Source organism: Flavobacterium sp., from assembly GCF_031381455.1.
Classification (GTDB): Bacteria; Bacteroidota; Bacteroidia; order Flavobacteriales; family Flavobacteriaceae; genus Flavobacterium.
In genome coordinates this window covers 57,672-115,342 of sequence record NZ_JANMXZ010000012.1, presented here as the reverse complement: position 1 = coordinate 115,342, position 57,671 = coordinate 57,672, and the positions used below count along the sequence as shown (strand labels likewise).

Annotated in this window: 51 protein-coding genes (2 of these 51 cut by a window edge); 28 read left to right on the top strand and 23 right to left on the bottom strand. The window is 34.9% G+C overall.

What is annotated here, in order from left to right:
• Positions 1-2,795, top strand: the final stretch of a protein-coding gene (locus tag RMN97_RS03890) for a CUB domain-containing protein (protein ID WP_309613210.1). It extends 4,453 nt beyond the left edge of the window; 2,795 of the gene's 7,248 nt are visible here — the last part of the coding sequence; its start codon lies off the left edge, out of view; it ends in the stop codon at positions 2,793-2,795.
• A gap of 40 nt (positions 2,796-2,835) precedes the next feature.
• On the opposite strand, the gene RMN97_RS03885 is transcribed toward RMN97_RS03890, so the two are convergent.
• Together RMN97_RS03885 and RMN97_RS03880 are read right to left on the bottom strand one after the other, a co-directional pair.
• Positions 2,836-3,186 carry a DUF1801 domain-containing protein gene (locus RMN97_RS03885; protein WP_309613209.1) on the bottom strand — a complete coding sequence of 117 codons (351 nt, stop codon included), beginning with the start codon at positions 3,184-3,186 and terminating at the stop codon, positions 2,836-2,838.
• Positions 3,187-3,188: 2 nt separating this feature from the next.
• Positions 3,189-4,559 (bottom strand): M28 family peptidase, encoded by a 1,371-nt coding sequence (locus RMN97_RS03880; RefSeq protein ID WP_309613208.1) that lies wholly within the window; start codon positions 4,557-4,559, stop codon positions 3,189-3,191.
• Between the two features lie 85 nt (positions 4,560-4,644).
• On the opposite strand from RMN97_RS03880, the gene RMN97_RS03875 reads away from it, so the two are divergent.
• The 6 genes from RMN97_RS03875 (at position 4,645) to RMN97_RS03850 (ending at position 8,877) form a co-directional block, all read left to right on the top strand.
• A complete protein-coding gene (locus tag RMN97_RS03875; protein ID WP_309613207.1) occupies positions 4,645-5,253 on the top strand; it encodes a hypothetical protein in 609 nt (202 codons plus the stop codon).
• Between the two features lie 2 nt (positions 5,254-5,255).
• Positions 5,256-5,552, top strand: coding sequence for a transcriptional regulator (locus RMN97_RS03870; RefSeq protein ID WP_309613206.1), 297 nt, complete (start codon positions 5,256-5,258; stop codon positions 5,550-5,552).
• A 56-nt stretch (positions 5,553-5,608) separates the two neighbouring features.
• Positions 5,609-6,256: a DUF1361 domain-containing protein gene (locus RMN97_RS03865; protein ID WP_309613205.1), complete on the top strand. Its 648-nt coding sequence runs from the start codon at positions 5,609-5,611 to the stop codon at positions 6,254-6,256.
• A 4-nt stretch (positions 6,257-6,260) separates the two neighbouring features.
• The gene (locus RMN97_RS03860) at positions 6,261-6,569 is read left to right on the top strand and encodes a hypothetical protein (protein WP_309613204.1); all 309 of its coding nucleotides are present in this window, start codon (positions 6,261-6,263) and stop codon (positions 6,567-6,569) included.
• 17 nt (positions 6,570-6,586) lie between these two features.
• Positions 6,587-7,945, top strand: a complete 1,359-nt coding sequence (gene creD, locus RMN97_RS03855; RefSeq protein WP_309613203.1) for a cell envelope integrity protein CreD — start codon at positions 6,587-6,589, stop codon at positions 7,943-7,945.
• A 167-nt stretch (positions 7,946-8,112) separates the two neighbouring features.
• The gene (locus RMN97_RS03850; RefSeq protein ID WP_309613202.1) at positions 8,113-8,877 is read left to right on the top strand and encodes an oxygenase MpaB family protein; all 765 of its coding nucleotides are present in this window, start codon (positions 8,113-8,115) and stop codon (positions 8,875-8,877) included.
• Positions 8,878-8,984: 107 nt separating this feature from the next.
• On the opposite strand, the gene RMN97_RS03845 is transcribed toward RMN97_RS03850, so the two are convergent.
• From RMN97_RS03845 to RMN97_RS03830, 4 genes are all read right to left on the bottom strand, one after another.
• Positions 8,985-10,037, bottom strand: a complete 1,053-nt coding sequence (locus RMN97_RS03845) for an o-succinylbenzoate synthase (protein WP_309613201.1) — start codon at positions 10,035-10,037, stop codon at positions 8,985-8,987.
• Positions 10,038-10,039: 2 nt separating this feature from the next.
• Positions 10,040-10,717: a metal-dependent hydrolase gene (locus tag RMN97_RS03840; RefSeq protein ID WP_309613200.1), complete on the bottom strand. Its 678-nt coding sequence runs from the start codon at positions 10,715-10,717 to the stop codon at positions 10,040-10,042.
• A gap of 2 nt (positions 10,718-10,719) precedes the next feature.
• Positions 10,720-11,643, bottom strand: a complete 924-nt coding sequence (menA, locus tag RMN97_RS03835; RefSeq protein WP_309613199.1) for a 1,4-dihydroxy-2-naphthoate octaprenyltransferase — start codon at positions 11,641-11,643, stop codon at positions 10,720-10,722.
• Positions 11,644-11,733: 90 nt separating this feature from the next.
• Positions 11,734-12,573: a 1,4-dihydroxy-2-naphthoyl-CoA synthase gene (locus tag RMN97_RS03830; RefSeq protein ID WP_309613198.1), complete on the bottom strand. Its 840-nt coding sequence runs from the start codon at positions 12,571-12,573 to the stop codon at positions 11,734-11,736.
• Positions 12,574-12,683: 110 nt separating this feature from the next.
• Between RMN97_RS03830 and RMN97_RS03825 the strand changes: the two genes are divergently transcribed.
• Entirely contained in the window at positions 12,684-13,832 is a 1,149-nt protein-coding gene (locus RMN97_RS03825; protein WP_309613197.1) for a C1 family peptidase, read from the top strand.
• A 142-nt stretch (positions 13,833-13,974) separates the two neighbouring features.
• The gene (locus RMN97_RS03820) at positions 13,975-15,219 is read left to right on the top strand and encodes an MFS transporter (RefSeq protein WP_309613196.1); all 1,245 of its coding nucleotides are present in this window, start codon (positions 13,975-13,977) and stop codon (positions 15,217-15,219) included.
• 195 nt (positions 15,220-15,414) lie between these two features.
• Here the strand turns inward: RMN97_RS03820 and RMN97_RS03815 are convergent, their stop codons facing one another.
• Positions 15,415-15,777: a hypothetical protein gene (locus RMN97_RS03815; RefSeq protein WP_309613195.1), complete on the bottom strand. Its 363-nt coding sequence runs from the start codon at positions 15,775-15,777 to the stop codon at positions 15,415-15,417.
• A gap of 142 nt (positions 15,778-15,919) precedes the next feature.
• On the opposite strand from RMN97_RS03815, the gene RMN97_RS03810 reads away from it, so the two are divergent.
• The 4 genes from RMN97_RS03810 (at position 15,920) to RMN97_RS03795 (ending at position 20,998) form a co-directional block, all read left to right on the top strand.
• Entirely contained in the window at positions 15,920-16,759 is an 840-nt protein-coding gene (locus RMN97_RS03810; protein WP_309613194.1) for a L,D-transpeptidase, read from the top strand.
• Between the two features lie 69 nt (positions 16,760-16,828).
• Positions 16,829-17,698: a lipoyl synthase gene (lipA, locus tag RMN97_RS03805; RefSeq protein ID WP_309613193.1), complete on the top strand. Its 870-nt coding sequence runs from the start codon at positions 16,829-16,831 to the stop codon at positions 17,696-17,698.
• A 101-nt stretch (positions 17,699-17,799) separates the two neighbouring features.
• Positions 17,800-18,789, top strand: a complete 990-nt coding sequence (gene gap, locus RMN97_RS03800) for a type I glyceraldehyde-3-phosphate dehydrogenase (protein WP_309613192.1) — start codon at positions 17,800-17,802, stop codon at positions 18,787-18,789.
• A gap of 40 nt (positions 18,790-18,829) precedes the next feature.
• The gene (locus RMN97_RS03795) at positions 18,830-20,998 is read left to right on the top strand and encodes an ATP-binding protein (RefSeq protein ID WP_309613191.1); all 2,169 of its coding nucleotides are present in this window, start codon (positions 18,830-18,832) and stop codon (positions 20,996-20,998) included.
• Here the strand turns inward: RMN97_RS03795 and RMN97_RS03790 are convergent.
• Complete coding sequence (locus RMN97_RS03790) at positions 20,995-21,810, bottom strand: purine-nucleoside phosphorylase (protein WP_309613190.1); 816 nt, start codon at positions 21,808-21,810, stop codon at positions 20,995-20,997. The two genes, RMN97_RS03795 and RMN97_RS03790, sit on opposite strands and share 4 nt — an antisense overlap.
• Complete coding sequence (gene lpxK, locus RMN97_RS03785) at positions 21,782-22,813, bottom strand: tetraacyldisaccharide 4'-kinase (protein WP_309613189.1); 1,032 nt, start codon at positions 22,811-22,813, stop codon at positions 21,782-21,784. The genes RMN97_RS03790 and lpxK overlap by 29 nt, the downstream gene beginning before the upstream one ends.
• Before the next feature lie 58 nt (positions 22,814-22,871).
• Between lpxK and RMN97_RS03780 the strand changes: the two genes are divergently transcribed.
• From RMN97_RS03780 to RMN97_RS03745, 8 genes are all read left to right on the top strand, one after another.
• The gene (locus RMN97_RS03780; protein ID WP_309613188.1) at positions 22,872-23,441 is read left to right on the top strand and encodes a hypothetical protein; all 570 of its coding nucleotides are present in this window, start codon (positions 22,872-22,874) and stop codon (positions 23,439-23,441) included.
• 70 nt (positions 23,442-23,511) lie between these two features.
• Positions 23,512-24,609, top strand: coding sequence for a Nif3-like dinuclear metal center hexameric protein (locus RMN97_RS03775; protein ID WP_309613187.1), 1,098 nt, complete (start codon positions 23,512-23,514; stop codon positions 24,607-24,609).
• A 3-nt stretch (positions 24,610-24,612) separates the two neighbouring features.
• Entirely contained in the window at positions 24,613-25,392 is a 780-nt protein-coding gene (locus RMN97_RS03770) for a C4-type zinc ribbon domain-containing protein (protein WP_309613186.1), read from the top strand.
• 31 nt (positions 25,393-25,423) lie between these two features.
• Positions 25,424-26,317: an alpha/beta fold hydrolase gene (locus RMN97_RS03765; protein WP_309613185.1), complete on the top strand. Its 894-nt coding sequence runs from the start codon at positions 25,424-25,426 to the stop codon at positions 26,315-26,317.
• A 296-nt stretch (positions 26,318-26,613) separates the two neighbouring features.
• Positions 26,614-29,238, top strand: a complete 2,625-nt coding sequence (gene cphA, locus RMN97_RS03760) for a cyanophycin synthetase (protein ID WP_309613184.1) — start codon at positions 26,614-26,616, stop codon at positions 29,236-29,238.
• Between the two features lie 147 nt (positions 29,239-29,385).
• Complete coding sequence (locus tag RMN97_RS03755) at positions 29,386-30,843, top strand: hypothetical protein (RefSeq protein WP_309613183.1); 1,458 nt, start codon at positions 29,386-29,388, stop codon at positions 30,841-30,843.
• 33 nt (positions 30,844-30,876) lie between these two features.
• Positions 30,877-31,335 carry a DUF1569 domain-containing protein gene (locus tag RMN97_RS03750; RefSeq protein WP_309613182.1) on the top strand — a complete coding sequence of 153 codons (459 nt, stop codon included), beginning with the start codon at positions 30,877-30,879 and terminating at the stop codon, positions 31,333-31,335.
• Positions 31,336-31,338: 3 nt separating this feature from the next.
• Positions 31,339-31,878 carry a M23 family metallopeptidase gene (locus RMN97_RS03745; protein WP_309613181.1) on the top strand — a complete coding sequence of 180 codons (540 nt, stop codon included), beginning with the start codon at positions 31,339-31,341 and terminating at the stop codon, positions 31,876-31,878.
• Positions 31,879-31,884: 6 nt separating this feature from the next.
• Here the strand turns inward: RMN97_RS03745 and RMN97_RS03740 are convergent, their stop codons facing one another.
• The 7 genes from RMN97_RS03740 to RMN97_RS03710 form a co-directional block, all read right to left on the bottom strand.
• Positions 31,885-33,144, bottom strand: coding sequence for an asparagine synthetase B (locus RMN97_RS03740; protein ID WP_309613180.1), 1,260 nt, complete (start codon positions 33,142-33,144; stop codon positions 31,885-31,887).
• A gap of 86 nt (positions 33,145-33,230) precedes the next feature.
• Positions 33,231-34,778, bottom strand: coding sequence for a replicative DNA helicase (dnaB, locus tag RMN97_RS03735; RefSeq protein WP_309613179.1), 1,548 nt, complete (start codon positions 34,776-34,778; stop codon positions 33,231-33,233).
• 140 nt (positions 34,779-34,918) lie between these two features.
• Positions 34,919-35,872: an acetyl-CoA carboxylase carboxyltransferase subunit alpha gene (locus RMN97_RS03730; protein ID WP_309613178.1), complete on the bottom strand. Its 954-nt coding sequence runs from the start codon at positions 35,870-35,872 to the stop codon at positions 34,919-34,921.
• Between the two features lie 112 nt (positions 35,873-35,984).
• Entirely contained in the window at positions 35,985-36,866 is an 882-nt protein-coding gene (locus tag RMN97_RS03725) for a DMT family transporter (protein WP_309613177.1), read from the bottom strand.
• A complete protein-coding gene (locus RMN97_RS03720) occupies positions 36,853-37,938 on the bottom strand; it encodes an LptF/LptG family permease (protein ID WP_309613176.1) in 1,086 nt (361 codons plus the stop codon). Before RMN97_RS03720 ends, RMN97_RS03725 begins: the two co-directional genes overlap by 14 nt.
• A gap of 71 nt (positions 37,939-38,009) precedes the next feature.
• Positions 38,010-39,140 (bottom strand): tRNA guanosine(34) transglycosylase Tgt, encoded by a 1,131-nt coding sequence (gene tgt / locus RMN97_RS03715; protein ID WP_309613175.1) that lies wholly within the window; start codon positions 39,138-39,140, stop codon positions 38,010-38,012.
• Between the two features lie 321 nt (positions 39,141-39,461).
• The gene (locus RMN97_RS03710; RefSeq protein WP_309613174.1) at positions 39,462-39,857 is read right to left on the bottom strand and encodes a response regulator; all 396 of its coding nucleotides are present in this window, start codon (positions 39,855-39,857) and stop codon (positions 39,462-39,464) included.
• A gap of 191 nt (positions 39,858-40,048) precedes the next feature.
• Between RMN97_RS03710 and RMN97_RS03705 the strand changes: the two genes are divergently transcribed.
• Entirely contained in the window at positions 40,049-40,894 is an 846-nt protein-coding gene (locus tag RMN97_RS03705; protein ID WP_309613173.1) for a transketolase, read from the top strand.
• Between the two features lie 4 nt (positions 40,895-40,898).
• Positions 40,899-41,852, top strand: coding sequence for a transketolase C-terminal domain-containing protein (locus RMN97_RS03700; RefSeq protein WP_309613172.1), 954 nt, complete (start codon positions 40,899-40,901; stop codon positions 41,850-41,852).
• A 52-nt stretch (positions 41,853-41,904) separates the two neighbouring features.
• On the opposite strand, the gene RMN97_RS03695 is transcribed toward RMN97_RS03700, so the two are convergent.
• From RMN97_RS03695 to RMN97_RS03675, 5 genes are all read right to left on the bottom strand, one after another.
• On the bottom strand, positions 41,905-42,612 hold the full coding sequence (locus RMN97_RS03695; RefSeq protein WP_309613171.1) for a sterol desaturase family protein: 708 nt from the start codon (positions 42,610-42,612) through the stop codon (positions 41,905-41,907).
• Positions 42,613-43,863, bottom strand: coding sequence for a radical SAM protein (locus RMN97_RS03690; protein ID WP_309613170.1), 1,251 nt, complete (start codon positions 43,861-43,863; stop codon positions 42,613-42,615).
• Positions 43,856-45,553 (bottom strand): hypothetical protein, encoded by a 1,698-nt coding sequence (locus RMN97_RS03685; RefSeq protein WP_309613169.1) that lies wholly within the window; start codon positions 45,551-45,553, stop codon positions 43,856-43,858. Before RMN97_RS03685 ends, RMN97_RS03690 begins: the two co-directional genes overlap by 8 nt.
• A 142-nt stretch (positions 45,554-45,695) precedes the next feature.
• On the bottom strand, positions 45,696-47,735 hold the full coding sequence (locus tag RMN97_RS03680) for a M13 family metallopeptidase (protein ID WP_309613168.1): 2,040 nt from the start codon (positions 47,733-47,735) through the stop codon (positions 45,696-45,698).
• 138 nt (positions 47,736-47,873) lie between these two features.
• Positions 47,874-48,056 (bottom strand): hypothetical protein, encoded by a 183-nt coding sequence (locus RMN97_RS03675; protein WP_309613167.1) that lies wholly within the window; start codon positions 48,054-48,056, stop codon positions 47,874-47,876.
• 182 nt (positions 48,057-48,238) lie between these two features.
• Here RMN97_RS03675 and RMN97_RS03670 point away from each other — a divergent pair, with 182 nt between their 5' ends.
• The 4 genes from RMN97_RS03670 (at position 48,239) to RMN97_RS03655 (ending at position 52,179) form a co-directional block, all read left to right on the top strand.
• Positions 48,239-49,792: a bifunctional response regulator/alkaline phosphatase family protein gene (locus RMN97_RS03670; RefSeq protein WP_309613166.1), complete on the top strand. Its 1,554-nt coding sequence runs from the start codon at positions 48,239-48,241 to the stop codon at positions 49,790-49,792.
• Positions 49,793-49,860: 68 nt separating this feature from the next.
• Positions 49,861-50,268 carry a tRNA (adenosine(37)-N6)-threonylcarbamoyltransferase complex ATPase subunit type 1 TsaE gene (gene tsaE, locus RMN97_RS03665; RefSeq protein ID WP_309613165.1) on the top strand — a complete coding sequence of 136 codons (408 nt, stop codon included), beginning with the start codon at positions 49,861-49,863 and terminating at the stop codon, positions 50,266-50,268.
• Between the two features lie 122 nt (positions 50,269-50,390).
• A complete protein-coding gene (locus RMN97_RS03660) occupies positions 50,391-51,584 on the top strand; it encodes an alanine dehydrogenase (RefSeq protein WP_309613164.1) in 1,194 nt (397 codons plus the stop codon).
• A gap of 208 nt (positions 51,585-51,792) precedes the next feature.
• Positions 51,793-52,179, top strand: coding sequence for a DUF4258 domain-containing protein (locus tag RMN97_RS03655; RefSeq protein WP_309613163.1), 387 nt, complete (start codon positions 51,793-51,795; stop codon positions 52,177-52,179).
• A gap of 80 nt (positions 52,180-52,259) precedes the next feature.
• Here RMN97_RS03655 and RMN97_RS03650 read toward each other — a convergent pair whose 3' ends face one another.
• The gene (locus tag RMN97_RS03650; protein WP_309613162.1) at positions 52,260-53,447 is read right to left on the bottom strand and encodes an MFS transporter; all 1,188 of its coding nucleotides are present in this window, start codon (positions 53,445-53,447) and stop codon (positions 52,260-52,262) included.
• 149 nt (positions 53,448-53,596) lie between these two features.
• Positions 53,597-56,560: a protein translocase subunit SecDF gene (gene secDF / locus RMN97_RS03645; protein WP_309613161.1), complete on the bottom strand. Its 2,964-nt coding sequence runs from the start codon at positions 56,558-56,560 to the stop codon at positions 53,597-53,599.
• Between the two features lie 307 nt (positions 56,561-56,867).
• Between secDF and RMN97_RS03640 the strand changes: the two genes are divergently transcribed.
• On the top strand, positions 56,868-57,671 hold the 5' portion of the coding sequence (locus RMN97_RS03640; RefSeq protein WP_309613160.1) for a hypothetical protein. Its footprint extends 369 nt past the window's final position; 804 of the gene's 1,173 nt are visible here — the first part of the coding sequence; its start codon is at positions 56,868-56,870; its stop codon lies off the right edge, out of view.

Genomic DNA, 57,671 nt, shown 5'->3' with positions numbered 1-57,671 from the left:
CTGTTGGTTCAGGAACTTCAATAATTGGCCCAGCTCAAAATATTTTCCCTGATACTGATTTTGGAACCTACATTTCTAACTCGAACACTTTCAAATTAAGAGGTGCCGAAGTAAAAACATTTAAATCTGTTACAGCCAACGTTTGTAGTGCTCGATTGAATTATAGAATTTACCCACAAGCGGGAACTCCGGGTGCGTTTACGGTGTTAAACTTGCCATTCTTTGACAACTGTTCCGGAAGTACTTTCCCTAGTGGTGGTCCTTGTAATCCTGGCGATCAAAAATGGCAAGAAGTGTTGAGCGATACTGAATTTCCGGTAGATTTAACAGCTTTCCCTGCTGGTGATTATGTATTGGAAGTATTTTATGATATTACAGGAGATGTGGATTCTACAACACAATGTGATGATACTATTTATATAAATAATAACGGAGATAACTTTATAGCGACGTATAGATTACAAAATACGCCAGGCTATTTTGGAACAAATCCAACCACATGTAATGGAACAGATGGCTCAATTCTAATAACAAATTTAGCTTCTAACACACAATATAACTTATCCTATGATGATGACGGAATCCCTGTAAGTACAATTATTACTTCAACTAGCAATGGAGATTACACTATTAGCGGATTAAATGCTGGTGATTATAATACTATTTTAGTGTATGCTAATAATTGTCTAATTTCAAGTGGTTCAATTTCATTATTTAATCCAATAATAACTCCAATATTTGACCCAATTTCACCTATATGTAGAGGTCAAGCTTTGAGCCCATTACCAACTACTTCTAATGAAGGAATTACTGGTACATGGTTACCTGCATTGGATAACACAACCACCACTACCTATACTTTTACACCAAATTCGTCCGGGTCTTCTTCAACCAATTTAATTGTTAATGGTGATTTTTCATCAGGTAATACTGGATTTACTACCGATTATCAATACTTAAATAATGCAGGACTAAGTGGTGTTCAAAAAGCTTATGGTATTGTAACCGCTGCAAATTTATGGTTCCAATTTTTCCCAGCGTGTACCGGGCATACCCCAACATCTGGTAATATGATGGTTGTTGATGGCTCAACCGTTAATGCAGGAAATGATAAAGTATGGGGACAAACAGTTGCAGTAGTACCTAATCAAACCTATACTTTTAGTTATTGGCTACAAACAGTAGCAACTCCAAATCTTGCCACTATTGAGGTAACTATAAACGGAACATCAATTGGAGCTGTAACTGCACCGACAACAAATTGTCAATGGGCGCAAATTAGCTACACATGGAATTCTGGAACAAATACTTCCGCACAAATAGCCATTTATGATAGAATAATTTTGTCAAACGGTAATGACTTCTCACTAGATGATATTTCATTTGGTGAAAATATCACTAACCAATGTGCTACTTCTACTAGTCTAACTATAACTGTAAATCAACCTATAGCTGCTACATTTAATACTATTCCTGCTATCTGTAGTGGAGGAATTGCTCCAACCTTGCCAGTAACTTCAATTGAAGGATTTACCGGAACATGGTCACCTAGTATCGTTGATAATGCACAAACTTTGACTTACACATTCATACCAACTGCTGGTCAATGTGCTTCTCAAGGTAGTGTAGTTGTAACTGTAAATCAAAATACAATACCAACATTTGCTATTGGTACCTCAATTACGAGTTGTGCTGGATTTTCTCTACAGGTTTTATTACCAACAACTTCTCAGAATGGAATAACTGGAACTTGGAATCCTTCAACATTAGACTATTCAATTGTTGGAACTACGGTTTATACTTTTACACCAACTCTTGGGCTTTGTGCTACTACAACAACTTTGACGGCAGTTATCAATCCGAATGTTACACCAACATTTACTCAAGTTCTCCCTATTTGTTCTGGCGGACAATTAAATACTTTACCAACATCGTCGATTGAAGGAATTAGTGGGACTTGGCTACCAGCATTAAATAATTTAGCAACAACTGTATACACATTCACCCCAACTATAGGTTTATGTGCTGTAACAAATACAATGACAATTGTTGTTAATCCAATTATTACTCCAACATTTAATGCCATTGCTCCGTTATGTACTGGCGAGATCCCACCTTCTCTTCCAACATCATCTCTTGAAGCAATATCAGGAACTTGGACACCAGCGGTAATTGATAATACAACATCGGGAACTTACACCTTTGTTCCTACTGCAGGACAATGTGCTAATAACGGAAGTCTTGCTTTAACTGTTCAAAGTGCTTTTGATTTTGAATTAAGCGGAAAATGTATAGAAAACGATTTTATTATAGAAGTTACGGCTTTAAATAATACAATTGATCTCACCATAGCTAGTTTTGTTTGGAGTAACAGCAATGGTCAGGCAGTTGGTAATAACTCAAGTACGTTTAATGTTACTGAATATTTAAATTCAACAACAGTAATTGAGGAAATGCCTATCACTTTCTCTGTGACTGTTACCAATTCAGAAGGATGTTATAAAACAGAGTCTATCACTCAAGAAAGAATATTCTGCGGTATCCAAAAAGGAATTTCTGTAAATAATGATGGTGATAATGAATTCTTTGACTTAAGCCTGTTAAATGTAAAACATCTGAGCATTTTCAATAGATACGGAATGAAAGTCTATAGCAAAGGTGGTTATACTAATGAATGGAAAGGACAATCTGATAAAGGTGATGAATTACCGGATGGCACTTATTACTATGTTATTGATTTTAAAGATAATCTACCCGCAAAAACGGGTTGGATTTATATCAATAGAGCTCATTAATTTAAATAAAAAAAACGTCTCGATGTTAGGGACGTTTTTTTTAATATAAAGATTTAGTTTCTTCGAGAACTGAAATTAAAATGGCATTGTCTATTTGTTCCAATGAAAAATAGCGAAGTGATTTAATTGTATTCCTTCCATTATCTGCAATCAAATAATCGAGATTGTTTTTTAATTCAAAACCTTTGGCAAAACCAACATCAACAAATCCATGTTTATGATTGGCATTCAAATAGCATAAAGGCTTCTTTTTATAATAGAAATAAGGAACTGTCCATTTGTATTCTAAAGTAACATCTAGAATTGTATTTTGAACTACGTCAATAATGTGAAATAAAATATTCCGATAGTTTTCGGGTTGATTTAGTATGTATACTTCGGCTGGTTTCAAAACTAATCAATTCCATATTGATCAAACAAATACATTAACGAGGCCATTGTTGCTGCGCCGAGTTCTAGTTCTCGTTTATTAACAGCATCAAATTTATCATTAGCTGCATGATGATAATCAAAATAACGCTGCGAATCCGGAATCAATCCTGCTTTTACAATTTTTGCAGAAGTTAGATGTCCGATATCTGAACCTGTCTCTCCAATGAAAAAATGATGAATCAAATAAGGTTCGAATAAATATTTCCAATTTGTTACTTTTTGAAAATTAGTGGCATCACATCCGAAAGAAAATCCTCTTGGCGAAAATCCACCGGCGTCACTTTCAAGTGCAAAAATGTGATTTTCATGATTTGTTTTCGATAAGCCTTCATATTTTCTTCCACCTTTTCCACCAAACTCTTCATTCATGAAAAGAACCACTCTCATAGTATTTTTTGGTTTGTAATTTAATTTTTTAAACATTTCCAAAACGGCCATACTTTGTACAACTCCGGCGCCATCATCATGTGAACCATCAGCCAAATCCCAAGAATCAAGATGTCCACCAACAATCATGATTTTTTCAGGATATTCCGAACCTGCAATTTCACCAATAACATTATACGAAAGTACTTCGTCAAGGTTTTCACAGGAAAGTTTCATAAAGAATTTTAAACTGCGATTCTCCTTAAGTTTTTTGCTTAACAATTCTGCTGCATTCGTACTAATAGCTGCGGTTGGAATATATTGGTCTTTTGGTAAATCGCCATAACTCTGAGCTCCGGTATGCGGAAAATCATCTAATCTAAAACCCATTGAACGGACGATAGTGGCTACGGCTCCCATTTTGGCTGCATCTCTTGCGCCATTATATCTTTGGTCAACACAACCTCCATACGATTTAAAAGCATCAATATTTGAAGCTTCAAAAGGTCGGTTATAAAAAACAATTTTGCCTTTTACTTTTTCTGCACCAAGAGTTTCCAATTCTTTCAAACTATGCACTTCAATAACTTCAGCCGTTAAACCATTTTTTGATGTCGATACAGAACCGCCAAGTGCACAAATTGGAATACTTACTTTGGTTTTATTATCAAAAAAATAAGCAGTTTCTTTTTCGCCTCGCACCCATTTTGGCACCATCACTTCCTGAAGATACACTTTGTCTAAACCCAAAGTTTCGAGTTGTGCTTTAACATAAGCTACGCCTTTTTCAGCTCCAATCGAACCCGACATTCGGGAACCAATTTTATTAGACAAATCATCTAACCAAGAATAACATTTGGAATTGGTCAATGAAAAAGCATAAATATTTTTCAACATTTGTTGGTCGTTGTTTTGCGAATAAAGAATTGATGTAAATAGCAAGGCGGAGAAGGCAATTTTGTTCATAGTGTATTTTTTATCAAAAATAAATCAAAAAACATTTGCTCACAGAAAAAATATTCATTTACTTTGTTTTTCAAAGTACTTTAAAATGGAAAACGAAAAATATCTTAAGGACATCCAAGACATCAAACACATGATGTCAAAGTCAACACAATTTATTTCATTAAGTGGCTTATCCGGAATTTTGGCTGGAATATATGCATTGATTGGTGCTTATATAGTCAATATTCTTTTAGAGAAAAACAAATATGATGTAGTCATTATCGAAGGATTGACGTTTAAACTAATTATCCTGATTGCTTTCGTTGTTTTAGCACTATCATTAGTTACGGCATTTATAATGACCAAGCAAAAAGCAAAAAAATTAGGTGAAAATGTATGGAATGCTTCATCCAAAAGACTGCTGATAAACTTTTGTATTCCTTTGTTCACAGGTGGAATTTTTGCTTTACTCCTTTTGCGTCACGGCGTTTATGGCCTGATTGCTCCAATAACTTTAATTTTTTATGGATTGGCTTGTTTGAATGCCAGTAAATACACTTTGAAAGACGTTCGTTATTTAGGCATAACGGAAATTATTTTAGGTTTAATTGCCGTTGAATTTTCGGGATATGGTTTGTACTTTTGGGTTTTAGGATTTGGTATATGCCACATAGTTTATGGTGCGGTTATGTATTTTAAATACGATAGAAACTAATTTTGAAAACCATCATCCAAAATATCAACAAAGCTTTTGATCACCGAATTCGTCTCGGGATTATGTCGGTATTGATGGTCAATGAAAGTGCCGATTTTAATATGCTCAAAGAAATGCTTGGTGTTACCGATGGTAATCTTGCCAGTCATACCAAAGCATTGGAAACCGAAAACTATATCATGATTGAAAAACAATTCATCGGAAAGAAACCCAATACGAGGTACATTGCCACGGCCGAAGGAAAAAAAGCGTTTAAGGAACACATAGAAGCGCTGGAAAAATTAATATCAAAGAGTTAATCTATTTTTTTATCAATTAACTTTGAATTTCAAAGTACTTTTAAACTACAATTAATATGAACAGAATCCTAACCATTTACTTTTTAAACAAAAAACAAAATCCAGTTTTAATACTGTTAGCCATAGTATCATTGACTTTGATTCTATTACGCGTGAAAATTACTCAGGAAGTGTATTTGCTATTCCTGATTTGGAATCTCTTTTTGGCTTACATTCCTTACTTTCTCTCATCTGAAATAAAGAATATCGTTCCGGGTACTTTTACTTTTTACTCAGTTTTACTGATTTGGTTGCTCTTTCTTCCAAATTCTTTCTATCTGATAACCGATTTTGTACATCTACATCACGTTACTAAATTCCAGTTCGTATTTGATGCCATTTTATTGAGCTGTTTTACTGTTGCAGGATTTTATTCAGGCATACTGTCATTATTTACTATACAGTTTTTATTGCAAATGAAATATACTGTTAAGAAATCTTGGCTGCTAATCGGAACTATAGTCTACTTATCAGCATTTGGAATTTATCTGGGAAGAATACTACGCTTCAATAGTTGGGACATTTTACGTCATCCTTTTAGTCTTTTTTCAAATAGCTGCAAAAGCATTCAAAACGCCGAAACCCTTTTATTTACAATAGTTTTAGGAACATTTATTCTGCTCTCTTACCGTTTAGCACATTCACTTCTAAATAAAAAACAATAAAATCATGACGCAAACACAATCAGCTCCTGGTCCATTTTCAACCTATTTAGCCATTACTTCTTTTGGCATTGGTACGCTTTTGCTAATCCTCTATTTAGTATTCCCGCAAATGATATTACTAATATATGCCGGATATTTATACGTTCTATTGGCAATACTAATCAACGGAATTACATTTCTATACTTATTTTATTTATTCCTAATTCATCGCCTAAAAAGAGAAATCATCGCCATTCGCATGCTCATGCTTTTGGCAAACATTCCAATTGCTTTACTCTATTTAAACATCGTATTACACAATAATTTATTCTAACAAAAACAATTAAAATCATGGAAATTTCAGAAAACGACACACAAGAAGAAAGAACCGGTTTCTTTCAATCAACAACCGCAAAAATGCTAATGGTAGGATTCCTAACTTTAGTCTTATTAATTCCGCTATTCTTTGTACAAGATTTAATTCGAGAACGTTCGCAGCGAAAAACAGCAATGGTTGATGAAGTCACCAATTTATGGGGAAGAGATATTTTGTTCTACGGTCCAATTTTAAGGATTCCATACACTAGCTATGAAGCTTACAATGTCACCAATCCCAAAACCGGAGTAACAACTATCGAGAGAAAAGCAGTAAACAATTATGCGTATTTCTTTCCGAATGAATTGAAAAACACCTCAAATATTAAGAAAAATGAATCGCTAAAACGTGGTATTTTTAATCATGTTGTCTTTACTGCAGATATGAATTTTAAGGGTGATTTCACAAAACCCAACTTTTCAAAATTGGGTATTGCCGAGGAAAATATTCAATGGAACAAAGCATCCATAATCGTAAAAACGACCAATCTAAAAAGCATCAAAAGCGAACTGAAAATTCAATTGAACAGTGATAAATTTTCTTTTGAGCCACAAAATAATGACAAAAGCGATTACAGCGTTCTGGCGACCAACAGCTTCGATTACAAAGCATTAACCAAAAACGATAAAATCAATTTTAATTTTGGAATCACTTATAACGGAAGCAATAGTGTGAAATTTATTCCTGTTGGAAAAATAACTACTGTAAGTGTAAATTCTGATTGGGAATCACCAAGTTTTGAAGGCTCATTTGCGGCAAGCGATACTACAAAAACTATTAACAATAAAGGATTTCACGCCGATTGGAAAATTCTCGATATCAACCGAACATTTACACAACAATATGTAAACGCATTGCCTGATTTAGATGATTATCTGTTTGGTGTAAAACTTATCCAAACTGTAGATGAATACCAACAAAACGAGCGTGCTTCTAAATATGGTTTCCTTGTTATTGGCTTAACATTTCTGATCTTCTTCCTTATTCAATCTGTTAGCAAAATCAATATTCATATTTTTCAGTATTCGATGATTGGTTTGGCTTTAATCATGTTTTACACTTTGCTGATATCCATTACAGAACACAGTACATTTAGTTTTGCTTATACCGTTGCCGGAACCTCTGTCGTCGCGATGATAACTTTGTATTCTATTTCGATTTTGAAGAACAGGAAGTTTCCCATGTTCATCGGAGTATCGCTTTCGGTTTTATATACCTTTATTTATGTGATTATTCAAATGGAAGATTACGCCTTACTTGTTGGCAGTATTGGATTGTTCTTAATACTTGGTGCCGTGATGTATTTCTCAAGAAAAATAGATTGGAGTAAGTAAATATATAAATCTTAAAAACTCTGTGTATCTCCATTTTACCTCGTGAATCTCTGTGTAATTTTTAAAGTTTCACAGAGATGCGCAGAAATTTTTCTGAAATTCACAGAGTTTAATTTAGCCAAAATCAATTTGTGTAAATAAATTAATAACTGATACTAAACAAAAAAATGGAACTATTTGTTAAAAACGATTCAATAGTAAGAGAAATCTGGGGAAAGAGTGATACGGTGCTTTTTATTTTTGCCGGAGCTTCTGCTGAGTTTGCCCTAAATAAGGCTGTAGATTGGCTCTATTTTACAGGAAAACTACCTTCTGATCCTTTGGGAAGATTGTTCTCCACTGTGAAATACGCAAAGTCAATCGTCTTTTCGCCTATGGATGATGCAAACGCTTCGATTGATACATTGAGAAAAATTCACGGAGCTGTAGAACAAAACCGCGGCGCTGCTATTCCCGATTGGGCGTATCGCGATGTGTTATTTATGCTGATACATTATTCGATTGCATCCTACGAACTTCTAGAAAGAAAATTGACTTATGAAGAGAAGGAAGAAGTTTATGATGTTTTTTTTCGTGTTGGAACGAGAATGGGATTAGTAGAACTGCCTCCAAAATACACCGAATGGCTACCCGTAAGAGCATCACATTTGAAAGAAAACCTGAAACAAAGCAAATACACTTTTGATCTCTTTAAGCAATACAAAAAGCATCTTGGTTGGTTTAGATATGAAGTGCTGGTAGAAAGTCAAAAACTGGTGGTTCCAAAGCACGTAAAAAAGTTATTGTATTTAAATGATTTCTCTTTACTTACGATTGTTATACCAATTTACAAATTCAGTAGAAATAGGAATATGGGTAAATTTTTTAAAAATTTATTGCTTCCATCTGAATATAAAACTCAGATAAATGAGTTGGATGTACAAGCCGGATAAAATTTTAAAAAAATCTATTTTAACTCTGTGAATCTCTAAAAAATCTCTGTGCATCTCTGTGAAACTTAAAAAAATTACACAGAGATTCACAGAGTAAAAAATGAGCCTCACGGAGTTTTTATTTGGTTAAAATCAAACTCCCAATTCTTGCTTTTATCATACCAAAGTTGTCCTTCAGAAACTGTCAACGGACAATCAAAATTATTGGTAAATAAACTTCCTGTTCCTAATCCTTGAGGCAACAAATTATTTTGCAAAAAAGTAAATTGAGCGATCGCATTCAAACCGACATTACTTTCCAATGCGGAAGTTATCCACCACCCAATATTTAATTTTTCGGCGATAGAAATCCATTCCAAAGTGCCTCGAAATCCACCAATAAAACTTGGCTTCAAAACGATATATTGTGGTCTGATTTTTTGAAGTAAATTTTGCTTTTCTTCTGTTGAAAAGACGCCAATAAGCTCTTCATCTAAAGCTATAGGAATTTGGCTATTTTTACACAGCACTGACATCGTGTCAGTATGATTTTTTTTAATCGGTTGCTCTATGCTATGAAGTTTAAAACCAGTTATTTGATTTATTTTATGTAAAGCATCATTTTCAGAAAAAGCTCCGTTAGCATCAACCCGAATTTCAATTGCATTTTCATCAAAATTAGCTCGGATAAAGCGCAATAAATTGATTTCTTTGTTAAAATCTATGGCTCCGATTTTCAATTTTACACAACTAAAACCTTGTGCAATTTTGTCTTCAATTTGGGTTTTCATAAAGGCTTCATCACCCATCCAAACTAAACCATTTATTGGAATACTTTTTGTGTTTTTTGTAAAATCGGAAGGGAATAAAACGAACGGATTTTCGCTTTTCAAAGACAAAAAAGCCATCTCAATTCCGAATTGAATCGATGGAAATTCGATTAATGCTGACCAAAGTTTTTGCTCTCCAAGATGAATATTTTCACAAGTCCATTTTAGTTTTTCTTCATAATCCGGTCGGTCATCTGCAGATAATCCACGTAGAATTCCGCACTCGCCTATTCCTTTTTTACCATCGTTTTCCAAGACAATAAACCAAGTTTCTTTATCGGTTAAAATACCTCGTGAAGTTCCTGAAGGGTTTTTAAAATGAAGTATGTATTTGAAGTAAGATGCTTTCATCATTAAAGTGAAATGCTTTCTCCAATATCTAAAAGCATTAAATCTTTTCCGGCATCAAAGAATTTCTTTTTGGCTTCATCGTGATTGATAACTATAAAACCAAACGTATCATAATGACAGCCTAATATCTTATCACAATCGACAAAATCTGCAGCCATAATAGCATCTTCGACATCCATAGTGAAACAATTACCTATGGGCAAAATCGCTAAATCCAATTTAGTTCGCATCGGAATGAGTTTCATATCCATTGTAAGTGCCGTATCACCAGAAATATAAATATTTTTGTGCTCGCCTTCAATTACAAACCCACCCGGATTTCCTCCATAAGTAGCGTCAGGAAAAGAACTTGAATGTACTGCGGCAACATATTTAACTCTGCCAAAATCAAATTGCCAACTTCCGCCATGATTCATCGGATGATATTGGAATCCTTTATTACCAAAATAAGTAGCAATTTCCCAATTGGAAACAATAATAGAATTGTTGTTTTTAGCAATAACCTCAACATCCGCAATGTGATCAAAATGAGCATGTGTGATTAGAATAAAATCAGCTTTTAAATCATTGATATTAATATGACTAGCTTTTTCATTACCCGAAATAAACGGGTCTACTAAAATATGTTTTCCACTAATCTCAATACCAATACAAGAATGTCCATAGAATATAATTTTCATAATTAGATATAATTAACCATTAAATCAGAAATAAAATAAATTAAACTCAAAGCCAGTAGAATCGAAAGAAAGAACGTGCTCAAAGCCAATTTCTTTAACTCCGGATCTAAAAGTTTTGGGTTTCTATTTTTACGCACTCGTATCAAATGCCCAGCCAATGGAAAATAAGCCGCAACAAATATGTATTGGTCAAAATTGAAATCATTTAAAAAAGCAAAAGCTACAACCAAAACCATGGCTGAAATGACTAAAAAATAATGATATTGCTTTGCCCATTCTCCGCCCTTTTGAACAACTACCGTATTTTTTCCAACTTTTCTATCGCTTTCTTCATCACGCATATTGTTTAAGTTTAAAACGCCAACGCTCAAAAAACCAATAGCTGTAGCAGGCAATAATAACAACCAATCTATTTCTTTAGAAAACATAAAATACACGCCAAACGTGCTTACCAATCCAAAGAAAATAAAGACAAAGACATCGCCATAGCCACGATAACCGTAGGCGCTATTCCCAACAGTGTAACGAATAGCTGATGCAATCGCTAAAATTCCCAAAAACAAAAAGATAAAGGAATAAAGTAGGTAGCTTTCCTTAAAAGCAAAATAGATTAGTAAAATCGCAAAAAATAACGTGATTATCGAAGTTAAAATCATAGCGTTTTTCATCGCAAATGGTGTGATAACTCCTTTTTGAATAGCTCGCTTTGGACCAACTCTATCTTCGTTATCCGTTCCTTTGATGCCATCACCGTAATCATTGGCAAAATTGGAAAGTATCTGAAGCCCTAAAGTTGTCAGCAAAGCAAAAATTACAATGTTCCAATTGAACATCGCTTGCGACATGGCGTAAAAACTTCCCACAATAATTCCTGATACCGAAAGCGGTAATGTCCTTAATCTTGCGGCTTCAACCCAGTGTTTCATTTAAATATTAGATTTTAAATATTAGATTTTAAATTTAACGTCCCTAATTTTAGATACAAATATTTGAAATTTAATATCTAATATTCATTCTTACGGTAACCACTTTTTTTCAAAATTTGGTTTTCTTTTTTCTAAGAAAGCATCTCTTCCTTCTTTAGCTTCGTCGGTCATATAGGCAAGTCTTGTGGCTTCTCCGGCAAAAACCTGTTGTCCCACCATTCCGTCATCGGTTAAATTCATGGCGAATTTTAACATTTTTATGGATGTTGGTGATTTTTCCAAAATTTCCTGCGCCCACTGATAGGCAGTATCTTCAAGCTCCGCATGCGGAATAACAGCATTGACCATTCCCATTTCAAAAGCATCTTGAGCCGAATAACTTCTTCCCAAAAAGAATATCTCCCGTGCTTTCTTTTGACCAACCATTTTTGCCAAATAAGCTGAACCATAACCGCCATCAAAACTCGTAACATCTGCATCGGTTTGCTTAAAAATAGCATGTTCTTTGCTGGCTAAAGTCAAATCGCAGACAACGTGTAAACTATGTCCACCACCAACTGCCCATCCGGGAACAACACAAATGACTGCTTTTGGCATAAAACGAATTAGACGCTGCACATCCAAAATATTCAAACGATGATAGCCATCTTCGCCCACATAACCTTGATGACCACGAGCTTTTTGGTCGCCTCCAGAGCAAAATGACCAAATACCATCTTTGGAACTTGGCCCTTCGGCCGAAAGCAAAATCACGCCAATAGAAGTATCTTCCTGAGCATCTTGAAAAGCTTGTAATAATTCACTGGTAGTTTTCGGACGAAATGCATTGCGAACATCGGGACGATTGAAAGCTATTCTAGCAACGCCATTGCATTTTTTATAAGTGATGTCTTCAAAATCTTTAACTGTTTTCCAATTAATTGAATTCATGTAAATGCTAAAATTTGTTAAAATAAAATGTAAAAAAATAAATTCCTCTATTTTAGCGTAAAAATAAACCATTTTTTACTGCTAAACACAAAAACAAATAGTAATTCCTTATGAACAAATCGATATTTTACGTTGCTTTCTTATTATTCAGTTATGCTGGGTTTTCTCAAACTTATGAATTTCAAACCATTAAAGATATAGAAGCAACTCCAGTTACCTCTCAAGATCAAACAGGAACATGCTGGAGTTTTTCCACTACGTCGTTTTTAGAAGCAGAGATTATTCGTTTAACGGGAAAGAAAATCGACCTTTCTGAAATGTACAATGTTCGCAATACGTATCTTGACAAAGCCGAAAATTATGTGATGCGTCAAGGAAAAACACAGTTTGGAGAAGGAGGATTGAGTCACGATGTTATCAACAGTGCCCGAAAATATGGTGTTGTTCCCGAAAGCAATTTCATCGGAAAAACAAATCCTAATTCAAAATTCAATCATGAGAAAATGGTTGCCGAATTAGAAGCAATTGTAAAAAAAGCGGTTGCTGAAACACCTAAAAATTATCCTAACTGGAAAGCCGATTATGCGAGAGTTCTAGATACTTATATGGGTAAATTTAACGAAAATGATAAAATAGTTTCTACACAACAGGCTATCGATAACAACAAAATTAATTACGAAGGGAAATCGCTTACGCCAAAACAGTTTTTGGCAACAACCAATTTGAATTTAGACGATTATGTAACCATCTCTTCGTTTACAAACGAACCTTTTTATACTAACTTTATTTTAAACATACCTGATAATTTTGCCAATGGAAATTATTACAATTTACCTTTGGATGAATTTATACAAAATATAGATAATGCTTTAGATAAGGGGTTTACTTTAGCTTTGGACACTGATATTAGCGAAAGAACTTTTTCAGGTGAAGAAGGTATGGCAGTTATTCCGGAAAACGAAAATGATTCGGAAACAATTCTAACTCAAATCAAACCGGAAAAAAGCATTAGTCAGGAATATCGTCAGGCAGAGTTTGAAAATTTTGATACTGTAGATGACCATTTGATGCACATTGTTGGGAAAGTTGCAGACCAAAAAGGAAATCAATATTACAAGGTAAAAAACTCTTGGGGAAGTAAATCCGGAAAAAATGGATTTGTTTACATAAGTGTTCCTTATGTTCGATTAAAAGCTATCTCGGTTATGTTGCATAAAGATGGTTTAATTAAAAAAACGAAATCTTCTTTGGGAGTATAAACTCAAATTTTCATTCCGAGGAACGAGGAATCTCATAATCAGATTCCTCGTTCCTCGGAATGATAAAAGTAATAGTAATGAACCTGAAGGAATTAAATTCTTTCAGGTTTTTTGTTATATTTATCCTTCTAAAACCAACCAAATGAAAACCTTTTCCACAAAAGAAAAATTCCGAATTCTATTTAGTTTTCCCGTAATCATTGCAGCTCTTGGCTATTTTGTTGACATTTATGATTTATTGCTTTTTGGAATTGTACGCATTCCAAGTTTAAAAAGCATGGGATTAGATGCGGATAAAGTTGGAACGATGATTATCAATTACCAAATGATTGGATTAGTTCTAGGCGGAATAATTTGGGGTGTTTTTGGCGATAAGAAAGGACGACTTTCGGTTTTATTTGGTTCGATTATAGTCTATTCGTTGGCTAATATTGCCTGCGGATTTTTACCGCAAATCAATTTTATGGACAAGGCAACTGCTTATGCTGTGTTGCGTTTCATTGCCGGAATTGGTTTAGCGGGAGAATTAGGTGCCGGAATTACCTTGGTTTCCGAAACGCTGCCCAAAGAACTGCGAGCCATTGGGACTTCAATCGTGGCGGGTTTTGGCGTACTTGGTGCTGTCGTGGCGCAGTTTACCGTCGAATTGGCGGGAAGTTGGACAATAGCTTACATCATTGGCGGACTTCTGGGTTTAGCATTATTGGTATTGCGGATTAGTGTGGCGGAAAGCGGTATGTTTAAAACCATAAAGGAAAATAGCGCTGTCAAACGTGGTGATTTCTTTTCGTTTTTTACCAATAAAAAACGTTTTGTCAAATACATGAAATGTGTCTTAATTGGGATTCCGATTTGGTATTGCATTGGGATTTTGGTTTTTATGGCCAATCAGTTTGCACCCGAAATGGGCATTGCCAAAATTGATCCTGCAAAAGCCATTTTGTGGATTTACATTTTTGGTTCTATTGGAGATTTCTCCAGTGGTTTTATTTCACATGCGTTGGGTTCCCGAAAAAAAACCATTCTTTACATGATGCTTTTTACTTTACTTGGCGTTTTCTTGTTGCTGTTTGGAGGTACAAGAAGCGAAGGCATGTATTACTTTTATTGTGCTTGGTTAGGATTGAGCACTGGTTTTTGGGCGATGTTTGTTACGCTGGCTGCCGAACAATTTGGCACCAATTTACGAAGCACTGCCACAACGAGTGTGCCTAATATGGTGAGAGGTTCTGTTCCCCTTATGCTGATTGGTTTTGATTATTTAAAACATAGCCATACTGTGATTATTTCTGCAGCAATAGTTGGCGCAGTAGTTTTTAGTACGGGAATTTATGCTGTGCTTACCATAAAAGAAACACATCTAATTGATTTGGATTATGTGGAATAGGATATTTGGTTATGCGTTATTGGGTTATTTGATTGATTCTTATGTTGTTTGGTTATTGGCATAAAAAAAGCCCCGATTTCTCGAGGCTTTCTCATTTTAATATTTCTTTTTTTTGTAAACCCCAGCTTCGGAATAGGAATTAATGCTGGAGTTCTCGAACGTAAAAAGAAAACGACTTAAGAGAGACCTATATACTTACGGGTGAATTAAATATTGTCTAGTCGTTTTACCGTTTGCTTGATTATAAATATCCATTATGATGTATGTGTTTGCTGTAATTCCTGTAATTAAATACGTGAAATCATAGTCGTTTTTGTTATTTGCCGTTGAATCATCAGTTAAAAACGGAGTAGTAGATCCTTGTTTTGTAATTACAACTTTAGAAAGCCTAATATCAGAATGGATATGACCAGTCAGTGTATATTCACCTTGTGAATTAGCCACACCCTCTGCTTCAGTAAAGGTTATAGTTGGAAGTGCAGCATCATCATCCTTTGAACATGAATTCAAAAATAATCCGCTCGCTAAAATTAGTACCATCGTAATAAAAAATTTCATTCTCATAATTTTTGTGTTTAAATTTATTAATTATGTGGCAAGATAATTTTTAATTCATAGCAATATGTTAAAGTTAGTAATGTCATAACAAATAGCAAAAATTATGTAACAATTGCACCTTTAGAATAAGGAATTTTATACCATGAAAAAATATATCCTTATCCTTAGTATTTTTATGGTTCTGACTTCGTGTAAACAAGAGAAACGAGTGATTCATAAAAAAGTTGTCCCAACCCGAGTGAAACCGAAAGCAGTTAGCTATCATTTTGAAAAAACCAAAAGTTGGTTAGCAACAACAACTGATAGTACTAAAATTTGGGTTGCTCTAGCAATCAACAGAACCGACAGAGCGAATATTGTGAAAATGGATTCTATCATAGTTCCAACAGATTTGACTGGCGATTTGGCTTACTATTTACCATTCCCACTAGAAGTCGCTTCACTAAGTGATGTTAGCAAAATAATATTCTTTTCGTATGCCACACAAACTTTTGCTACATATGAATATGGCGATTTGATTCGGACTGGCCCAACTAATATGGGACGAAAAGCGGATAAAACACCAACCGGATTGTTTTTTACCAATTGGAAAGCTGAAAAAACAACCAGTACTTTTAACGACGAATGGGATTTAAAATGGAACTTTAATGTGGCAAACAAATTAGGTGTCGGCTTCCATCAATATGAGTTACCTGGTTATCCTGCGTCTCACTCTTGCTTACGTCTTCAGGAAAGAGATGCTAAATATCTTTATGATTGGGCTGAACAATGGGTTTTGATAAATGACGAAACAATTAAGTTTAAAGGCACTCCAGTTGTCATTTTTGGAAGTTATGATTTTGATGCACCAAAACCCTGGTATCAATTGGTGAGTAATCCAAAAGCATTAGACATATCAGAAGCTTCGATTGAAAAAGAAGTACAACCTTTTCTTTCCAAAATACTAGCTGAACAGGAAAAAAGAGCCAATTCCAAACAATAAAAAATCCAAACCATCTTAACGTCATTCTAACATTTACCTTTGTATATTTGTATCGCAAAAAAATGAAGAATGGAATCAGTTATTGATACTAATTTACCTGTTAGTAAGCCTAAATGGCTTAAGGTAAAACTACCTATTGGTCAAAAATACTCAGAACTTCGTGGTCTGGTTGACAAATACAAACTTAACACTATTTGTGCTTCGGGCAGTTGTCCGAATATGGGCGAATGCTGGGGCGAAGGCACCGCTACCTTTATGATTTTGGGAAATATATGCACGCGTTCCTGTGGTTTTTGTGGTGTAAAAACCGGTCGTCCGGAAACGGTAGATTGGGATGAACCCGAAAAAGTGGCGCGTTCTATCAAAATCATGAAAATAAAACACGCAGTGATTACCAGTGTTGACCGTGATGATTTAAAAGATATGGGTTCTATTATTTGGTTAGAAACCGTTCAATCCATTCGTAGAATGAATCCGGAAACGACTTTAGAAACGCTGATTCCCGATTTTCAAGGTGTAGAAAGAATCATCGACCGAATTGTAGAAGCTAATCCCGAAGTGGTATCACACAATGTTGAAACTGTTCGTCGTTTAACGCGTGAAGTTCGTATTCAGGCAAAATATGATAGAAGTTTAGCTGTTTTAAAATATCTGAAAGACCAAGGAATTCGAAGAACAAAATCGGGTATTATGCTTGGTCTTGGCGAAACCGAAGAAGAAGTAATACAAACCATGCGCGATTTGCGTGACCAAAATGTTGATATCGTTACCATTGGTCAATACCTGCAACCAAGTAAAAAACATTTGCCGGTAAAAGAATTCATTACTCCGGAACAATTCGAGAAATACGAAACACTGGGAAAGGAAATGGGATTCCGTCATGTAGAAAGTGGTCCTTTGGTGCGTTCATCTTATCACGCAGAGAAACATATTTTATAAAAAAGGGTTATGAGGTTTATGAAGTTTATAAGGTTTATTAAAATACTCTTCTTATAAACTTTATAAACTTCATAAACCTCATAAACATTATCAACTTATTAATGAAAATTCAAATTGCCATCAATGGTTTTGGACGCATCGGAAGAAATCTTTTCCGATTGTTGCTCAATCATCCTTCGATTGAAGTGGTTGCTATCAATGACATTGCCGACAACAAAACCATGGCGCATTTGGTAAAATATGACAGTATTCATGGTGTTTTACCATATGATGTTTCCTTTGATGACAAATCGATAATCGTAAATGGAAAGCCGTATTTGTTTTTTCACGAAAAAGAAATCTCTAACTTAAAATGGAATAACATTGATTTTGTTATTGAAAGTACCGGGAAATACACCACTTTTGAAGACATCAACAAACACATTCTGGCCGGAGCAAAAAAAGTAATTCTGTCTGCACCATCTGAAGTTTTCGAAATTAAAACCGTGGTTATTGGTGTAAACGAAAATATTTTAGATGGAACGGAGAACATAGTTTCTAACGCTAGTTGCACAACTAATAATGCTGCACCAATGATTAAAATCATTAACGAACTCTGTGGCATTGAGCAAGCGTATATCACAACTGTACATTCCTATACAACAGATCAAAGCTTACACGACCAACCGCACAAAGATTTGCGTCGCGCGCGTGGTGCAAGTCAAAGCATTGTCCCAACCACTACTGGCGCAGCAAAAGCGTTGACCAAAATTTTTCCAGAAATGGAAGGAAAAATTGGTGGCAGCGGAATTCGAGTTCCTGTTCCTGATGGTTCATTAACCGATATTACCTGCTATGTAAAAAAAGAAGTTACCATTGCAGAAATCAATACTGCTTTTAAAAAAGCGTCGCAAACTTCACTCAAAGGAATTCTTGATTATACCGAAGATCCAATAGTTTCTGTAGATATTATTGGCAATAAAAACTCCTGTCTTTTTGATGCCCAATTAACTTCCGTGATTGGCAAAATGGTTAAGGTTGTAGGTTGGTATGATAACGAAATTGGTTATTCCTCAAGAATAATTGATTTAATACTGTTGTTGAAAAAATAATTCCCTAATTTTAACAATATAATTTATTTGAACACGCAAAATGAAATGGATTTCCATTTTCCTTTTTATTCCTATTGTCTTTTTTGGGCAAAAAATATCAATAAAAAAAATTGACAGCACTGCCTATTATGTTCAGTTAGCCAACTTCAATAAAAAAACAAACAATTATAAATCCGCTCTTGCTTTTTCTCAGAAAGCTTATAATTATGCTAAACTTAATAACGACATTAAAGGAAAAGCTGATGCATTATTCTCGTTAGGCACAACCTATTTTGAGTTAAAAAAATGGAATGATGCTTTAGAATCTTTTACAAATAGTGCCGATTTATACAATCAACTTATACCATCAACAAATTACGCCTTTTGTTATTATAGCATTGGTCTTTGTTATATGAGTTTGGAAGAATTTGCCAAAGCCGAAGACAATTTTGACAAGGCAGAATCCATCTATAATTTATTAAAGATAGATGCTTCCCCTTTTATGAATTTGCAAAAAGGGATTTTATATAAGAATAATGGCAAAACGGAATTGGCTTCCAAGCTATTTAATGAAATCATTTCAAAAGACGATAAACAAGATATTTTCAAAACCAAAGCGGAAGCGCTTTACCAACTTGGTACGATTGAACAAAAATTAAATCATAGTAATTTAAGTGTAAACTATCTCAACCGAGCATTGCTATTAAGTACAAAAGAAAAAAACTTAGACCAAAAAGCAAAAATCCTTTTGGATTTGAGTAAATCGTATGAAAAACTGCTCGACTTAAAAAAGTCATATACTTATTTAAAAGCGCACATAGATTTAAAAGACAGCCTTTCGCATTTGTATAATAAAAAATTAAATACCGATGACTATGTAAGTTTCAGAGAAAGTGAGCAGATGAAAGCCATTGACCAGATGACAAAAGAAAATGAAACGCAACAGAAAACGAACAAATTTGCTAAACTTATCAGTATTTTGGCTATTGCGTTGATTACGATTTTATCACTTTTGAGTTTGTCTTTGTATAAAAATAACATCATCAGAACCCAATCTAACAATACTTTAAAAGAGAAAAATTTCGAGTTGCAAATTGCAAAAGACAATGCCGAAAAAGCATCTAAAGCCAGAGCTGAATTTTTATCAACTGTGAGCCACGAATTGAGAACACCGCTGAATGCAATTAATGGTATAACCCATTTATTGATTGAAGATAATCCTAAGGAAAATCAGATACATTACTTAAATTCATTAAAATTTTCGGGAAATTATCTGTTGACATTCATCAATGAAATTCTGGAAATTAACCGAATCGACTCGAATAACATCGAAATTGAATACATTGATTTTAACATCAAACAATTGCTGCTCGATATTCAAAACTCAATGCAGGAAATTGCATCCAAAAACAATAATAAATTCACTTTAGAAATAGATCCAGACGTTCCCGAAATTCTGCTAAGCGACCCAACTAAGTTGTCGCAAATATTCATCAACTTGATTAATAATGCACTGAAGTTTACCAAAAATGGCGAAGTAAAAGTCACCGCCAAACTAATCGAAACCACTGAAGCGTATTCCAGAATAAATTTTGCGATAAGCGATACGGGAATTGGTATTCCTCTGGATAAACAGGAATCCATTTTTGAGAGTTTCTCACAAGGTTCCATTGAAATTAACAGAAAATATGGCGGAACAGGTTTGGGTTTGACCATCGTTAAAAAAGTAGTCGACTTATTAGGCGGAGAAATCAATTTAACCAGCGAAGTCGGTGTTGGAACTACGTTTGATTTCGAATTAAATCTACAACATGGAACTAAAGAAATTGTGGTTGAAAAAGAAAAATTGTATTCGGAAGACCTATTAATTGGCAAAAAGATTTTGGTAGTAGAAGATAACAAAATCAACCAAATGGTGACCAAAAAAATGCTCGAGAAAAAAGGGATTATATGTCAAATTATCGACAATGGTGAAGATTCCGTTGAAATGCTCAGCAAAGAAAATGACTTTGATTTAGTCTTGATGGATGTCCATTTACCAGGCATAAATGGCACCATTGCCACACAGAAAATCAGGGAATATGACACCAAAATCCCTATTATTGCCTTAACCGCAATTTCCCTTGATGAAAATAGAGAAATACTGATGTCATTTGGTATGACTGATGTAATCACCAAACCTTTTGAACCCGAAAATTTCTATAAAATTATTGCCGCGAATTTGTGTTAGAACTGTAGAATTAATTCCTTAATTAATTTTCTAACGTTTGGTTCTGCTTTTGCGGCTGCTTTTAAAACTTCGTCGTGGCTTACTTCTTCCATAGCTGTTTCAACATCTCCCATATCAGTAATTACAGATAGTCCGAAGCATTCGATTCCCATATGTCGGGCAACAATAACTTCCGGAACTGTTGACATTCCGACACAATCAGCTCCAAGAATTTTTACCATTTTATATTCAGCAAAAGTTTCAAATGTTGGGCCTTGCAAACCAAGATAAACGCCATCATGAACCGTAATATTATTTTCAGCAGCGATTGCTTTTGCTTTTTTAATCATCGCTTTATTATAAGCTTCGTTCATATTCAAAAACCGTGGTCCAAAACGCTCCTCATTTTTTCCATGTAATGGATGCTCCGGAAAAAAATTGATATGATCTTTGATAATTACTACTGAACCTACTTCATAATCAGAATTTACGCCTCCCGAAGCGTTTGAAACTACCAATTTAGTAACACCAAGATATTTCATTACGCGCACAGGAAACGTTACTTGCTTCATGTCATAGCCTTCATAAAAATGAAAACGTCCTTGCATTGCCATAACTTTTTTATCGCCAATAGTTCCGAAAACAAGCGCGCCTTTATGTCCTTGAACAGTTGACACTGGAAAATTCGGAATTTCGATGTATGGTAATGTAAATTCAATAGTGATATCGTCAGTAAAACTTCCTAATCCAGAGCCTAAAATAATACCATATTCTGGTGTAAAATTGGTTTTCTCTTTAATATAATTAACGGTTTCTTGTACAAGTTCCCACATAGTTTAAAATGATTTGGTCAAAAGTTTCCTGATTACTCAAAAATTTACTTTTGATTGGTAAATAATATAATTGTTCTTTTAAAATTTTAGCCTCCAAACGTACAAAATCTTTTTCAGTTGTGATGATGATTTTGTCCTTGGCTTTAGTTTTTAACATTAAAATTTCGCTTTCGCTAAAATTATGATGATCTGGAAATGCCATAATTTCATTAGTATCAGCTTTTAAAAAATCAAAAAAAGGTTTTGGTTTGGCAATTCCGGCTAGCAAAATTTTTGGTATTGATTTTAAATCGCTAACCGCTAAACTTTCGGTATCGTTATACACTTTATCATCATAAGCAATGCTGCTGAAATAGATTGGTAAGTCAACTCCAAGTTTCTTTTTAATCCTTTCCTGTTCCGATTCCGTAATGTTCGGCGGACATTTGGTTACTATTATTAAGTTGGCTCTTTTAGCTCCGTTTCTACTTTCGCGAAGATTTCCTGTTGGTAACATAAAATCATCGCAAAATAAATCACCGTAAGCTGTCAAAAGAATATAAAATCCTGCTTTCACTTTGCGGTGTTGAAACGCATCATCCAATAAAATAATTTCTGGTTTAGCTTTTTGACTTAACAATTTTTCAATTCCGTTTCGTCTTTCTGCATCAACCGCAACCTGAATATTTGAGAATTTTTTAAAATACTGAAAAGGTTCATCACCCAAAATTTCTCCCGATGGTTCTGGATTTGCAGCAGTATCAGCCAAAACAAAACCCTCCGATTTTCGTTTGTATCCGCGACTCAAAGTTGCTACTTTATAAGTAGGCGAAAGTAGCCGAATTAAATACTCAATTTGAGGTGTTTTTCCGGTGCCGCCAACGCTCAAATTACCCACAGCAATAACAGGAATATCGAAGGAATACGATTTTAGAATACCCTTATCAAAAAGATAATTTCTTAAAGAAGTGATAAAACCATACAATATGGCAAAAGGAAAGAGTAATTTTCGCAACAAAATCATACTACGAAAGTAACGATTTTTTATATTTGAATGAAATTATTCGATTTACCAAATACAAATGAAATTCCAATTACTAAAAACCGTATTCGTTTTACTACTGATTTCTACTGTTGCCTTTTCGCAAGAAGCGGATAATTCGGCTATTTTGAAAATAATTTTTTCCAAATACTACAAAAACGAAAAAGTAATCGCTAAAGGAAGACTGCAATTGTTGAGTTTTTATTGCAAAAAAGCGCCTAACAACGAGGAAGTTTTAGAAGTAATTTCAAAAAGTGATTTACTCAAAAAGAATGCTTCCGAAATCAAAAAGCAAATCGTAATTGGTATTGATGAAGATTGGTCTGCCACTTACAACCTCTTGTTTGACAATCAAAACCAATATTTGAAAAGCAAAGTCAATGCCTGTTTGTCTTTTGAAGAATACAAAGTAGTTTCCGACCGCTATGGTGAGAACAACCAGCGTTTGATGATTGTTAACAAACCTATTTATTTTGCCAATAACAATTTTGCCTTAGTGAAAATTGCTTTCTATCGAAGTATCGAACATAATAGCGGCAGTTTTATGCTGCTTGAAAAAGTAAATGGCATTTGGACGATTAAAGAATATTTAAACGAATGGGCAACTTAAAAATGAAATCGAAGATTCACGACACGAGCGCAAGCGAACTGGTGAAACAATACCAAACTAATATTATCGCATGAGTAAAATAAAAGAAATACTCTCAATCCTAGAAGAAATGGCGCCTTTGGCTTATGCCGAAGATTTTGACAACGTTGGTTTGCTTGTCGGGAATCAGGAAAATGAAGCAACCGGAATTCTAGTTTGTCACGACGCTTTAGAAAGTGTGATTGAGGAAGCCATTGCTAAAAAATGCAATTTAGTGGTTTGCTTCCATCCTATTATTTTTTCAGGCTTGAAGAAAATTACAGGTAAGAATTATGTAGAGCGTTCAGTTTTAAAAGCCATCAAAAATGACATTGCTATTTATGCGGTTCACACGGCTTTGGACAATCATAAAAACGGCGTGAACAAAATTTTTAGTGATGTATTGGGTATGGTAAACACTAGGATTTTGGTTCCAAAACAAAACTTCATACAAAAACTTGTAACGTATACCATTCCCGAAAACGTTGAGGAATTGCGTAATGCTTTGTTTGAAGCCGGTGCCGGAAAGATCGGCAACTACGAAGATTGTAGCTTCAATTCTAAAGGTATCGGAACCTACATGGGCAACGAAGACAGCAACCCAGAAATTGGAGAGCGCTTCGAATTTGTTGAAAACGAAGAAATCAAAATTGAAGTGACCTTTGAAAAACAGCTGCAATCCAAAATCTTAAAAGCGCTTTTCAAAAATCATGTTTATGAAGAAGTGGCTTACGAGATTTACGACTTGCAAAACACACATCAAAATATCGGCCTAGGAATGATAGGCGAACTCGAAAAACCAATGAGTGAAACCGAATTTTTAAATTTCGTAAAAGATAAAATGCAATGCGGCTCGATTCGCCATAGCACTATGCTTGGAAAACCCATTCAGAAGGTTGCTGTGCTTGGTGGTTCGGGAAGTTTTGCCATTAAGAACGCTATTCAGGCAAATGCTGATGTTTTTTTAACTGCCGATTTGAAGTATCACAACTTTTATGAAGCTGAAAATCAGATAGTTTTAGCAGATATCGGACACTTTGAAAGTGAAAGATTTACAAAAAATTATATTGTTGATTTTCTTAAGAAAAAAATCCCTAATTTTGCAGTCAATTTTTCGGAAGAAAATACAAATCCTGTTAAGTACTTATAAAATATGGCGACTACAAAAGAACTAAATGTTGAAGACAAATTAAGAGCTATTTATGACCTTCAAATCATAGATACAAGAATTGATGAAATCAGAAATGTAAGAGGCGAATTGCCTTTAGAAGTGGAAGATTTAGAAGATGAAGTTACTGGTTTAAGCACTCGTTTAGATAAATTGAAAAGTGATTTGGTTGCTATCGAAGAGCAAATCAAAACAAAGAAAAACAACATTGACGATCACCAAGCAGCAATAAAAAAATATACGGTTCAACAAAAAGAAGTCCGTAACAATAGAGAATTCAACTCTTTGACTAAAGAAGTAGAATTCCAAGAATTGGAAATTCAATTGGCCGAAAAACAAATCAAAGAACTGAAAGCTTCTATCGAACACAAAAAAGAAGTAATTACAAATTCTAAAGAAAAATTAGACCAAAAAACGACGCATCTAAAACATAAAAAAGCAGAATTGAGCGATATCATGGCTGAAACTCAAAAAGAGGAAGCCTTCTTAATCGAAAAATCTGCTGAATATGAGGCCTTAATCGAAGAAAGATTATTGGCCGCTTACAAAAGAATTCGTTCTAGCGTTCGCAATGGTTTAGCGGTTGTATCTATTGAACGTGGTGCTTCTGCCGGTTCATTTTTTACAATTCCACCTCAAACACAAGTGGAAATCGCTGCCAGAAAGAAAATCATCACCGATGAGCATTCAGGAAGAATCTTAGTAGATGCTTCATTGGCTGAAGAAGAAAGAGAAAAAATGCAAAAATTATTTGCTCACCTATAATAATTAATCCCGACTCGCTCGGGATTTTTTTATGAAGAAAATTCAATTTTTTATCATCACAAAATCAATTGGGTTATATCTCAATGCATTGAGCTATGTCAATTTGGAGGAAGCTAAAAACAAAGCGTACCAACTTTTTAGCCAACCTAGAAAAGGCAGAATCAAAAAAGAAAAATTACCAAAAACGTTACAGAACGTAACCTATGAAACCTTTGAATACCAAACTGAAAAGTTCCAAACTTATATTTGGCATGGCACCCGAGGCGACACGAGCGATAGCGAACTGGCGAAGCAATCCGAACGGAGCGAAGCTAATGAAGAAATAATTCTTTTGGTTCATGGTTGGGAAAGCAATGCTTCTCGATGGAAAAAATTACTGACCCATCTAAAACCTTTGGGAAAAACCATTATCGCAATTGACGCTCCGGCACACGGATTGAGCGAAGGAACAGAATTCAACGCTCCAAAATATGCCGAATATATTAATGTGTTAACGCAAAAATACCAACCCAAAATTGTCATCGGTCATTCTGTAGGTGGTGCTGCGATTTCTTTTTATTTGAACAAATACAAAAATCCCACAATCGAAAAAGTAATACTTCTTGGTGCACCTTCTGATTTTAAAATTTTGAGCGATAATTTTGTAAAACTTTTGAGTTTAAATGATAAAGTTAAAACCCAGTTAGAGAATTATTATCTTGAAAAATTCAACATTCATATCGATGATTTTTCGGGACATCAATTTGCCAAAAACTTTACCCAAAAAGCATTCATCGCACACGACACTGAAGATAAAGTCGTACTTATAGACGAAGGTCGCAAATATGCAAAAACCTGGAAAGAGGCCATTTATATTGAAACTACTGGTTTAGGACACAGCATGCATGACGACGATTTGTATAAAAAAATAATTGATTTTATTTAAGAGCGATTGGCTCGGGCTTTCTTGGTTTCCTTATTCCCGCTATCTGCTCCAATCTTTTTATTGTCTCACTTACCGCAGTCGAAGTGCTTTTGCTAAAATAAAAAGGATTTCCTCTTCTATCGGGGCTAATTAGGAATTGTCGTGTGTTTCAGTTATCTTAAAATTCTGAAAATCAATACAACTTAAATGACCTCTTTACTTTTTTACCATTTCTGTAAAAAAAATACAATTCAACACTAAAAATTTCCTATTTTTAACAAAATCATTACTAATTACTTTTACTAATTATTCCAATCATGAAAATAGATAAGATACAAGCACTTCGCGGTCCCAATATTTGGAGTGTTCAACGTAAGAAATTAATCCAAATGCGTCTTGATTTGGAAGAAATGGAACAATTCCCAACCAACAAAATTGATGGTTTTCGTGAAAGAATAGAAGCTATGTTTCCAACAATGATTGAGCATCGCTGCTCTGAAGGTGTTCGCGGCGGATTCTTTTCCCGCATTGAACGCGGCACTTGGATGGGACATGTAATTGAACATATTGCTTTAGAAATTCAAACCCTTGCCGGAATGGAAACTGGTTTCGGAAGAACCCGTGAAACCAAAACTCCCGGAATATACAATGTAGTTTTTAGTTATACCGAAGAAAATGTCGGAATGTTTGCTGCCGAAAGTTCCGTTGCCATAGCCGAGGCTTTAATTGCCGGAACTGAGTATGACCTTGAAGCTGATATTCAGAAAATGCGTGAAATCAGAGAGCGCGTTCGACTTGGTCCATCTACAGGAAGTATCGTAGAAGATGCCGTTTCTAGAGATATTCCGTGGATTCGATTAGGAACAAACTCTTTAGTACAATTAGGTTACGGAATCAATCAAATGCGTTTTCAAGCGACGATTACCTGCAAAACAAGCAGCATTGCCGTAGATATTGCGTGTAACAAAGAGCAAACTAAAAAAATGCTCGATGCTGCTTCAATTCCGGTTGCAAACGGTGGAATTTGTGTTGATGAAGAAGATTTGGATGAAGTTATCAAAAAAATTGGTTATCCAATTGTGTTAAAACCATTGGATGGAAATCACGGAAAAGGCGCATCCATTAATGTAAAAACCAGAGAAGAAGCTGTAGAAGGTTTAGCTTACGCCAAAAAATACAGCCATAGAGTTATTGTCGAAAAATTTATCACCGGTTATGACTTTAGAGTTTTAGTTATTAATAATAAATTAGTAGCGGCTGCTAAACGTGAACCGGCACACGTGAAAGGCAACGGAAAACATACCATCCAACAGTTAATCGACGAAACGAATAAAGATCCGCGTCGTGGTTATGGACATGAGAATGTCTTAACCCAAATTGATGTCGATAGAGATACAACCGATTTATTAGAAAAATTAAGTTACACACTGGAAACCGTTCCTGAAAAAGGAGAAATCGTTTATCTAAAATCAACTGCAAATTTGAGTACTGGCGGAACTTCTATTGATGTGACGGATATGATGCATCCAGAAAATATTTTCCTTTGCGAAAGAATTTCCCGCGTAATTGGATTAGACGTTTGTGGTGTTGATATCATGGCAGAAAATCTAACCCAACCTTTGAAAGAAAACGGAGGTTGTATTTTGGAAGTGAATGCTGCACCAGGATTCCGTATGCACTTGGCACCTTCAGAAGGATTGCCTAGAAACGTTGCTGCACCAGTTATTGATATGCTTTATCCTCCGGGAAAACCAAGTCGTATTCCGATTATTGCGGTTACCGGAACCAACGGAAAGACTACCACTACAAGACTTTTGGCTCACATTGTAAAAAATAATGGGTATCAAGTTGGTTTCACCACATCGGACGGAATTTATGTTCAAAACCACATGATGGAAAAAGGCGATACTACTGGACCACTTTCTGCTGAATATATTTTGAAAGATCCAACAGTTGAATTTGCTGTTTTGGAAACGGCTCGTGGCGGAATTCTTCGTTCAGGACTTGGCTTTAGCCGTTGTGATATTGCGATTATAACCAACATTCAGGAAGATCATTTAGGATTGAGTGATATTCACACTTTAGATGATTTGGCTCGTGTAAAAAGTACGGTTGTAAAGAGCGTTAAGAAAGATGGTTGGGCAATTTTGAATGCCGAAGACGAACAATGTTTGAAAATTGCCAACGAATTAAGTTGCAATGTCGCTTACTTTAGTATGGATGAAAATAATCCAAAAGTAAAACAGTTTTCTAAAGAAGGTAAAATTGTGGCCGTTTATGAAAATGGATATATCACCATCAAAAAAGGTGAATGGAAAATCAGAGTGGAAAGAGCCACTCACGTTCCGTTAACCATGGGTGGAAAAGCCAAATTTATGATTGCTAATGTGTTGGCTGCAACCTTGGCAAGTTACTTACACGGATTTAAAACCGAAGATATTAGTCTATCATTGCAAACCTTCATTCCGAGTGCGGCACAAACGCCGGGAAGAATGAACATTTTTGAGTTCAAAAAATTCAAAGTATTGATTGACTTTGCTCATAATCCATCTGGATACAGAGGTGTTGAAGAATATTTAAGCTCTGTTGAAGCCACCAAAAAAATTGGAATCATTGCAGGTGTTGGTGACCGTCGTGACGAAGATATTAAAGAATGTGCTACCATTGCGGCACGAATGTTTGATCATATCATCATCCGCCAAGAGAAATATTTACGTGGCAGAACCGAAGAAGAAATCATTGATTTAATTATGGAAGGAATAAATGAAAGCGGTAGAAATGTTACCCATGAGATTATCCCTAAAGAAGTGGAAGCCATAAAGCATGCTATAAATAATGCGCAAGAAGGTTCGTTTATTACTGCATTAAGCGATGTAGTAACTAATGCTATAAATATTGTCCAAGAATATTTGGATAAGGAAAGTGAAGATGGAAATATTTAAAAATTAAAACTCATTATATAAATCCCAAATTCCAATAGGTTTTTGGGATTTTTTTACAGTAATAAACGTCAAATTAACTTAAAAAAAACTGTTAATCAGAAAAGTATAAATGTATTACTTTACATTTGTTCTTCTAAAAATCAAACAATGAAAAAAATAACTTTTCTTATATTCACATTGCTGCTTACCTGTATGACCTTTGGTCAAAAAATCCAGATTAAAAAAGATAAAATTCTTTATGACAAAGCAGAAATAGCTATCATCACCGAACCGTTCCGAGATCATTACGATTTCTCAACACTAAGTGGCGAAAAGAAATTTTCTGTTGATTTCAAAGGACTGTCCGTAAATGACACACAGTTTTACCAATGGCTTGAAGTAACCAGCGCCGACGGGAAAACCAAAACCGAGATTCCACATGATGTACTGATCACTGCTTTTGACGTAAAACGTATTATTGCCCACAATCTAGCAGTAAAATATAATTTACTTGATGCTTCTGGAATAAACGATAAAGCCTTAGCGACCTTCTTTGAAACACAAAGAGAAAGCCTAAGTGATAAATATGGTAAAACCGTTGCATCAGCCAAGATTGACGGTGACGAGCAAAAGAAAAAAGTACAACAAATAAAATCTCAATACAATCCGCAAATTCAAAATGACAAAAGCATTACGTTTACACAAGGAGGAAAATTGGTGATTGTCGGCCGAATGGTTACTGAGCCCTACATAGTTGGTGGCGGAGCACGTGATTATGCATACATTTATGATATTGATGGCAATAAAGCAGCCTCTTTAGGATTTGTAAGCTTAGGAGCTAATTTTAAAATTACAACATTTGACGACAAAACATACGAATTGGTGACAAAAAGCATGTACTCTGAAGGAAACACAACTTTCCTAAATGAATTTCTATGGGATGTTGTGTCCCGCGGCTACACGCTCGGACACCAAATTCGTGATGAAAATGCCAAACTACTTGCGGCTAAAATAGCTTTGGCAAAAGAAAGAAGCGTCAACATCTATAAGAAAAAAGGATACTTGATTGATGGAGAAGGTAAACGTTATGACGGTGTTATCAGCATTTATTTTCAAATGTTAGACATTAACGAAACCGGACAAGTATTGCCAGAAGATACTGCAGATAATTTTGGGAAAAGAGTCAGTATCACTTATAGAAACGAAAAAAATCAGGAACGCAATAAAAGCTTTAAAGCGAGCAGCAATGCCTATTTCTGTATTACAGAAAATAACAAGGAAACTTTTTATTATGGTATGGCCGTTAAAGGAGAAGCCATGAAAAAAATGCAAAACATTGGTAATTTTGCTTTTGATAACGCCTTTTTCTTCCAAATGATTCACAAAGAAGAAAAAATCATGGTATTACACGATCCGGTGGAAACTGAAAAATATATTATCAAAATTGCAACCGAAGCCAAAGGGCAAATGTTAGACCGCAGAAGCACTGAAAATTTGAGTGTGCAATTGGCCGATTATTTAAAAGCATGTAGAAGCCTATCGGAGGATATTAAAAAAAATGAATTTGATTTAAAAAATGAAGACAACCTGAGCAGAATTGCACAAGAATATCAAAACTGTAAATAATGACTGAAGGAATGGGAGTTAGATGATTTGGATATGAAAAAACTACAATTAATTTTAGACCAACTAGAATCGCACATTTCCAATTTTGAAAAAACAAATCCTGCTGTTTCAAACGCAACAATCGGTTGGCAAATTGATCATAGTTTGTTGGTGATTAATACCGTAGTTGATGAACTCAAAAACTCGAATCCGGAAAATTATAAGTGGAAGTTGAATAAGATGAGGCTCTTAATCCAAATTGTAAATACAATTCCAAGAGGAAAAGTCAGAGTGCCAAAAGCAGTCAAGCCTGTTGCTATTGCAACGATTGATGAATTGAAAGCCAAACTCGAACTCGCTAGAAAGAATATCGCGAACATTTCAACGCTTCCCTCTAAAAGTTATTTTACGCATCCGTTTTTTGGAGATTTGAAATTGAAATCTGCCATTTGGTTTTTGAAATTGCATACGAAACATCATTTGAAGATAATTGAGGATATCAATAGGTTATAACACATGACAAAGAAGAAAATTTCCCCAACAAAAAAAGTGCTGCTTCTAATGCTATACATAATGATTATTGGGCTGATAATACCCGAGAATTTCAAAATGCCTGTAGTTGGCGCAACTAAAGACAGTTATAATAAGGAATCCTTTTGGTATTATCCTTGGGGTAAATCGGGTACACACAAAGGAGTTGATATATTTGCTAAAACTGGTACGCCAATTATTTCTTCAACTAAAGGTCTTGTTGTTTATTGTGGCCAAATTAGTATGGGAGGCAATGTTGTTGCAGTCTTAGGACCAAAATGGAGAATCCACTATTACGCACATTTGGATGAAATAAAAACGCATACTTTTTCATTTGTTGGACACAAAGACACAATTGGTACTGTTGGGACTTCCGGAAATGCAAAAGGTAAAACTCCACATTTACATTTTACAGTTTCGACTTTGATTCCCTATTTGTGGCGCATTGATACTGATCATCAAGGTTGGAAAAAGATGTGGTATTTAAATCCAATTGAAAAGCTTAATAAAAAAACCAGCTATTAACTATGTCTAGGTCTTCTGCGGTTTCTTTCTCGCAGCAGGAAATAATACATTGTTCAAAATTAATCGGAAACCCGGAGAATTTGGGTGTAAATCTAAAACCGTTGCCTCATCTCCTACTCTGTGTTGGTAATCTTCGGGATCGTGACCGCCATAGAAAGTAAAAAAACCTTTTCCTTTTTGTCCGTGAATATAACGCGCTTCCTCATTCAATTCGTTCTTTCCTAAAATCAACACATTTGACTTTATCAATTCACTGTCAAAAGCTGTTGTTTGTCCCATAAAACCTTTTACCAATTGGGTGTGATTTTGGCACAGCATACTCGGAATAACATCCCATTTTGCAGAGAATTCCATCAAGGTAAAATAATCTTTTTCAAAAGGAACTCGGCGTTTTTCTGTCATGTCAATATCCGAAAACTCATAGTGATCGGGCTTTCTATCCAGAATAAAATTTTTGAACGCAAAGGTTTTGTTATAATCAATTTTTGATTGGTAATTTGACTCGCTATCGTCGCCGTCAAACATTGGCTCGCAAATATCAACTCCCTCAGCGGAAAGTGCAATATCAAAACTATCCGTTGCCGAACACATGGCAAACATGAATCCGCCACCAATCACAAAATCACGAATCTTTTTGGCTACAGCCAATTTATCATGAGACACTTTAGCAAAACCTAATTTGGTAGCTAAGGCTTCGGCATCTTTCTTTTGTTCAATATACCAAGGCGCATTGCGATACGCTCCGTAAAACTTCCCGTATTGTCCTGTAAAATCCTCGTGATGCAAATGCAGCCAATCGTATAACAACAATTGATCACTCAACACTTCTTCATCATAAACGACTTTAAACGGAATTTCAGCATAAGTCAAAACCATTGTAACAGCGTCATCCCAAGGTTGTTTTCCCGGAGGTGAATAAACTGCAATTTTTGGAGCTTTTTCCAAAACTACTGTTTCCATATTTTGTGATGGACTTGAAATATCAGCTACTATAGACTGCATTTCCGCATCTGATAAGACTTCAAAACTCACACCTCTGATTTGACATTCCTTTCTGATTTCGGGAACATCAGGTAATAGAAAAGAACCGCCACGATAGTTTAATAACCAACTGGCTTTGTATTGTTTGTCCAATGCCCAATAGGTAATTCCGTATGCTTTAAGATGGTTTTTTTGAGTAGTATCATCCATCGGCAACAAAATAAAATTTGCCTTAGCGGAAAAGGAAATTAGAATCAGGAAAATATAGAGTGACTTTTTAAACATCTTTAGTAAATAATAGACCCAAAGATAATAGATTTAGTGTGAAGAAAAACATAAAAAAATCCCGAGAATTAGTCGGGATTGTATTTTTAAAATGGAACATCGCTTTCGTCGTCATTGGAATTAATATTGCTTCCAAAAGCTTCATTCGCTGACGGTAAATTTTTCGTCATAAACGGATTATCATCATGATTCATTTTCGATGGCAAATCATCAAAAGTGCTTCCGTATTCTTCGAGGTTATCAAACTTACCAAGACTTCCGATGAATTTCAAACGAATGCTTTCTAACGAACCGTTTCTGTGTTTAGCGATGATAAATTCAGCCTGACCTGCAGTTGGTGTTTGCTCTTCATCATCCCATTCATCAATTTTGTAATATTCAGGACGATAAATAAACGAAACAATATCGGCATCCTGCTCAATCGCACCCGATTCACGTAAGTCAGAAAGCAATGGTCTTTTACTTGAACCACGCGTTTCAACAGCACGCGATAACTGAGACAATGCAATTACCGGAATTTCTAATTCTTTGGCTAAAGCTTTTAAATTTCTGGAAATGGTTGAGATTTCCTGTTCACGATTACCCATTCCTTTTCCGTTGCTTCCGCCGGCAGTCATCAATTGCAAATAATCGACAATGATGAGTTTTATTCCGTGTTGCGATGATAAACGACGTGCTTTAGCTCTTAAATCAAAGATAGAAAGCGAAGGTGAATCATCGATATACAAAGGAGCTTTTTCTAAATCTTTTACTTTAGTAGAAAGCTGTTCCCACTCGTGTTTTTCTAGTTTTCCGGTTCTTAATTTCTCGGAAGACAAACCGGTTTCAGATGAAATTAAACGCGTGATTAATTGAACTGATGACATCTCTAATGAAAATAATGCAACCGGTTGATTTAAATCAATTGCAATGTTTCTTGCCATAGAAAGTACAAATGCGGTTTTACCCATACCGGGACGAGCTGCAATAATAATCAAATCGGAAGGTTGCCAACCCGAAGTTATTTTGTCCAGCTTATCAAAACCAGTGGCAATTCCACTCATTCCTTCCTTGTTAGCAATATCTTCGATTCGCTTTTTGGCTTGGATTACCAAACTTTGAGCGGTTTCAGAACTACGTTTGATGTTTCCTTGTGTTACTTCGTATAGTTTAGATTCGGCTTTGTCTAATAAATCAAAAACATCTGTAGTTTCATCATACGATTCTTCGATGATTTCAGAAGAGATTTTTATTAAGCTTCGTTGAATGTATTTCTGTAAAATAATTCTAGAGTGAAACTCGATGTGAGCCGAAGATGATATCTTTTGGGTAAGTTGAATCAGATAAAAATCGCCACCAGCCAAATCTAATTTAGCGCTCTTCTTTAGCTGAGCTGAAACTGTTAATAAGTCAATAGGTTGAGAATCTGTGAATAACTGAAAAATAGCTTCGAAAATATGCTTGTGTGCTTCTTTGTAAAAAGCATCAGGTTGCAGTATATCGATAACCTCATCAACCCCTTTTTTGTCAATCATCATGGCGCCTAACACCGCTTCCTCTAGGTCGAGTACTTGTGGTGGCAGCTTACCTTTTTCTAAGTTTATAATAGTAGTTTTATCTACTTTTATAGGGTTCATATTTCTGAGATTTTCCATGTAGCGAAAGTAACTATTTTGATGAATTTTTTTGAATTGAGTTATTCAAGATGGTTGTTTATAAGTTTCTTTTTTTTGTTGATAACCAAAAAAAAATCCGAAACTGTAGGGCTTCGGATTTTAGTAAAATTTATAAGAATTTACTCCTTGTATTCGCCCATCTTACTGTATTTATCCATCCTTTGAGCTACTAACTCTTCTGTTGATAAATCTTTTAATTCGTTAAACGCTTTCATGATATATTGTTCAACAGTTTTGAAAGCCGTTTCTTTATCGTAATGTGCTCCACCAAGTGGTTCCGGGATAACATCATCAACCAATTTCATTTTTTTCATATCAGTTGAAGTCAGTTTCAAAGCATCAGCAGCTTGTTCTTTATATTCCCAACTTTTCCATAAAATTGAAGAACATGATTCAGGTGAGATAACAGAATACCAAGTGTTTTCCATCATTAAAACTCTGTCCCCAACACCTATTCCAAGCGCGCCACCAGAAGCACCTTCTCCAATGATAACACAGATAATAGGCACTTTAAGACGCACCATTTCAAAGATGTTACGGGCAATTGCTTCACCTTGTCCGCGTTCTTCAGCTTCTAATCCAGGAAAAGCTCCCGGAGTATCAATTAAAGTCACGACAGGAAGGTTGAATTTCTCCGCCATTTTCATCAAACGCAAGGCTTTACGATAACCTTCTGGACTTGCCATTCCAAAATTACGCAACTGACGCATTTTGGTATTGATTCCTTTTTGTTGTCCGATAAGCATAAACGACTGACCATCTATTTGACCTAAACCACCTATCATGGCTTTATCATCTTTGAAATTTCGGTCTCCAAAAAGTTCCAAAAAAGTTCCTTTAGTCAAGTTCGTAATATGCTCTAAAGTATACGGTCTGTTGGGATGACGTGATAATTGTACGCGTTGCCAAGCGGTAAGATTTTTGTATATTTTTCTTTTAGTTTCTTCTAATTTTTTTTCAATTTGTTTGCAGGTTGCTGTGACATCTACATTTGATTCGGCACCAATAATCTGGCATTTATCGAGTTGGTCTTCTAGTTCTTTTATAGGAAGTTCAAAATCTAAATATTCCATAGGGTTTGTTCGTTTTGATTTAATCGAATAGCAAATATAAAATTTTATATTGTGATAAAAAGCACTTTTTACAGATTATTGCAAACAAAATTAATCGTATTGAAATGCCAATTTAGTTTCTTTTTCTATAACTTTTTATAACGGAATTTAGCAAGACTGTTAGCAAAATAATGACCGCTCCAATGTAAAACTCAAAGCTCATTCTTTCTTTTTCTTTGAATACTAATACCGCTAAAATGATTCCGTAAATAGGCTCCAAGTTAATAGTAAGCATCACAGTATAAGGGCTTAAAAATTTCATTATCGCAGTGGAAGCTATAAAAGCATACGCCGTGCAGACCGAACTTAAAATCATTAAATACATAAAATCTTTAGTCGAAAGCGAAAAGAAAGTTGGTGTAAAACTATGTGTAAATACTAACAGAATAGTAAAGAATACTACGCCACCACTTAGCTCGTAAAAAGAGATTACAGTTGCATCGTGCGATTTTACCAATTTACTATTAATAACTGCAAACAAAGCCGATAGAAAAGCCGACGTTAAAGCAGTCAACATTCCCCAAAAATAGTTTTCTTCTATATTGAAAATAATGTAAAGTCCAAAAACCACCAGTAATCCGAAGAACACTTCATACCAGACAATCTTTTTTCCGTATAAAATGGGTTCCAATAAAGACGCAAAAAAAGCTCCTGTAGAGAGACAGGCAAGCGTTATTGAAATATTAGAAATCTTGATGGCATGAAAAAAAGTATACCAATGCAAGGCAATAATTAATCCTGAGAACAAAAACTGTAATAACGCTTTTTTAGAAACTCGTAAAGGCAGCTTTTTGAAACCAATGTAAATAGCAATAAATCCAACGGCAAATAGCATTCTAAACCAAACTAATGGCAAAGCATCGAGTGAAATTAGTGCGCCTAAAATGGCTGTGAATCCCCAAATGAATACTATTAAATGGAGATGCAAATAACTTTTAAGGTTATCGCTTAGCATTTCGTAAAAGATAAATAGCTAATAGTCCAAAAACAAAGTTTGGTGTCCAAACCGCTAGTAATGGTGGCGCGGTAGATTTTTCGGCTAAAACTCCAAAAACTTTATCCAGAAAGACAAAAGCAAAGGCTAGAATAATTCCGATGGCCAAGTTGGTTCCCATTCCGCCACGACGCTTCATAGACGAAACAGCAACAGCAATGATTGTTAGAATAAAAGCAGAAACCGGAATACTGTATTTTTTATAAAGCACTACCAAATACACATTAATATTGGAAGAACCACGCGTTTTTTCTTTATCAATAAACTTAGTAAGCTCATTTAAAGGCAAGGTTTCCGCAATATAAACCACAGGCGTTAAATCTTCTAAATCAAATTTAAAAACAGTGTCTTTGACTTCACCTGATTCTATAATATCGCCAAACTTACCTACTTTCCTTTTGGTATAATTATACAAGGTGTAATTTTTTGCTTTTGGATTCCATTTAATTCTACTGGCTAACAATTTATATTTTAACTTGTCTCCTTCAAATTTTTCCATCGAAAAATTAAAAGCCATTTTGGAAACTTCATTAAAGTTACTCACAAAAATATATTCATCTTTACTGATTTGACGAAACACATCGGTATCATCACGCAGATTATCAGTTCCTCCGCTGGTGAGATAAGTATATCGAAAGCTTTTAAACCCCGCACTCGCATTGGGCACCAAATAAATTGTCATCACCAAAGCAAAAAGCGATATAATCGTTGCTCCTATAATATAAGGACGAAGAAATCGTGAGAAAGAAATACCCGAACTTAGAATGGCAATAATCTCGGTGTTATTGGCAAGTTTTGATGTAAACCAAATTACCGAAAGGAATAAAAATATTGGAAATAATAAATTCGCAAAATAGATGGTAAAGTCAAGATAATATTTAGCAATCGCTGAGAAAGCAACGTGATTCTCAATCATTTTATTGACTTTTTCCGAAACATCAATCACTATCCCAATAGGAATAAACATTAACAACATTACAGCGAATGTTCCTAAGTAGCGTTTGAGAATGTATTTGTCAATTATTTTTAACATTGTTCAAGTTTATGGTTTATGGTTTATGATTTATGGTTATATCCAAACCACAAACAATAAACTACAAACAATTAAAGTCGTTGGCTCATATTTTTTACCATCATGTCTTTCCAAGTTCTGAAATCTCCCGCTAAGATATGTTTTCTTGCTTCACGAACCAACCACATATAGAAACCTAAATTGTGTATTGTGGCAATTTGCTTCCCCAAATATTCATTGGCGGCGAACAGATGGCGCAAATAGGCTTTCGTATATTCTGTATCCACGAAAGTGTAACCCATTTCATCAAGTGATGAAAAATCGGCTTCCCATTTTTTATTTTTGATATTAATAGTTCCGTTTGCTGTGAATAACATTCCGTTTCGTGCATTTCGTGTAGGCATTACACAGTCGAACATATCGATTCCTAATGCAATGTTTTCCAAGATGTTTATTGGTGTTCCAACGCCCATCAAATAACGAGGCTTATCTTCCGGGAGAATGTCACAAACCACTTCGGTCATAGCATACATTTCTTCAGCCGGTTCTCCAACTGAAAGTCCACCGATAGCATTACCTTGTTGTCCTGCATTGGCTATATATTCAGCCGATTGCTGACGTAAATCTTTATAGGTACTTCCTTGAACAATTGGGAAAAAAGTTTGATCAAAGCCATATTTTGTAGGCACTTTTTCTAAATGACTGATGCATCTATCCAACCAACGGTGCGTCATCTTCATTGATTTTTGTGCATAGCGATAATCGCATGGATACGGTGTGCATTCGTCGAACGCCATGATGATATCGGCACCTATTGTGCGCTGAATTTCCATTACATTCTCTGGAGTAAAAACGTGGTAAGAACCGTCGATATGCGATTTGAATTTTACACCTTCTTCTTTAATTTTTCTATTAGCCGAAAGCGAATACACCTGATACCCGCCGGAATCCGTTAAGATATTTCTATCCCAATTCATGAATTTATGTAAACCACCGGCTTGTTCTAAAATAGCTGTTTGCGGGCGCAAGTATAGATGATAGGTATTTCCAAGAATAATATCAGGATTGATTTCTTCTTTTAGTTCACGTTGATGTACGCCTTTTACAGAGGCTACAGTACCAACAGGCATAAATATTGGGGTTTCAATTACACCGTGATCAGTAGTAATACTTCCTGCACGTGCTTTCGAATTAGGGTCATTCGCTAATAAGTCAAATTTCATTTGTCGTCTTTATTGTCTTTTAAAGGTCAAATGTAATTTGCCAAGGTAATCTCAAAATAACGAGAAATCTTCCAATGGCTCATTTCATTTTCTTCTTTTAATCAGTCGACAAAGATAAAAGAATTGTCAATTGTCAATTATCAATTGTGAATTTATTTAACAAATAGAAATGTAAAAACTACCTATAGTCTAATACCTGATTACCACTGGCAGTCCTCCTTTTAATTTCAAATGCTCAGGGTGACAAAAAAAAGGATTTATTTAACATAAAGATTTGGCTGAAAAGTTTCAGGCTTGTATATTAAATTAATGATTTAAAAATTATGCTTTAATTACTTCTAATTGTTTTAACACTTCAGCAATATTCTGTTTGAATTCCTGAAAATTGTGTCTTTTGACCAAACAAGTTACTCCCATATCGGAGCAATATTGAAGTAATTTTTTAGGATAAGCTCCCGATACCATAACAACAGGAATGTCTTTCAAGTCATCCGATTTTTTTATTATTTCCAAAATTTCCTCTCCATTAAGCACCGGCATGTGAATATCCAAGAAAATAAAATCTGGCCTTTCATCCTGAATTTCCAAAACCAACAGCATTTTTCGTCCATCAGAAAACACTTTTACATCATGTCCCAATTCTTCAACAATCTCTTTAAAGAAGCCTAAATCATCGAAATCATCGTCTAAATAATAAATATTTTTTGCCTTTTTCATCTGGTAGATTTTAAGGTAACAAGTTACTGGTCTTTACCCCATAATGAATTATAAAATATTTGCCTTTTCTTATATAATTTCAATTTGAATATTATTTTATTGATAACCGCTTAATAACTATTTTATAAAACTTTTGCCATTCGTAAAAATTAGAATTACTTTTGAAAACATTTAATTTTTAACTACAAAAAATGTCTAACACACAACAACTTCAAGATTTTTCAACACAAGTTAGAAGAGACATTCTTCGCATGGTACATGCCGTAAATTCAGGTCATCCTGGAGGTTCACTAGGTTGTACTGAATTTTTTACTGTACTCTATCAGCAATTAATGGACAGAAAGCCGGGCTTCAACATGGATGGCATTGGCGAGGATTTATTTTTCTTGTCTAATGGTCATATTTCGCCGGCATTCTACAGCGTTTTGGCTCGGAGCGGTTATTTCCCTGTAGCTGAATTGGCTACGTTTAGAAAACTTAATACGCGTTTACAAGGTCATCCAACAACACACGAAGGATTACCTGGAATTCGTGTGGCTTCGGGTTCATTAGGACAAGGAATGTCTGTTGCGATTGGTGCGGCACAAGCTAAAAAACTAAACGGAGACAATCATTTAATTTATTCACTTCATGGTGATGGAGAATTGCAGGAAGGTCAAAACTGGGAAGCCATTATGTATGCTCCTGCTAAAAAAGTGGATAACTTAATTGCGACAATTGACTTAAATGGGCAGCAAATTGACGGCGCTACAGATGATGTATTACCAATGGGAAGCATCAAAGCCAAGTTTGAAGCTTTTGACTGGGATGTTATGGAAATCAAAGAAGGAAACAACATTGAAGCTATTATCAAAGGAATGACCGAAGCAAAAAGCAGAACAGGTAAAGGGAAACCAGTTTGTGTTTTGTTACACACGGTTATGGGACATGGCGTTGATTTTATGATGTACACACATGCTTGGCATGGAAAAGCACCAAATGATGAACAATTGGCAGTTGGATTGGCACAGAACCCAGTAACTTTAGGAGACTACTAGCATTATGAAAAAATACGAAAACACAGGAAGTAAAGATACCCGTTCAGGTTTTGGAGCAGGAATGACCGAACTAGGACAAAAAAATGAAAATGTCGTAGCACTTTGTGCCGACTTAATTGGTTCGTTAAAATTTGACGATTTTAAGAAAAACCATCCGGAGCGTTTTTTTCAAGTTGGAATTGCAGAAGCAAACATGATTGGAATTGCAGCGGGTTTAACTATTGGTGGAAAGATTCCTTTTACCGGAACATTTGCTAACTTTTCTACCGGAAGAGTTTATGACCAAATTCGACAGTCAGTGGCGTATTCCGATAAGAATGTAAAAATTTGTGCTTCGCATGCCGGATTAACTTTAGGAGAAGATGGAGCAACACACCAAATTTTGGAAGATATTGGTTTGATGAAAATGTTACCCGGAATGACGGTAATCAATACGTGTGATTACAATCAAACCAAAGCAGCAACCCTTGCTTTAGCAGATCATCATGGTCCGGCTTATTTGCGTTTTGGTCGCCCAGTTGTGCCTAACTTTACTCCTGCTGATGAGCCATTCGTAATTGGAAAAGCGATTATGCTTAACGAAGGAACAGATGTAACGATTATTGCTACCGGACATTTAGTTTGGGAAGCGTTATTAGCAGCAGAAGCATTGGAAGCTAAAGGCATTTCGGCAGAAGTTATCAATATTCATACTATCAAACCTTTAGATGACGCTGCTATTTTGAAATCGGTGGCAAAAACAGGTTTCGTAGTTACAGCTGAAGAGCATAATTTCCTAGGAGGTTTAGGCGAAAGCGTTGCCAGAGTTTTAGCTTTGAATAATCCGAAACCACAAGAGTTTGTGGCCGTGAACGACAGCTTTGGCGAAAGCGGAACTCCGGAACAATTGATGGAAAAATACAAGTTAAACAATCAAGCGATTGTGGAAGCTGTAGAAAGAGTGATTAAGAGAAAATAATTCTCCAACAACATATTTTATAATAAATCCCGTTCCAAAGGAGCGGGATTTATTATTTATACGTCTTCATAATTCTGTCCCAAAAGGAAAAATACAATCCGTAATTGTATTTGCTTAGTCTGTGATGCAAATCGTGATTTTCGGCTGTGTTTTGGATGGCACTTCCCATGAACAAGAAATTTACTTTGTAACCTATATGAATATATACGTTATACAATGTTACAAAAGTGGAAAATACAATCAACGCATAGGGATGAACCGGAATCACAAAAAGTATTATTGGCATAATTCCCAGAGAAATTATGGCTTCGATAGGATGAAAAGAAAAGGCGCTCCACGGATTTGGATTATGGGAAAAGTGATGGATTTTATGAAACCGAAATAAAAACGGTAATCGATGCATTATCTTATGCGACCAATAAAAATATGTATCGTGCAACACTATCATCATCAAAATGCTCAAAAAAAAGTAGCTATAACCAAATGTTTCTATTTTGAAATAAATCTTCGTATAGCCGTTTTGATACCAATAAATCAACAAAAAAACAGAAGTGCTATAAATTAGTAATGTTGTGGCCGAATATAACAGTTCACTTTTTAGCTGGTTGAAAGCTGGTTGTTTTTGGTTTAATTTCAAATGGATGTATTCCTTTCTTTTCCAAACATAGAAAACAAAATAGGCAATCCCTGCAATAAGACAATATCTTAATACAAAAATTAGTACTCCGGTGAGTAAGCTATAGTCGTTGTTTAAAAACATTTAATCTACTCCTTGTTTAAATTTTTGACAGCCTAAACTTTGTAAATTTTCTAATGATTCCGATAGGTTTTCATCTAAAATATTACTTGATTTTTTTTGGCAAAACGGACAAGCATTAAGATCACCATCGGTATCAACATACATGCTTCTATTGCCCGAACCATAACAACCCATTCGTCTTTGATGATAACCGTGATAACTTATCAGCGGAAAATCTTTGTTCTTTGAATTGTAATTCATATCAATATAAAAATCGTCTAAAAGTTCCAACTGTTCTTCTCTCAAATCAACATCGGAATCTTTGTAATGTCCAACTGCTCTTGGTTCTAAAATCTGGATAAATGAAACGCCCATTTTTTGGGCCAATTCCACATAACGCATCAGATTTTCATAGGTGGTAAACTCTTTGGTTACACAAATAGAAAGCGCTACAACGAGATTATTATTGATGGCATTTAGCACACCATTTTCAACCCAATAATACGCATCTTTAAATCCTCTGAATTCGTTGTGTTTTTCCGGAATATAATGGTCGAGGCTAATCATAACGCCATTTAAACCTGATGCTTTTAGTTTTCTTGCATTCTCATCTGTTAGTTTTAAACCCGAAGTTAAAACCCAAAAATCAGTACTCTTGTTGGCATTCTCAAGAATGGTTGTAATAAGTTCCATTTTAAGAAGCGGCTCGCCACCAGTCAAATGAATTATACTGACACCTTGTTCCTGAAGTGTGGCAATAATTTTGTTTAACTGTTCTGCAGAAAGAACATCTTTTTTATTGAGGTTTTCCCATTCATAGCAATGCTCACATTGGAGAGAACATTTTTTAGTAATCGCCACATACGTATTCACAAACCGATTTGTCTTTTGTTTAATCGGAATAATTCTGTTCATTTCCGAAGCGATGAAATTATTAAAGGAAGTACTCTGCCATCCTGGTGTATATAATCCCCAATAGTATCTGCCATCCACATTAGCAAATTTGAATAATCGGCGTTGACCAATGTTTCTTCTTCTTTTTTTGATAAGTGCTACAGGAACAGCAATCCAATGCCAGGGATTTTTATAACTTTTTACGGCAATGCCAACTATGGTCATTCGATAAAGAAACTGAACTATTTCTTTCCTGATGCCTGTTATCATTTTTTGTTTTCTAACACTTGTTTGAGTAACAATAACAGCATCAGTTACAGCTATGTTTTCCAGATATTGCAATGAAATATTGTCTATACTTGTTTCGCTGCTATTCATTTTTTGAAGCTATTAGAGATAGGTTTTTGGAATCGGAAACAAAATCTTTATACAATTCTATTGAATACGCATTCAAAGCACCTTTTTCCCTGAAGGTTTTTAACTTCACGAAATTAGGGCTGCCTTTATAATCTCTGATATATTCATAATAGCCATTGGTTTTAAAGAAAAAGCTTTGTTTTGAATTCGGACTTGCTTTTATAGCGGGAAAGTTCAAGATTACTTCATTACCAATGCTTGGCTGAACAAGATATTTTTTATCCTTTTCTGATAGAAGTGCCGTTACATTATTTCCATTTTCATCAATAGCTGTGATTGGTTTTAGCGTTGTTAGTTTTACGTTTTCATTTTTGGAGAAATCCATTCCAGCATAATCCAAATCCCAAAACATATAACCGGAAACCAATTTAATTTGAACTTTTTCACTTGTACCAGTAAGTGGAATAGGAACAATAATATCTCTGGCAGATAATGGTCCAACAGTATTTATATTTTCAATAAATTTCCACTCCTTATTTTGTTTCACATATATTGCTAATGGAATATATTGATCGGAACGCCATTTCTCACAGGTTTCTTTTGCTAGTTTTCGTTGTTTTTTGTGAAAGGTATTATAATAAGAACCAAACTGTTCATTAAACTTACCATACATATAGTCCATCCAATAGGTGTTTTTTAAATTGAGATGAAGTTTCCCCAATTCGCTTTTATGATTATTGTCAAATTCTAAAACGACTTCATTCGGGTTAGTTACTGATTCATTTGTATTAAAGGAATAATAATGCTTATCTGTAGTTAAAAAAGGTTTCGTAGACACTTTAAAATCATTGCAATAGGCATTTATTGGTTGCCCTTCATTTTGAAGCGTATAAACCTCTCCTTTTTGATCCATCAGCACTAAAGAATTTTCAGGATGATTGACCACAATTAATTCTGTTAAATCCGTATTCTGAATTTCTTTTAGTTCGTTAGTGATTTTTAAATTATATAATCCATTGGAATCTTTCAAGCCATTTAGTTTTAAATAATCATCTCTTTCCAAATTAGGAAGTATGGCTCCGGGATATATTTCGCCATTGAAGGCATAACTATCTCCATCGTTAACATATACAAAAGGGCAAGAACTTTTTGTGGCAACTATAATCACTGCGATTAATACGATGACACCTAAAGTTATTCCAACCGCAGATAAGACAGCTGTGGTTGAATCGCTATTATATAATTCCACTTTTGAAATATCAGTATATGGAATTGTAATTTGCTGTCCTGAGGATTCGGTTATTTCTTTGCTGGTATAAAGATGAACCTCTTCTGTTTTATCTACTTTATTTAATTTGTATCTGCGACCGTGTTTATTTGGTTTTGGCTCATACAGATTATGTGATTCATCAAAAAGGTCTAAAGTTCCGGATACTTCTTTAGTGTCTTCATTAAATGTTACATCTGACAGATGCCATTTTTGATATCCTGAATGAATGATAATATATTTGGCCTTCCCTTTTGGAGTTTCGGGTTTAATTTTGGAAGACATCGAATTAGCATCAGTAGATTTAATCCTGTAATAGGAACATCCGACTACTAAATTTAAAAATGAAACTACTACTAAAAGAGAAATATAAAAATTGGCTCTTTTTTTAGTTTTGATTGTTTGAAGAATGGAATTAGCTTGTAATCTTTGTTCTTTTTTCATTGGGAAATCATTTAAATTAAACAACTATTGAAAAAATCAAAGACTTGGAGTATGTAAAAATACAAAAATAGATTGTAAGTGAGTTTCTAAAACAAAAAAATCCCGTTCAATCTACATTGATAGGGATTTTTATGTTTCGGCATTACCAAATGACTACTCTTTCTTTTTCAGGCAGATACATTTTATCTCCTGGTTTTACGTTGAATGCTTTATAGAATTCTGGAATATTCATCAATGGCCCATTGATTCTGAATTGTGCAGGCGAATGAACATCAGACATAATTTGTCTCGATATTGCTTCATCTTTAGCGTGTACCATCCAAGCATAACCATAGGCTAAGAAGTATCTTTGCTCTGGAGTAAAATTGCTTATTTTTTCATTATTCTTGTATTGAGCTGTTTTTTTGAAAGCTTCATATCCCATAACAACGCCACCTAAATCAGCGATGTTTTCCCCTTGTGTTGCATCACCATTTACAAACTTACCTTTAAGAGGTTCAAACTTGTTGAACTGCGCCACAATTGCCTTTGTTTTCTGAGTGAACTTTGCTTTATCTTCTGCTGTCCACCAGTCTTTCAGGTTTCCCTTGTCGTCGTACTGACTTCCCTGATCATCAAAACCATGTGTGATTTCGTGACCAAAAGTTGAACCACCAATTATACCATACAAAATAGCATCATCAGGCATTCTTCCTTCAAATCCAGGAACTAAAATGTTGCAAGCAGGCACACAAATCTCATTATTACTTGGATTGTAATACGCATTATATGTTTGTGGATACATTCCCCATTCGGTTCTGTCAACCGGATTACCATATTTTTTAATCATATAATCATACGACCATTTATTGACAGCCATAACATTGGCGAAATACGCATTTCTATTAATAGTGATGCTGCTCATGTCTTTCCATTTTTCAGGATAGCCTACTTTCATTACAATTTTACTCAATTTGAAAAGTGCTTTTTTCTTTGTTTCCTCACTCATCCAATCCAATTTCTTGATGTGTTCCGCATATACATCACGAATGTTATTTCCTATTTCTAATAGTTTTTCTTTTGAACCTTTTGGCAAATAATCTGTAACATACACTTGGCCTATCAATTCTCCTAATGAACCATCGGTTTGCTCCACGATGCGTTTCCATCTTGGCTTTTGTTCTTTTACACCATTTAATACTGTTGAATAAAAAGCAAAGTTTTGTTTTTCGATAGCACTATTCAGAAAAGAAGCATAAGAGTTAACCAAATCCCATTTCAAATACGTTTTCCAATCTGCAATGCTATATGAGGTAACAATCTTATCTAATCCTTTGTAAAATTCAGGTTGACCTACAATAACAGTATCGGCTTTTGCAATACCTAATTGTGGCAAAACATTTTCCCATGCAATAGAAGGAGTTAATGATTTGAATTGCGCCAAAGTCATTTTGTTGTAATTCTTTATTGGATCACGAAGCGCTTCTAGTTTTCTACTGTTTTTAGCTAAATCCGTTTCCAATTTCATAATCGAAGTGGCAGCATTTTTTGCTTTAGCAACATCGTCTCCCATTAATAGGAACATGGCTTCCAAATGCTTTACATACTCTGTTCTGATTTTAACTGCTTCTGTATCCGTATTAAAATAGTAATCTCTGTCACCTAATCCCAAACCGCCTTGCCCAAAGAACAAAGCATTTTTAGAACTTATCTTATCATCTTGTCCAACATAAAAAGAGAATGCCGGACCAGAGCCAATAGTATGAAGATAACCAATAGTATTCATCAAAGTAGGAACATCTGTAATGGCTTCAATTTTAGACAAAGTCGCAGCTAGTGGTTTCAATCCTGCTTTTTCAATGGATAAAGTATCCATTCCGGACGCATAAAAGTCACCTATCTTTTGTTCGTTGCTTCCTTTTGCAGCGTCTTTGTTTGCTGCTGATTTTTCACAAATGTTTTTGATCTGAGCATTAATGGTATCTCCTATAGTTCTAAAAATTCCGTTACTGCTTTCCGTACTGGGAATAGGATGCTTTTTAAACCAACCTCCATTGGCATAATGGAAAAAATCGTCGCCTGGATTTACTGTTGTGTCTCGATTAGTAAGTAATGGATCTTCGTATTGAATTTCTTTTTTGGTGCAGCTTATCGCGAATAAAGCAGCTAGCATGCTTAGGGTAAGTTTGTTTCGTAATTGCATAAGTTTATAGTTTTGATAATCATTGGTATGAAAAAAATAAAAAAGTTACCAAATGTATAGTATTATTCCTAATTTAAAAGTAATTAAACAAAAAAAGTGCCCTGAAATCAAGACACTTTTAAAAATTATTTGATTAAACTATTTTTTCTCTTCTGTTTTTTTTGAGGCACAACATGCCATTTTAGCTTTATTGCAAGATTTTTTTTCTGTAGCTGAACAAGATTTTTCTGTTTTAGCTTTGGCCACTTTCTTTTCCTGAGCATTCACATTCATTGAGAATAAAAATGCCACAACAGCCATTGATAAGATTATTTTTTTCATTTTTTTAATTGATTTAATTAATAATACGTTTAGGAATATGAGATCAAATGTAATTATTATTAGATGTGTCAAATACACTTTAACATTCCTTTGACTGTTAAAATTTATTTCAATATTTTATAATAATTTTAATAATACTGCGTTTTATAATACAGTACTTTGCACCAAACAATATGATTAATATGGATACTATCAAAATTCTGTGGGTTGATGATGAAATTGATTTACTTAAACCGCATATTTTATTTCTGGAAAAGAAAAACTATAAAGTAACTTCTTTTAACAACGGTCGTGATGCTGTTGATGCTTTTGAAGATGGCAACTTCGACATTGTTTTTCTGGATGAAAATATGCCCGGAATGAGTGGTTTGGAAACGCTTTCGGAAATGAAAGAAAAAAAATCATCTACTCCAATGATAATGATTACCAAAAGCGAGGAAGAATATATCATGGAGGAGGCAATTGGCTCTAAGATTGCCGACTATTTGATAAAACCCGTAAATCCAAATCAGATATTGTTGAGCTTGAAGAAAAATCTCGATCATTCAAGATTGATTTCTGAAAAAACAACATTGGATTACCAAAAGGAATTTCGAAAAATTGCAATGGAAATGGCAATGGTAAACAGCCATGAAGATTGGGTTGAACTCTATAAAAAACTTATTTTTTGGGAACTCGAATTAGAAAACATCAATGACCAAAGCATGTTTGAAATTCTGGAAAGCCAAAAAGTGGAAGCCAATGCACAATTCGGGAAATTCATTGAACGCAATTACGAAGATTGGTTCGAGCCTAAAGCTGATAAACCTATTCAATCGCACACATTATTCAGAGAGTTAGTCGTTCCCGAATTAGTAAAAAAAGACAAACCCGTACTTTTTGTTGTAATCGACAACCTTCGCTATGATCAATGGAAAGCCATGGAAAGTACTGTGAATAATCATTACAAGCTAGAAAAAGAAATTCCATATTACGCTAGTTTACCAACGGCAACCCAATATGCCCGAAATTCTATATTCTCAGGTTTAACGCCTTTAGAAATGGAAAAACAGTTTCCACAATATTGGAAAAACGATGTCGAAGACGGTGGGAAAAATCTATATGAAGCCGAGTTTTTAACCGCACATTTGAAACGATTGGGTTTAAACATTAAACAAGAATATTTCAAGATTACCAATTTGGCCAACGGAAAAAAATTAGCCGAAAACTTCAAAGGATTAAAAGATAATAATTTGGTTACCGTTGTTTACAACTTTGTAGATATGCTCTCACACGCCAAAACCGAAATGGATGTGGTAAAAGAATTAGCTTCCGATGATAAAGCGTATCGTTCTTTAACGTTGAGTTGGTTTAAAAATTCACCGCTTTTGGAAATCATTCAACAAGCACAAAAATTAGGTTTCAAATTGATAATCACAACCGACCACGGAACGATTAACGTAAAAAATCCTTCTAAAGTTATAGGCGATAAAAACACTAGTTTGAATTTGCGCTACAAAACCGGAAGAAGCTTAACTTATGAAGATAGAGATGTATATGCCGTTAGAGATCCAAAGAAAATTGGTTTGCCAACCATCAATATGAGTAGTTCGTATATTTTTGCGAAGAACGACATGTTTTTGGCTTATGTAAATAATTATAATCACTATGTGAGTTACTATCGAAATACCTATCAACACGGTGGAATTTCACTAGAAGAAATGATTGTCCCGTTTTTAGTTTTTAATCCTAAGTAAGTTAATAGTTTGTCGTTTATGGTTTATAGTTTTAACAATAAACGACAAACAATAAACTATAAACAAATATGGAAATCATCTTTTCACTTGACGAAATAAAACAAGTAGCCAAAAAAATCATACTTGAAAAACCACATAAAGTCATTCTTTTTCATGGCAATATGGGTGTTGGGAAAACAACTTTGATTAAAGCTTTGTCAAAAGAATTAGGCGTGACAGATGCCACCAGCAGCCCAACATTTTCTTTGGTAAATGAATACCAAGCCGAGGATTATCAGAAGGTGTATCACTTTGACATGTACCGCTTAAAATCGGAAATCGAAGCCTTAGATATGGGAATTGAAGACTATTTATATTCCGGAAATTGGTGCTTCATTGAATGGGCAGAAAAAATTCCCAATTTGCTTCCTGATGATTTTTCTACTATTAATTTGTCACAATCTGTCGATGGCAAAAGAAATTTAAGATTGATATAGTTTTTTAATATCAATCAAAATGGCAATATCAAAATTCAATGACAATTTTATTATCGATATTATTATTGATATTGTCATTGATTTTTTTTTCGTAATTTGGACACTAAATTCAATTTCGCATTATGTCATTAACCCCTTTCACCAAGCAGCAACTTTTACCTCAAGAGGAAAAATTAGAAGTATATCGTCATAAAAGTGAACTCTTTATCGGAATTCCAAAAGAAACTTCTTATCAGGAAAGACGCATTTGTTTAACACCTGATGCTGTAAATTCACTTACTTCACACGGACACAAGGTAATGATTGAATCGGGTGCTGGCTTGAGTGCGAGTTATACCGATAAAGAATTTAGTGATGCCGGAGCAACGATTACCAATGACACAAAGAAAGTGTTAAGTTGCCCAATGATTTTAAAAGTGGAACCTTTAACCATGGAAGAAATCGGATTAGTAAATACGAATGCCATCGTGATTTCTGCGATTCAATTGAAGACACGAAAAAAAGAATACTTCGAAGCCTTATCCAAGAAAAAAATTACCGCACTTGCTTTTGAATACATCAAAGATGAAGATGGTTCATATCCTGCAGTGAAATCCTTAAGCGAAATTGCAGGAATAGCGTCAGTTTTGATTGCGGCCGAATTGATGATTAACAACCAATTCGGAAAAGGTTTATTACTTGGCAATATTACCGGCGTGCCTCCTACTGATGTTGTGATTCTTGGTGCCGGAACTGCAGGAGAATTTGCCGCCAAAACGGCTTTAGGTCTAGGAGCCAATGTGAAAGTTTTTGACAATTCAATTACCAAATTACGCCGACTGCAAAACAATTTAAATCAAAGAATATTTACATCGACTATACAACCTAAATCATTATTAAAAGCATTGCGCCGATGCGATGTTGCAATTGGAGCATTGCGCGGCAAAGAGCGTTGTCCGGTTGTGGTTACCGAAACTATGGTGGAACACATGAAAAAGGGTGCCGTGATTGTAGACATTAGCATTGACACCGGAGGTTGTTTTGAAACTTCAGAAGTAACCACTCATGAAAATCCAACTTTTATAAAGAACAATGTCATTCACTATTGCGTGCCGAATATTCCTTCGCGTTATTCTAAAACGGCTTCGCTTTCAATCAGTAATATCATTACGCCTTACCTATTGCAAATTGCTGAAGATGGCGGTTTAGAAAGTGCTATTCGCTGTAACAAAGGTTTAAAAAACGGAGTGTATTTGTATCATGGCATTTTGACCAACAAAGCCATTGGCGATTGGTTCAATCTTCCTGATAATGATATTAATCTGATTGTTTTCTAGAGCTCTCTATACGCTTTTTTGGTACTTCGTCACTTCGAGTTTTTCAAAATTAAAAATTTTGAAAAGTATCGAGAAGCCATCCTGCAAAAAATAATCTTACTGACTTAAAAATTACCTCATGACCAATGCCCATTGTAAAACATTTGATTACTTTTGCCACTCGAGACCTTTAGGTCGAACTGTTACGAAGTAAAAAAAATAATCTACTATGAAGTTTTACCAGCGTTTTGCCTACTATCTAGTAGGTTTGGTTATAGGGTGTTTTGCTGTGTCAATGGTGTTCAGCGGAAAAGATGTGCGTTGCAATTATTTTCCCAATGCAAGAGTTTTAAATGACCTCAGAAACAAACCTTTTTTGTATGATATTGAAGCTTCGCGAAGACTTTCAGAAGATTGGGTTGATACTACTGATATTAAAAACGTTTTAACCTATGGTGATGTCGATTTTGACAAAAGCAATATCAAGGAAGAAGGCGGAAAACTATATATCATTTATGGAAAAACCAGCAAGAATAAAGATATCACTTTAGAAGTCCTTAATTATCCTGATAAAGCGGTGTTACGGAATATTATTAAAAATGATAAGCCAAACTAGATGTTTGGCTTTTTTGTTTTATGGTAATCTTATAACTTTACAGACTACTTGTTATAGGGCGTCCTTTTCTGTCACTATTGTTAGTTCGTTGCATTGGTTATATTCGTCGGTTTAGGAATTGTTAAGAAGTAAATAATCACAAGTAAGGTTACTGTCGCGGTTGTTAAAAAAGCTACTTTCGCATTGAACTGAAACCAAATTAGTCCAGTCAGCGAGCTTGCTAACATTGTGCAAATGCTTTGAAGTCCTGAAAATGTTCCGATTGCTGTTGCAGTATCTTTCTTGTCTGTGATGTTTGAAATCCACGCTTTTGAAATTCCTTCAGTCGCTGAAGCATAAACACCGTAAAGAAAAAACAGTCCGAAAAAAAAGTAAAGGTTTGTATTTATAGCCATTCCGAAATATACGATTGCAAACAACGTCAGTCCGATAATGAAAATTGTTTTAATCCCAACATTGTCTGCAAGAATACCAATAGGAAAGGCAAACAAAGCATAAATAAGGTTGTAAAAAATATAAACACCAATAACCATTGTGTCGTCAAGTCCGGATTGCTTTGCTTGAAGTAAAAGAAAAATATCTGAACTGTTGAATAGCGTAAATATTAAAAGTCCGATTACCACTTTTCTATATTCCGCAGGACTTTCTTTCCAATATTTTAAAAATAAAAAAAATGGCGTTCTTACTTTTGTTCTTTGTTCGTTTACCTTTTTATCTTTTAGATAAAATGAAGCTAAGACAGCAAAAAATCCAGGAATGAAAGCAATAAAAAAAAGTGTTTTGTAATCTTGTGGATAATAATATAAATAGAGCAAGGCTAAAGAAGGCCCAATAACAGCACCTAATGTATCCATTGAACGATGGAAACCAAAAACTTTTCCTTTCGTCTGTGGTGTTGCTTCGTCTGAAAGAATTGCATCCCTTGCACCTGTTCGAATGCCTTTACCTAAGCGATCAATTGTCCGTGCAAAAAATATCCAAAGTGGAAATGTAAAAATCGCCATCATTGGTTTTGAAATAGTACTGAAAGCATACCCAATTTGAACAAACGGAACTCGCCTGCCTGATATGTCAGATAGTTTACCAAAATAACCTTTGCAAAGTCCTGCTGTTGCTTCAGCAACGCCTTCTAGTATTCCAATGAGCACAATTGAAAAACCAATTGTCTTCAAGTATATTGGCATAATTGGGTACAACATTTCACTTGCCGTGTCGGTGAGCAAACTTACTACTGACAAAATCCAAACTGTCCGTGTAATATATTTCAAAATTATGTTTTGTTTGCCGTTGAGTTTAATTTCTGCACGGTCATCTTTTAGGGTTGCCTATAACATTTATATCTGTTCATGTCCAAAACAAAACTAACAAAAAAAGGGTTGCCAAACTGACAACTCTTTTATTTTATAAACGAAGTAAGTTAGTTACCGTGTCTTTTTTCGATATCTTCAATTGCTTCTTTACTCATTGTGTCCACTAAAACTGGAGTTGCAATAAATAAAGAAGAATAAGTTCCAACGATAATACCAACTAGCATCGCGAAGATAAATCCTCTGATAGAATCGCCACCAAAAATGAACATGATTAACAATACCATAATCATCGTTAACGACGTATTCAATGTTCTTGAAAGTGTCGTATTAATAGATGCATTTACCACATCTTTAAAGTGTCCTTTTCTGTTACCAGCTAAGAATTCTCTAATTCTGTCAAATACAATTACAGTATCGTTCATAGAGTATCCGATAACGGTTAGAATTGCTGCAATAAAGTGCTGATCCATTTCCATGTGGAAAGGCATGTATTTGTATAATAAAGAGTAAATACCCAATACAAAAATTACGTCATGGAAAACTGCCGCTAAAGCTCCAAGTGAATATTGCCATTTACGGAATGAAATCACAAGGTATAAACCAACAACCAACATCGCACCAATAACGGCCCAGAATGAGTTAGTTTTAATATCCGCAGAAATTGCTGCTCCTACTTTAGAAGACTGTAATACTCCGAATTTTTTACCATCATACGAATTGATGAATTTCTCATAGGTTTGATTAGTATTGTAATACTTTTTCAAACTGGCGAATAATTTTTCGTTTACTTCTTTATCAACTTCAACACCTTCTTCCTGGATTTTGTATTTGGTAGTAAGTTTCAATTGGTCATCGCTACCAAAAACTTTTGCTTCCACTGTAGTACCAAATGCTGTTGATAATTCTTCAGCAACTTTAGTAGATTCTACAGGTTTTTCAAATTTCACTTGGAAAGTTCTTCCTCCAACAAAATCAACACCTTGATCCAATCCGTTAACAAAGAAAATAGAAATCAAACTTCCTACAACCACAACAGATGAGAATAAGTAAGTCCATTTTTTAACTCCAATGAAATCAAAATGGAAACCTGTAAACCAATTTTTAGTAATGTTGGTTGTGAATGTCAAGTGTTTGTTATTAGCAATATCTCTATCAATAAATATTCTTGCGATAAAAATTGAAGTGAATAATGAAGTAACAATACCGATTAAAAGTGTCAAAGCAAATCCTTGAACTAATCCAGTTCCGAAAACATATAAGATAGTTCCGGTCAATACGTGTGTTACGTTCGCATCAATGATGGATCGCATAGCGCCTTTCCATCCATAAGAAGTAACGACAGCATCGCTTAACGTTTTTGCGTCTCGTAGTTCTTCTTTTGCCCTTTCATATATAATGATGTTCGCATCAACTGCAGTTCCTAATGTTAAAACGATACCTGCAATTCCGGGTAATGTCAATACAAAACCAAAGCTCGCCATAACACCAAACAAGAAAAGTAAGTTCAATATCAAAGCAGCATTAGCATACCAACCTGCTCTTCCATAATAGAAAACCATCCATAAACAAACCATAAGGAATCCAACAATAGAGGAGATTAAACCAGCGTGAATCGCAATTTCTCCTAAAGATGGCCCAACCACTTCTGATTGTATAATTTCAGCAGCAGCAGGTAATTTACCAGCTCTTAATACGTTTGCTAAATCTTTAGTTTCAGCAACTTCAAAGCTACCTGTAATTTCTGAACTTCCCCCTGAGATTGGTCCCGAAGTAACACCAGGTGCAGAATACACAACGTTATCTAAAGCAATAGCGATATAACTTTTTTGTGTAAAAGCTCTTCCTGTTAAGTCTTCCCAAATTTTTGCTCCGGCACCATTCATTTTCATAGAAACTGCTGGTTTACCCATTTGGTCAAAGGTATCTCTCGCATCAACGATAACACCACCGCTCATTGGAGCTGCGTTGTCTCTGTTACCTTTTAAAGCATATAATTCAACTGTCTCCGTTTCTTTTTTGGTTTTCGCGTCAACTTTTACATCCGGTTTTCCCCAAGCAAATTTTACATAACGCTTGTCTGCCGGTAATAAATTACGGATTTCAGGTCTTCTCAAATACGAGTTAATCGTTGCTGTATCTTTTGGAGAAGCAATTACTAAAACCGGTCCACCACCTTGAGAAATGAATTTGTCAAATAATGGATTGTTCCCTTTTTTTACAGCAGCTGAATCTTTGTCTTTATCAGTCAATAAGCTGGTCAATGTATCTTTAGGTTTAGCAGCGGCAACTTTCTCTTCGCTTTTAACAGTAGCTTTCAAAGCTTCGTTAGCTGCTTGCAAAAAGCCCATCATTTCTTCTGCTTTGTATGTTTCCCAGAACTCTAATTCCGCTTTACTTGAAACTAATTTTTTGATACGATCAACATCTTTTGCACCAGGTAATTCAATAAGGATTCTTCCTGTTTGTCCAAGTTTAACGATGTTTGGTTGGGTTACACCAAATTTATCGATACGACTTCTCAATACACCAAAAGCAGATTCAACTGACTCGTCAATTTTTTTAACCAAGACTTTTTTCACTTGGTCATCAGTCATATTGAAATCGATTTGTCCTTGAAGATTTCTATTAGCAAAAATATCAGGAGAAGCTAGTCTTGTACTTCCTTTAGTAGCATCAAATGCTTCGAAAAACGCATCAAGATACGATTGATTTCCTTTTTGATTCAACTTAGCATCTTCTAATGCTTTGTTGAAAATAGGATTTTTAGAATTGTTAGATAATTGTTTCAAAACATCTTTAACAGATATCTGAAGAATTACGTTGATTCCTCCTTCAAGGTCAAGACCTTTATTGATTTGTTTGTCTTTTACTTCATTGTAAGTGAAAAAATTAAGAAAGACTTTTTCTTTTCCAATAGAGTCAAGATATTTAATTTCTTTTACAGGATTTCCTGCCGCGAAGTTTTTGGCATCCTCTTTTACTTTGTTCGCCACAAAAGTGAACGAAAGTGAATAGATACTTACCAATGCAAATAGTATTGCGAAAAATTTAACTAGTCCTTTATTCTGCATTATTACTAAAATTAATTAATTTTTTGGTTTAATATTTTTTGGTGTTAAAAAGCAAAAATCACCTGAAATACAAGGGTTTAGAATGCAATCCTTTGTATTTACAAGGTTTCGGCTTTTTTTGAAACGTGCAAATATATAATTCTAACTGTGACTAACCAATATTTTATCGATTAATATCAAAAAAATAGCTAAAAAAACATCATCGATATTTTAGCCTTAAAAAGGATTCCATCATCTTTAAAACAATATAAAAAAGCATATCTGCATAAAAATTATATATTTGTCCACGAACATAAAACAAACAAGAATGAAAAAAGCACTTAAAATCAGCGTTCTCTTAGGGATAACTTTCTTTTTGGGATGTAGTAGCGATGGTGGTGGAACGCCAAGCATCAGCGAAATTACATTGACCACTACTACACCTCAATTGGTGGGCGGTATCAATATTACTTCTGGTGGTCATGCTTCTAAAAATATTAACAATTACTATTCCGGGGTTTGTTATAGTACAAGTCCGGGACCAACTATTTTAGGCAGTGTAGCACCCGGCACGTCGTTATCTAACACAGATTTTGCCAGCTCTATTGTTGTGTCTGAATTAGGCTCCACTTACTATATGAAGGCTTATATCCAGGACCCTTCTACAAGTGAAGTAAAATATGGTAATGAGGTTTCGATTAGCATACCGTTAAGTTTGTCAACCGGCATTGTTAAAGGGATTTCTACCAACGGATTTAATGTTGATATTACAATAGGAAGTGATTTAAGTACCAATACCGAAAGAGGAGTTGTTATTGGTGTCGGTAATAACCCGAGAGTTGGTGATGCAGGAACCCATACGCTTCCATTGGCCGATAATGGGGCGGGAACCTTTAACTTCAATATCGAAAATTACAATTATGTAAATGCTAACACTAACTATTACATAAGAAGCTATGCTAAAATGGGCGATACTTATTTTTATGGTAATCAACAGTCTTTTAGAACAGCAGGTTATATAGGTGGTTCAGGCGGTTATATCTTTTATGATAAAGGAGAAACTACCAACGGTTGGAGATATTTAGAGGCATATTCTTCTAGGTTATTTTACGGGAATACAACTATTGATTAT

Excerpts from the sequence above, each read along its gene's own strand:
- RMN97_RS03850 (WP_309613202.1), top strand. The coding sequence starts at position 8,113 with ATGGAACTATTTGTTAAAAACGATTCAATAGTAAGAGAAATCTGGGGA.
- lpxK (WP_309613189.1), bottom strand. The coding sequence starts at position 22,813 with ATGATTTTGTTGCGAAAATTACTCTTTCCTTTTGCCATATTGTATGGT.
- lipA (WP_309613193.1), top strand. The coding sequence starts at position 16,829 with ATGGAATCAGTTATTGATACTAATTTACCTGTTAGTAAGCCTAAATGG.
- creD (WP_309613203.1), top strand. The coding sequence starts at position 6,587 with ATGGAAATTTCAGAAAACGACACACAAGAAGAAAGAACCGGTTTCTTT.
- RMN97_RS03780 (WP_309613188.1), top strand. The coding sequence starts at position 22,872 with ATGAAATTCCAATTACTAAAAACCGTATTCGTTTTACTACTGATTTCT.
- RMN97_RS03675 (WP_309613167.1), bottom strand. The coding sequence starts at position 48,056 with ATGAAAAAAATAATCTTATCAATGGCTGTTGTGGCATTTTTATTCTCA.
- RMN97_RS03680 (WP_309613168.1), bottom strand. The coding sequence starts at position 47,735 with ATGCAATTACGAAACAAACTTACCCTAAGCATGCTAGCTGCTTTATTC.
- cphA (WP_309613184.1), top strand. The coding sequence starts at position 26,614 with ATGAAAATAGATAAGATACAAGCACTTCGCGGTCCCAATATTTGGAGT.
- RMN97_RS03880 (WP_309613208.1), bottom strand. The coding sequence starts at position 4,559 with ATGAACAAAATTGCCTTCTCCGCCTTGCTATTTACATCAATTCTTTAT.
- RMN97_RS03685 (WP_309613169.1), bottom strand. The coding sequence starts at position 45,553 with ATGAAAAAAGAACAAAGATTACAAGCTAATTCCATTCTTCAAACAATC.
- gap (WP_309613192.1), top strand. The coding sequence starts at position 17,800 with ATGAAAATTCAAATTGCCATCAATGGTTTTGGACGCATCGGAAGAAAT.
- RMN97_RS03695 (WP_309613171.1), bottom strand. The coding sequence starts at position 42,612 with ATGTTTTTAAACAACGACTATAGCTTACTCACCGGAGTACTAATTTTT.
- RMN97_RS03655 (WP_309613163.1), top strand. The coding sequence starts at position 51,793 with ATGAAGTTTTACCAGCGTTTTGCCTACTATCTAGTAGGTTTGGTTATA.
- RMN97_RS03865 (WP_309613205.1), top strand. The coding sequence starts at position 5,609 with ATGAACAGAATCCTAACCATTTACTTTTTAAACAAAAAACAAAATCCA.
- RMN97_RS03845 (WP_309613201.1), bottom strand. The coding sequence starts at position 10,037 with ATGAAAGCATCTTACTTCAAATACATACTTCATTTTAAAAACCCTTCA.
- RMN97_RS03660 (WP_309613164.1), top strand. The coding sequence starts at position 50,391 with ATGTCATTAACCCCTTTCACCAAGCAGCAACTTTTACCTCAAGAGGAA.
- RMN97_RS03690 (WP_309613170.1), bottom strand. The coding sequence starts at position 43,863 with ATGAATAGCAGCGAAACAAGTATAGACAATATTTCATTGCAATATCTG.
- tgt (WP_309613175.1), bottom strand. The coding sequence starts at position 39,140 with ATGAAATTTGACTTATTAGCGAATGACCCTAATTCGAAAGCACGTGCA.
- RMN97_RS03825 (WP_309613197.1), top strand. The coding sequence starts at position 12,684 with ATGAACAAATCGATATTTTACGTTGCTTTCTTATTATTCAGTTATGCT.
- RMN97_RS03740 (WP_309613180.1), bottom strand. The coding sequence starts at position 33,144 with ATGTTTAAAAAGTCACTCTATATTTTCCTGATTCTAATTTCCTTTTCC.
- RMN97_RS03815 (WP_309613195.1), bottom strand. The coding sequence starts at position 15,777 with ATGAAATTTTTTATTACGATGGTACTAATTTTAGCGAGCGGATTATTT.
- menA (WP_309613199.1), bottom strand. The coding sequence starts at position 11,643 with ATGAAACACTGGGTTGAAGCCGCAAGATTAAGGACATTACCGCTTTCG.
- RMN97_RS03765 (WP_309613185.1), top strand. The coding sequence starts at position 25,424 with ATGAAGAAAATTCAATTTTTTATCATCACAAAATCAATTGGGTTATAT.
- RMN97_RS03840 (WP_309613200.1), bottom strand. The coding sequence starts at position 10,717 with ATGAAAATTATATTCTATGGACATTCTTGTATTGGTATTGAGATTAGT.
- RMN97_RS03750 (WP_309613182.1), top strand. The coding sequence starts at position 30,877 with ATGAAAAAACTACAATTAATTTTAGACCAACTAGAATCGCACATTTCC.
- RMN97_RS03820 (WP_309613196.1), top strand. The coding sequence starts at position 13,975 with ATGAAAACCTTTTCCACAAAAGAAAAATTCCGAATTCTATTTAGTTTT.
- RMN97_RS03725 (WP_309613177.1), bottom strand. The coding sequence starts at position 36,866 with ATGCTAAGCGATAACCTTAAAAGTTATTTGCATCTCCATTTAATAGTA.
- RMN97_RS03810 (WP_309613194.1), top strand. The coding sequence starts at position 15,920 with ATGAAAAAATATATCCTTATCCTTAGTATTTTTATGGTTCTGACTTCG.
- RMN97_RS03770 (WP_309613186.1), top strand. The coding sequence starts at position 24,613 with ATGGCGACTACAAAAGAACTAAATGTTGAAGACAAATTAAGAGCTATT.
- RMN97_RS03720 (WP_309613176.1), bottom strand. The coding sequence starts at position 37,938 with ATGTTAAAAATAATTGACAAATACATTCTCAAACGCTACTTAGGAACA.
- RMN97_RS03830 (WP_309613198.1), bottom strand. The coding sequence starts at position 12,573 with ATGAATTCAATTAATTGGAAAACAGTTAAAGATTTTGAAGACATCACT.
- RMN97_RS03755 (WP_309613183.1), top strand. The coding sequence starts at position 29,386 with ATGAAAAAAATAACTTTTCTTATATTCACATTGCTGCTTACCTGTATG.
- RMN97_RS03705 (WP_309613173.1), top strand. The coding sequence starts at position 40,049 with ATGTCTAACACACAACAACTTCAAGATTTTTCAACACAAGTTAGAAGA.
- RMN97_RS03730 (WP_309613178.1), bottom strand. The coding sequence starts at position 35,872 with ATGGAATATTTAGATTTTGAACTTCCTATAAAAGAACTAGAAGACCAA.
- RMN97_RS03745 (WP_309613181.1), top strand. The coding sequence starts at position 31,339 with ATGACAAAGAAGAAAATTTCCCCAACAAAAAAAGTGCTGCTTCTAATG.
- dnaB (WP_309613179.1), bottom strand. The coding sequence starts at position 34,778 with ATGGAAAATCTCAGAAATATGAACCCTATAAAAGTAGATAAAACTACT.
- RMN97_RS03775 (WP_309613187.1), top strand. The coding sequence starts at position 23,512 with ATGAGTAAAATAAAAGAAATACTCTCAATCCTAGAAGAAATGGCGCCT.
- RMN97_RS03860 (WP_309613204.1), top strand. The coding sequence starts at position 6,261 with ATGACGCAAACACAATCAGCTCCTGGTCCATTTTCAACCTATTTAGCC.
- RMN97_RS03700 (WP_309613172.1), top strand. The coding sequence starts at position 40,899 with ATGAAAAAATACGAAAACACAGGAAGTAAAGATACCCGTTCAGGTTTT.
- RMN97_RS03670 (WP_309613166.1), top strand. The coding sequence starts at position 48,239 with ATGGATACTATCAAAATTCTGTGGGTTGATGATGAAATTGATTTACTT.
- RMN97_RS03790 (WP_309613190.1), bottom strand. The coding sequence starts at position 21,810 with ATGTGGGAACTTGTACAAGAAACCGTTAATTATATTAAAGAGAAAACC.
- RMN97_RS03710 (WP_309613174.1), bottom strand. The coding sequence starts at position 39,857 with ATGAAAAAGGCAAAAAATATTTATTATTTAGACGATGATTTCGATGAT.
- tsaE (WP_309613165.1), top strand. The coding sequence starts at position 49,861 with ATGGAAATCATCTTTTCACTTGACGAAATAAAACAAGTAGCCAAAAAA.
- secDF (WP_309613161.1), bottom strand. The coding sequence starts at position 56,560 with ATGCAGAATAAAGGACTAGTTAAATTTTTCGCAATACTATTTGCATTG.
- RMN97_RS03795 (WP_309613191.1), top strand. The coding sequence starts at position 18,830 with ATGAAATGGATTTCCATTTTCCTTTTTATTCCTATTGTCTTTTTTGGG.
- RMN97_RS03875 (WP_309613207.1), top strand. The coding sequence starts at position 4,645 with ATGGAAAACGAAAAATATCTTAAGGACATCCAAGACATCAAACACATG.